The 56251-nt window shown below is 72.4% G+C and carries 49 protein-coding genes and 1 tRNA gene (2 of these 50 cut by a window edge); 26 read left to right on the forward strand and 24 right to left on the reverse strand.

Translation table 11 applies throughout. From position 1 onward, the window contains the following. Together ACFQQI_RS17660 and ACFQQI_RS17665 are read left to right on the forward strand one after the other, a co-directional pair. Window positions 1-122, forward strand: the 3' portion of a protein-coding gene (locus ACFQQI_RS17660; RefSeq protein WP_378566386.1) for a hypothetical protein. Its footprint begins 52 nt before the window's first position; only the last 122 of its 174 coding nucleotides appear in the window; its start codon lies off the left edge, out of view; it ends in the stop codon at window positions 120-122. Beyond that, window positions 115-387, forward strand: coding sequence for a hypothetical protein (locus ACFQQI_RS17665; RefSeq protein ID WP_378566388.1), 273 nt, complete (start codon window positions 115-117; stop codon window positions 385-387). Before ACFQQI_RS17660 ends, ACFQQI_RS17665 begins: the two co-directional genes overlap by 8 nt. A gap of 3 nt (window positions 388-390) precedes the next feature. Here the strand turns inward: ACFQQI_RS17665 and ACFQQI_RS17670 are convergent, their stop codons facing one another. The 5 genes from ACFQQI_RS17670 to ACFQQI_RS17690 all read right to left on the reverse strand — a co-directional run bounded on the left by ACFQQI_RS17670 (window position 391) and on the right by ACFQQI_RS17690 (window position 9096). Beyond that, window positions 391-1647 carry a hemolysin family protein gene (locus ACFQQI_RS17670; protein WP_378566391.1) on the reverse strand — a complete coding sequence of 419 codons (1257 nt, stop codon included), beginning with the start codon at window positions 1645-1647 and terminating at the stop codon, window positions 391-393. Between the two features lie 10 nt (window positions 1648-1657). Further along, window positions 1658-2818 carry a PQQ-dependent sugar dehydrogenase gene (locus ACFQQI_RS17675; protein WP_378566394.1) on the reverse strand — a complete coding sequence of 387 codons (1161 nt, stop codon included), beginning with the start codon at window positions 2816-2818 and terminating at the stop codon, window positions 1658-1660. A 6-nt stretch (window positions 2819-2824) separates the two neighbouring features. Beyond that, entirely contained in the window at window positions 2825-3994 is a 1170-nt protein-coding gene (locus ACFQQI_RS17680) for a PQQ-dependent sugar dehydrogenase (protein WP_378566397.1), read from the reverse strand. Between the two features lie 43 nt (window positions 3995-4037). Continuing rightward, the gene (gene panB / locus ACFQQI_RS17685; protein WP_378566400.1) at window positions 4038-4883 is read right to left on the reverse strand and encodes a 3-methyl-2-oxobutanoate hydroxymethyltransferase; all 846 of its coding nucleotides are present in this window, start codon (window positions 4881-4883) and stop codon (window positions 4038-4040) included. 145 nt (window positions 4884-5028) lie between these two features. Continuing rightward, window positions 5029-9096: a S8 family serine peptidase gene (locus ACFQQI_RS17690; protein ID WP_378566403.1), complete on the reverse strand. Its 4068-nt coding sequence runs from the start codon at window positions 9094-9096 to the stop codon at window positions 5029-5031. Window positions 9097-9440: 344 nt separating this feature from the next. On the opposite strand from ACFQQI_RS17690, the gene ACFQQI_RS17695 reads away from it, so the two are divergent. Next, window positions 9441-10034: a winged helix-turn-helix domain-containing protein gene (locus ACFQQI_RS17695; RefSeq protein ID WP_378566405.1), complete on the forward strand. Its 594-nt coding sequence runs from the start codon at window positions 9441-9443 to the stop codon at window positions 10032-10034. Here the strand turns inward: ACFQQI_RS17695 and ACFQQI_RS17700 are convergent. Next, on the reverse strand, window positions 10022-10498 hold the full coding sequence (locus ACFQQI_RS17700; RefSeq protein ID WP_378566408.1) for a VOC family protein: 477 nt from the start codon (window positions 10496-10498) through the stop codon (window positions 10022-10024). The two genes, ACFQQI_RS17695 and ACFQQI_RS17700, sit on opposite strands and share 13 nt — an antisense overlap. Before the next feature lie 95 nt (window positions 10499-10593). Here ACFQQI_RS17700 and ACFQQI_RS17705 point away from each other — a divergent pair, with 95 nt between their 5' ends. From ACFQQI_RS17705 to ACFQQI_RS17715, 3 genes are all read left to right on the forward strand, one after another. After that, window positions 10594-12633 carry an NAD(+) synthase gene (locus ACFQQI_RS17705; RefSeq protein ID WP_378566411.1) on the forward strand — a complete coding sequence of 680 codons (2040 nt, stop codon included), beginning with the start codon at window positions 10594-10596 and terminating at the stop codon, window positions 12631-12633. Window positions 12634-12726: 93 nt separating this feature from the next. After that, entirely contained in the window at window positions 12727-14181 is a 1455-nt protein-coding gene (locus tag ACFQQI_RS17710) for a basic amino acid/polyamine antiporter (protein WP_378566414.1), read from the forward strand. A 20-nt stretch (window positions 14182-14201) separates the two neighbouring features. Continuing rightward, window positions 14202-15449 (forward strand): arginine deiminase, encoded by a 1248-nt coding sequence (locus ACFQQI_RS17715; protein ID WP_378566417.1) that lies wholly within the window; start codon window positions 14202-14204, stop codon window positions 15447-15449. 28 nt (window positions 15450-15477) lie between these two features. On the opposite strand, the gene ACFQQI_RS17720 is transcribed toward ACFQQI_RS17715, so the two are convergent. Further along, complete coding sequence (locus ACFQQI_RS17720; protein ID WP_378566420.1) at window positions 15478-16785, reverse strand: DUF222 domain-containing protein; 1308 nt, start codon at window positions 16783-16785, stop codon at window positions 15478-15480. Between the two features lie 641 nt (window positions 16786-17426). Between ACFQQI_RS17720 and ACFQQI_RS17725 the strand changes: the two genes are divergently transcribed. From ACFQQI_RS17725 to ACFQQI_RS17745, 5 genes are read left to right on the forward strand one after another with little or no spacing between them, the layout of a single operon-like run. After that, window positions 17427-18041: a hypothetical protein gene (locus ACFQQI_RS17725; protein ID WP_378566423.1), complete on the forward strand. Its 615-nt coding sequence runs from the start codon at window positions 17427-17429 to the stop codon at window positions 18039-18041. Between the two features lie 29 nt (window positions 18042-18070). Then, a complete protein-coding gene (gene glnA / locus ACFQQI_RS17730; protein WP_378566426.1) occupies window positions 18071-19411 on the forward strand; it encodes a type I glutamate--ammonia ligase in 1341 nt (446 codons plus the stop codon). Beyond that, a complete protein-coding gene (locus ACFQQI_RS17735; RefSeq protein ID WP_378566429.1) occupies window positions 19411-19764 on the forward strand; it encodes a hypothetical protein in 354 nt (117 codons plus the stop codon). The genes glnA and ACFQQI_RS17735 overlap by 1 nt, the downstream gene beginning before the upstream one ends. Continuing rightward, window positions 19761-20489: a type 1 glutamine amidotransferase gene (locus ACFQQI_RS17740; protein WP_378566432.1), complete on the forward strand. Its 729-nt coding sequence runs from the start codon at window positions 19761-19763 to the stop codon at window positions 20487-20489. The genes ACFQQI_RS17735 and ACFQQI_RS17740 overlap by 4 nt, the downstream gene beginning before the upstream one ends. Continuing rightward, a complete protein-coding gene (locus tag ACFQQI_RS17745; RefSeq protein WP_378566434.1) occupies window positions 20486-23461 on the forward strand; it encodes a bifunctional [glutamine synthetase] adenylyltransferase/[glutamine synthetase]-adenylyl-L-tyrosine phosphorylase in 2976 nt (991 codons plus the stop codon). The genes ACFQQI_RS17740 and ACFQQI_RS17745 overlap by 4 nt, the downstream gene beginning before the upstream one ends. 4 nt (window positions 23462-23465) lie before the next feature. Here the strand turns inward: ACFQQI_RS17745 and ACFQQI_RS17750 are convergent, their stop codons facing one another. Then, entirely contained in the window at window positions 23466-24173 is a 708-nt protein-coding gene (locus tag ACFQQI_RS17750) for a response regulator transcription factor (protein ID WP_378566437.1), read from the reverse strand. A gap of 77 nt (window positions 24174-24250) precedes the next feature. After that, complete coding sequence (locus ACFQQI_RS17755) at window positions 24251-25531, reverse strand: PQQ-binding-like beta-propeller repeat protein (RefSeq protein ID WP_378566440.1); 1281 nt, start codon at window positions 25529-25531, stop codon at window positions 24251-24253. A 181-nt stretch (window positions 25532-25712) separates the two neighbouring features. On the opposite strand from ACFQQI_RS17755, the gene ACFQQI_RS17760 reads away from it, so the two are divergent. Both ACFQQI_RS17760 and ACFQQI_RS17765 read left to right on the forward strand, forming a co-directional pair. Further along, on the forward strand, window positions 25713-26336 hold the full coding sequence (locus ACFQQI_RS17760) for a flavodoxin family protein (RefSeq protein WP_378566443.1): 624 nt from the start codon (window positions 25713-25715) through the stop codon (window positions 26334-26336). A 1-nt stretch (window position 26337) separates the two neighbouring features. Next, entirely contained in the window at window positions 26338-26940 is a 603-nt protein-coding gene (locus ACFQQI_RS17765) for a methyltransferase (protein ID WP_378566446.1), read from the forward strand. Window position 26941: 1 nt separating this feature from the next. On the opposite strand, the gene ACFQQI_RS17770 is transcribed toward ACFQQI_RS17765, so the two are convergent. Beyond that, window positions 26942-27145: a CDGSH iron-sulfur domain-containing protein gene (locus ACFQQI_RS17770; protein WP_378566449.1), complete on the reverse strand. Its 204-nt coding sequence runs from the start codon at window positions 27143-27145 to the stop codon at window positions 26942-26944. Further along, window positions 27142-28110, reverse strand: a complete 969-nt coding sequence (locus ACFQQI_RS17775; RefSeq protein ID WP_378566452.1) for an iron-containing redox enzyme family protein — start codon at window positions 28108-28110, stop codon at window positions 27142-27144. Before ACFQQI_RS17775 ends, ACFQQI_RS17770 begins: the two co-directional genes overlap by 4 nt. A gap of 32 nt (window positions 28111-28142) precedes the next feature. On the opposite strand from ACFQQI_RS17775, the gene ACFQQI_RS17780 reads away from it, so the two are divergent. After that, window positions 28143-29090 carry a TIGR03557 family F420-dependent LLM class oxidoreductase gene (locus tag ACFQQI_RS17780; RefSeq protein ID WP_378566455.1) on the forward strand — a complete coding sequence of 316 codons (948 nt, stop codon included), beginning with the start codon at window positions 28143-28145 and terminating at the stop codon, window positions 29088-29090. Between the two features lie 2 nt (window positions 29091-29092). Here ACFQQI_RS17780 and selD read toward each other — a convergent pair whose 3' ends face one another. The 4 genes from selD to fdh are packed head-to-tail and all read right to left on the reverse strand — an operon-like array spanning window position 29093 to window position 35107. Then, window positions 29093-30082, reverse strand: a complete 990-nt coding sequence (gene selD / locus ACFQQI_RS17785) for a selenide, water dikinase SelD (RefSeq protein WP_378566458.1) — start codon at window positions 30080-30082, stop codon at window positions 29093-29095. Next, entirely contained in the window at window positions 30079-31017 is a 939-nt protein-coding gene (gene nrfD, locus ACFQQI_RS17790; RefSeq protein WP_378566461.1) for an NrfD/PsrC family molybdoenzyme membrane anchor subunit, read from the reverse strand. The genes selD and nrfD overlap by 4 nt, the downstream gene beginning before the upstream one ends. Continuing rightward, the gene (locus tag ACFQQI_RS17795; protein ID WP_378566464.1) at window positions 31017-31880 is read right to left on the reverse strand and encodes a 4Fe-4S dicluster domain-containing protein; all 864 of its coding nucleotides are present in this window, start codon (window positions 31878-31880) and stop codon (window positions 31017-31019) included. The genes nrfD and ACFQQI_RS17795 overlap by 1 nt, the downstream gene beginning before the upstream one ends. Continuing rightward, on the reverse strand, window positions 31880-35107 hold the full coding sequence (gene fdh, locus ACFQQI_RS17800; RefSeq protein WP_378566467.1) for a formate dehydrogenase: 3228 nt from the start codon (window positions 35105-35107) through the stop codon (window positions 31880-31882). Before fdh ends, ACFQQI_RS17795 begins: the two co-directional genes overlap by 1 nt. Before the next feature lie 27 nt (window positions 35108-35134). Between fdh and ACFQQI_RS17805 the strand changes: the two genes are divergently transcribed. Both ACFQQI_RS17805 and ACFQQI_RS17810 read left to right on the forward strand, forming a co-directional pair. Continuing rightward, window positions 35135-35229: transfer RNA gene (locus tag ACFQQI_RS17805), tRNA-Sec, on the forward strand. A 36-nt stretch (window positions 35230-35265) separates the two neighbouring features. Further along, window positions 35266-36438, forward strand: coding sequence for a glycoside hydrolase family 26 protein (locus ACFQQI_RS17810; protein WP_378566470.1), 1173 nt, complete (start codon window positions 35266-35268; stop codon window positions 36436-36438). Window positions 36439-36441: 3 nt separating this feature from the next. Here ACFQQI_RS17810 and ACFQQI_RS17815 read toward each other — a convergent pair whose 3' ends face one another. The 4 genes from ACFQQI_RS17815 to ACFQQI_RS17830 are packed head-to-tail and all read right to left on the reverse strand — an operon-like array spanning window position 36442 to window position 40394. Then, a complete protein-coding gene (locus ACFQQI_RS17815) occupies window positions 36442-36849 on the reverse strand; it encodes an ATP-binding protein (RefSeq protein ID WP_378566473.1) in 408 nt (135 codons plus the stop codon). Beyond that, window positions 36839-37171: an STAS domain-containing protein gene (locus ACFQQI_RS17820; RefSeq protein ID WP_378566476.1), complete on the reverse strand. Its 333-nt coding sequence runs from the start codon at window positions 37169-37171 to the stop codon at window positions 36839-36841. The genes ACFQQI_RS17815 and ACFQQI_RS17820 overlap by 11 nt, the downstream gene beginning before the upstream one ends. A gap of 8 nt (window positions 37172-37179) precedes the next feature. Further along, on the reverse strand, window positions 37180-39225 hold the full coding sequence (locus ACFQQI_RS17825; RefSeq protein ID WP_378566479.1) for a glycosyltransferase family 2 protein: 2046 nt from the start codon (window positions 39223-39225) through the stop codon (window positions 37180-37182). Continuing rightward, window positions 39222-40394, reverse strand: coding sequence for a PP2C family protein-serine/threonine phosphatase (locus ACFQQI_RS17830; RefSeq protein WP_378566482.1), 1173 nt, complete (start codon window positions 40392-40394; stop codon window positions 39222-39224). Before ACFQQI_RS17830 ends, ACFQQI_RS17825 begins: the two co-directional genes overlap by 4 nt. 160 nt (window positions 40395-40554) lie before the next feature. Here ACFQQI_RS17830 and selA point away from each other — a divergent pair, with 160 nt between their 5' ends. Both selA and selB read left to right on the forward strand, forming a co-directional pair. Further along, complete coding sequence (gene selA / locus ACFQQI_RS17835; protein WP_378566485.1) at window positions 40555-41853, forward strand: L-seryl-tRNA(Sec) selenium transferase; 1299 nt, start codon at window positions 40555-40557, stop codon at window positions 41851-41853. After that, window positions 41853-43532, forward strand: coding sequence for a selenocysteine-specific translation elongation factor (selB, locus tag ACFQQI_RS17840; RefSeq protein ID WP_378566488.1), 1680 nt, complete (start codon window positions 41853-41855; stop codon window positions 43530-43532). Before selA ends, selB begins: the two co-directional genes overlap by 1 nt. Here the strand turns inward: selB and ACFQQI_RS17845 are convergent, their stop codons facing one another. Further along, complete coding sequence (locus ACFQQI_RS17845) at window positions 43533-43679, reverse strand: hypothetical protein (protein ID WP_378566491.1); 147 nt, start codon at window positions 43677-43679, stop codon at window positions 43533-43535. 92 nt (window positions 43680-43771) lie between these two features. On the opposite strand from ACFQQI_RS17845, the gene ACFQQI_RS17850 reads away from it, so the two are divergent. The 6 genes from ACFQQI_RS17850 (at window position 43772) to ACFQQI_RS17875 (ending at window position 50507) form a co-directional block, all read left to right on the forward strand. Beyond that, entirely contained in the window at window positions 43772-44407 is a 636-nt protein-coding gene (locus ACFQQI_RS17850; RefSeq protein ID WP_378566494.1) for a hypothetical protein, read from the forward strand. A gap of 242 nt (window positions 44408-44649) precedes the next feature. Next, window positions 44650-45153 carry a 2Fe-2S iron-sulfur cluster-binding protein gene (locus ACFQQI_RS17855; RefSeq protein ID WP_378566497.1) on the forward strand — a complete coding sequence of 168 codons (504 nt, stop codon included), beginning with the start codon at window positions 44650-44652 and terminating at the stop codon, window positions 45151-45153. Beyond that, window positions 45150-46151: an FAD binding domain-containing protein gene (locus ACFQQI_RS17860; protein WP_378566500.1), complete on the forward strand. Its 1002-nt coding sequence runs from the start codon at window positions 45150-45152 to the stop codon at window positions 46149-46151. Before ACFQQI_RS17855 ends, ACFQQI_RS17860 begins: the two co-directional genes overlap by 4 nt. Beyond that, window positions 46148-48268, forward strand: coding sequence for a xanthine dehydrogenase family protein molybdopterin-binding subunit (locus ACFQQI_RS17865; protein WP_378566503.1), 2121 nt, complete (start codon window positions 46148-46150; stop codon window positions 48266-48268). Before ACFQQI_RS17860 ends, ACFQQI_RS17865 begins: the two co-directional genes overlap by 4 nt. Window positions 48269-48456: 188 nt before the next feature. Further along, window positions 48457-50181, forward strand: coding sequence for a thiamine pyrophosphate-dependent enzyme (locus ACFQQI_RS17870; protein ID WP_378566506.1), 1725 nt, complete (start codon window positions 48457-48459; stop codon window positions 50179-50181). A gap of 53 nt (window positions 50182-50234) precedes the next feature. Then, window positions 50235-50507 carry a hypothetical protein gene (locus ACFQQI_RS17875; RefSeq protein ID WP_378566509.1) on the forward strand — a complete coding sequence of 91 codons (273 nt, stop codon included), beginning with the start codon at window positions 50235-50237 and terminating at the stop codon, window positions 50505-50507. On the opposite strand, the gene ACFQQI_RS17880 is transcribed toward ACFQQI_RS17875, so the two are convergent. From ACFQQI_RS17880 to ACFQQI_RS17895, 4 genes are all read right to left on the reverse strand, one after another. Further along, window positions 50488-51171: an HAD family hydrolase gene (locus tag ACFQQI_RS17880; RefSeq protein ID WP_378566512.1), complete on the reverse strand. Its 684-nt coding sequence runs from the start codon at window positions 51169-51171 to the stop codon at window positions 50488-50490. The two genes, ACFQQI_RS17875 and ACFQQI_RS17880, sit on opposite strands and share 20 nt — an antisense overlap. A gap of 114 nt (window positions 51172-51285) precedes the next feature. Next, on the reverse strand, window positions 51286-52266 hold the full coding sequence (locus ACFQQI_RS17885; protein ID WP_378566515.1) for an LLM class F420-dependent oxidoreductase: 981 nt from the start codon (window positions 52264-52266) through the stop codon (window positions 51286-51288). After that, window positions 52263-52988 (reverse strand): GAF domain-containing protein, encoded by a 726-nt coding sequence (locus ACFQQI_RS17890; protein ID WP_378566518.1) that lies wholly within the window; start codon window positions 52986-52988, stop codon window positions 52263-52265. The genes ACFQQI_RS17885 and ACFQQI_RS17890 overlap by 4 nt, the downstream gene beginning before the upstream one ends. Beyond that, the gene (locus tag ACFQQI_RS17895; protein ID WP_378566521.1) at window positions 52985-53806 is read right to left on the reverse strand and encodes a sigma-70 family RNA polymerase sigma factor; all 822 of its coding nucleotides are present in this window, start codon (window positions 53804-53806) and stop codon (window positions 52985-52987) included. Before ACFQQI_RS17895 ends, ACFQQI_RS17890 begins: the two co-directional genes overlap by 4 nt. A 273-nt stretch (window positions 53807-54079) precedes the next feature. Here ACFQQI_RS17895 and ACFQQI_RS17900 point away from each other — a divergent pair, with 273 nt between their 5' ends. Together ACFQQI_RS17900 and ACFQQI_RS17905 are read left to right on the forward strand one after the other, a co-directional pair. Next, window positions 54080-55261: a zinc-dependent alcohol dehydrogenase gene (locus ACFQQI_RS17900; RefSeq protein ID WP_378566524.1), complete on the forward strand. Its 1182-nt coding sequence runs from the start codon at window positions 54080-54082 to the stop codon at window positions 55259-55261. Between the two features lie 52 nt (window positions 55262-55313). Beyond that, window positions 55314-56251, forward strand: the 5' portion of a protein-coding gene (locus tag ACFQQI_RS17905) for a SpoIIE family protein phosphatase (protein ID WP_378566527.1). It continues 796 nt past the right edge of the window; the window shows 938 of its 1734 coding nt (coding positions 1-938); its start codon is at window positions 55314-55316; the stop codon falls past the right edge of the window.

Consider the following 56251-nt stretch of genomic DNA (forward strand, 5'->3'; position numbering starts at 1 on the left):
ACATGTGCCCGCCGATCGACCGGCTCGGGCCGTACGCCACGCGCGAGGAGGCCGAGGGCGCGCTCGGCAAGGCCGAGCAGCGCAACGAGGAGTGGGACAACGACCCCAACTGGAATGACTGACCCGGTCCGGCAGAAGGCCTCGCCCTGGCCGTTCGTCGGCATGGCCGGCATGGCCTGCGCGTTCTTCCTGTACGCCGCGAGCGGGCTGGTCGCCCCGTTGTGGGCGGCCGTCCTGCTCCTCGTCGTGTGGGCGCTGCTGCTCGTCGTCGCCTGCGCGTGGTGGACTCCGCACCCGCGCCGGGTGCCGGCGGTGGCGGTGTTCGCGGTGGTGCTGTGGTTCGCGGTCGTCACCGCCGGCGGGGCGTGGCTGGGCTGGACGGCCTGACCGTCACCCGGCCGGGCGCACCGTCACCCGCGTGATCCGGTGCCGGTCGACGTCGGAGACGACGAGCTCGTGGCCCTCGACGAACACGACGTCGCCGACCTCGGCGAGCCGGCCGAGGCGGTGCATGACGTAGCCGGCGACGGTCTCGTAGGGGCCGTCCTCGAGAGGCACGCCGGTGTCGCGGGCGAACTCCTCGATCGTCAGCCCCGCGTCGACGACGTCGGGCGCTGTCTCGGGCACCTCCTCGTCGTACTCGTCGCGGATGTCGCCGACGAGCTCCTCGACGAGGTCCTCGAGGGTGACGATGCCGTCGGTGCCGCCGTACTCGTCGACGACGACGGCGATGTGGCGGCCCTCGTCGCGCATCCGGGCCAGCGACGGCAGCACCCGGTTGGTGGCGGGCAGGTGCAGGATGTCGCGGGTCAGCCCCTTGACCCGCCGCTTCGGGTCGGCGCCGAGCAGGTCGCGCACGTGGAGGAAGCCGCGGACGTCGTCCTGGCCCGAGCCGGTCACCGGGAAGCGGGAGTAGGGCTGCGACATCGCGGCCTCGACGGCCTCTGCGACAGTGCTGTCGACGGACAGGAACGCGACGTCGCGGCGCGGCCGCATCACCTCGCTCAGCGAGCGGTCGCCCGCGTCGAAGACGTCGGTCAGGATCTTGCGCTCGTCGTCGGCGAGGCCCTCGTGCTGGTCGACGAGGAACCGCAGCTCCTCGTCGCTGAGCTGCTCCGACGTCGCGCCGGGGTCTCCGCCGAAGAGGCGCACGACGCCGTTGGTGGAGACCGACAGCAGCCACACCACCGGCCGCATGAGTACGGCGAACCGGTCGAGCGGCGCGCCCACGACGTACGAGACGCCGGCGGCGCGCTGCAGCGCGAGCCGCTTCGGCACCAGCTCGCCGAGGACCAGCGACAGGTACGCGATGAAGAGAGTGAGCAGGATCAGCGCGGCGGTGTCGGCCGCGCGCTCACCCAGCCCGAGCTCCTCCAGCACCGGAGCGAAGTCGGGGGCGAGGGTGGAGGCGCCGTACGCCGCCGAGAAGAAGCCGGCCACGGTGACGCCGATCTGCACGGCGGCGAGGAAGCGGTTGGGGTCGCGGGCGACCCGGGCGACCCGCTCGCCCCGGGGGCCGCGCTCGGCGAGCGCGTTGATCTGGCCCTCGCGCAGGGAGACCAGCGCGAGCTCCGTGCCGGCGAACACGCCGCCGACCAGGATGAAGGCCAGGACGAGCAGGAGATTGGTCAGCGTCTGGGCGTCCACCCTCGCGAGGTTAGCCGCGGGGTCGAACTCGCAGGATCGCGTCCCTCCCGTCGCCGTTGTCGGTGGTCACGTAGAACGTCGAGCCGGGGCCGTCGACCACGGTGCGGAGCCGGCCGTAGCTCTTGAGCTCGTCGGGCACCCGCACGCGTCGCAGCGCGCCGTCGGCCGTCAGGCTCAGGAACACCACGCGCGACGCCTTGAGGGCCGCGACGGCGAGGTTGCCGTCGTACGCGCCGAGCCCCGGGCCGCTGACGAACCCGCCACCCGAGGTGGCGAGCGTCGGGTCGCCGGACCTCCACACGGCGTTGACCTGCTTGCCGGGCAGCGAGTGGTCGGTCATCGGGCTGTACTCCCGATAGCCGGGCGCCGGGTCCCAGCCGTAGTTGGCTCCCGCGACCAGCCGGTTGACCTCGTCGTCGCGGTCGGTGCCCTGCTCGATCGACCACAGGGTGCCGTCCTCTCGCTGGGCGAGGCCCTGCACGTTGCGGTGTCCGTAGGTGTGGACGTAGCGCTGGATCCGGTTCTGCGCGTCGGCGAACCGGTTGGTCGGCCACGGCTTGCCGCTGAACCGGTCGAGCCGCAGCGTCTTGCCGCCGAAGGACTGGAGGTCCTGCGGTGACGTGCCGATGACGGCGTCGCCGGTGCCGACGATGAGTGAGCCTTCGGTGTCGATGAGCAGCCGGCAGCCGGCGTGACGGCCGGTCGTCGCCGGGAAGCCCCCGACGAGCTGACGGATCCGCGTCACCTTCGACAGCTTCTCGTCGAGCCGCCACGCCATCACGCGCACGTCGTGGCCGGGGCCCGCGCGGTAGCCGCCCTGACAGGTGTAGATGCGCCGGTTCTCCACGAACTCCGGATCGACGGCGAGGCCGGTCAGGCCTGCCTCGCCGGAGGTCCACACCGAGCCGCTCGGGAATCTCACCCGGTGCTTGCGGCCGTGGTCCCAGACGCTGAGCGTGGCCCGGTCGCGCTGGGTGTAGAGCAGCACGCCCCGGTCGAGCGTGCGGACGTCCCACGGGTGGTCGAGGCCGCGCACGAGGCGCTTCACCGCGAGCTTCGGGTACGCCGCGCGGTCGGCGGACGCGCCGTCCGGAGCGGCGGTGGTGGCCGCAGGGGTGGCGGGCAGGCAGAGGAGGACTGCGATCGTGAGCCCGACGGCGAGGTGGCGCATGTCCGGTCAGCCGACCGGCCGCACGCGCAGGATCGCGTCGGTGCCCCCGCCGTTGTCGGTGGTGACGTAGAACGACGAGCCGGGGCCGTCGACCACGGTGCGGATCCGACCGAACTGCCGGAGCTCGTCCGGCACGTGCACGCGCCGGAGCGAGCCGTCGGCGGCCAAGGTCAGGAACAGGACCCGCGAGGCCTTGAGCGCGGCCACGGCGAGCGTGCCGTCGTACGAGCCGAGCGTCGGACCGTCGACGAAGCCTCCGCCCGACGTGGCGAGCGTCGGGAGGCCCGAGCTCCACACCGCGTTCCTCTGCTTGCCGGGCAGCGAGTGGTCGGTCATCGGGACGCTCTCGTCGTAGCCCGCCCCAGGGTCCCAGCCGTAGTTCCCGCGCTTGACGAGGCGGTTGACCTCGTCGTCCCGATCGCTGCCCTGCTCGATCGACCACAGGGTGCCGTCGGCACGCTGGCTGAGACCCTGCACGTTGCGGTGGCCGTAGGTGAAGACGTAGCGCTGGGCGCGGCTGGCCGCGCCGGCGAACGGGTTGGTCGGCCACGGCCGCCCGGTGAAGCGGTTGAGCCGCAGCGTCTTGCCGCCGAGGGACTGCAGGTCCTGCGGATTGGTCGCCGTGGCCGCGTCGCCGGTGCCGACGAGGAGCGACCCCGCGTCGTCGATGAGCAGTCGGCAGCCGCCGTGCCGTCCGCTGGTGGCGGGGAACCCGCCGATCAGCTGTCGGAGCCTCGTCGCCCGGGTCAGCTTCCCATTGAGCTTCCACGCGATGACCCGGACGTCGTGGCCGGTGGCGGTGGTGCCGCCCTGGCAGGTGTAGACGCGCCGGTTCTTCGCGAAGCGGGGATCCACCTCGAGTCCCATCAACCCGGTCTCGCCGCTCACCCACACCGACCCGCTCGGGAACTTCACGCCGTGCTTGCGGCCGTGGTCCCAGACGCCGAGCGTGGCCCGATCGCGCTGGGTGTAGAGCAGCACGCCCCTGCCGAGCGTGCGGACGTCCCACGGATGGTCGAGGCCGCGCACGATGCGCTTCACCGACAGGGTGGGGTACGCCGCGCGCTCGGCCCCCGACGCTCGGTCGCGGGTGTGGTCGGGCGGGGTGGTGGCCGCCGGAGCGGCGGGTAGCGACAGCAGCAGGGCGGCGGTCAGTCCGAGAGCGAGGGATCGCATGCCGGGAACGTATCCGCCCTGGATGAGAGCAAACCGCGGTCGCTCAGAAGGTGTGCTCCTCGGCCGGGAACGAGCCGGCCTTCACGTCGGCGGCGTACGCCTGCGCCGCCTCGAGGAGTACGCCGTGGAGGTCGGCGTACTGCCGCACGAAGCGGGGCATCCGGCCGGTGCGCAGGCCGAAGGCGTCCTGCCAGACCAGCACCTGGCCGTCGCAATCGGGCCCGGCGCCGATGCCGATGGTGGGGATGCCGACCGACGCGGTGACCTCGGTCGCGACGTCGCCGGGGACCATCTCCATCACGACCGAGAAGGCGCCTGCCTCCTCCATCGCCTGTGCCTCCTCGACGACCCGCTTGGCCGCGTCGCCGCGGCCCTGGACGCGGTAGCCGCCGAGGTTGTGCTCCGACTGCGGGGTGAAGCCGATGTGGGCCATCACCGGGATGCCGCCGTCGGTGAGCTTGCGGACCTGGGGCGCCATCTCGACGCCGCCCTCGAGCTTCACGGCGTGCGCGTTGGCCTCCTTCATGAACCGCACCGCGGTCAGGTAGGCCTGCTCCGGCGACGCCTGGTAGGAGCCGAACGGCAGGTCGGCCACGACCAGGGCGCGGCGTACCGACCGGGTGACGGCGCGCGCGAGCGGGATCAGCTCGTCGACCGTCACGGGGAGGGAGGTCTCGTTGGCGAACACGTTGTTGGACGCACTGTCGCCGACCAGCAGCACCTCGATGCCGGCCTCGTCGAACACCTGGGCGGCGTACTGCTCGTAGGCGGTGAGCATCGCGAACTTCTCGCCGCGCTGCTTCATGTCGCGCAGGTGGTGGGTGCGGATCCGCTTGACCTGCTGGGCCTTGGCCGGACCGGTGCCGTACGGCGCGGTCTCCTCGCTCATGGGTTCTCCCTGACTGTCATCTCGCAGCTCCCTGATGGAGTCCACGGACCGTTGTCAGGCTAGCCCGGGAGAGCGGGCACGAGCCCTGTGTGCCTCGTCACGCCGAGGCACACAGGGCTCGTGGCTGGATCGGATCAGCGGGGCGTCAGCACCTCGCCTTCTTCAGGTTGTAGCTGGAGGTGATGGTGCGGCCGTCGAGGATCTTCACGGTGCGGCTGGTCGGCTTGAAGCCGTCCTTGGCCGCGATCACCGAGTAGGGGTTGCCTCTGCTGTCGAACCACCACGCGTACTTGCCGCTCGCATCGGTGTAGAGGCTGGTGTCGCCCGACCACCAGTCGAACTGGACGGTCGCCTCCTCGATCGGCGCCACCGCACCGGCGCAGTCCGTGCCGCTGACGGTGCCCTGGACCTTGCCCCAGGTCGGCGGGGGCGTGATGTTCATCGTCGCCGCGATCGGCTCCGTCTCGTAGGGCGAGTCGGTGGAGAAGCTGATCCGCGCCGTGTACGTGCCCGGCTGGTCGACCGCGGAGTCGAACGTCGCGAGCACCTGGGTGCTCTCTCCCGGAGCGAGCGTCACCGTGGTCGGGTCGACGGTCAGCCACGGGACGCTGCTGCCGGTCGAGCCGGTCACGTTCAGCACCATGTGGAAGCCCGGGAACCCGAGACCAGCGGCGTCGGTCGGCTCCGGCGTGCCGCACGTGGCCGAGCGCAGGTACGTCGGACCCGTCTGGCCGTCGTCGTTCGAGCCGACGAAGAACGCCCGTCCCGTGCCCGCCTGGTCGGGTGAGTCGATCTCGACGACCAGGCTGGAGCCGGCGGGCGCCGTACCCTCCACCGGGACCGTGACCAGGGTGAGGTCCTGCGGGCTGAGCGTCTCCTGCGTGGAGCCGATCAGGGTCATGTTCGCGTAGGTGAGCGGGCCGTCGACCGTGTAGAGGTTCACGTTCATCGGCAGGTCACCCCCGCGGACGGTCTCGACCCCGAACGACACGCTCGTGACGTTGAAGTCCGTCGTGATGTCGAACTCCTCCAGCGGGAAGACCCGCAGCCACGAGGTGTCCCGGGTCTCACCGGTCGCCGAGTTCGAGCAGGCGATCGAGTTGTTGGTGACGATCTCCTGCGACACCGACTCGGTGATGGTCACCTCGTCGTTGGCCTGCATCGGCACCTCCGGCGTCGCCGACTTGCCGGGCTCGAGCCCGGACGTGCCGAACCGCGTGCCGTTCGCCGAGCCGAAGCCACCGGACGACTTGCTCGCGGACGAGAAGTCGGCACTCCGGGCCGCCGTGGCCGCAGCCTCGGCGTTGTCCATCTGGCGCAGGGTGCTCGCCGTACCGGCTCCGCCGCCCAGCATCTCGAACCCACCGCCGCCGGTCGACATCTCCACGTTCAGGGGAGCGGTGCCGGAGTTGGTGAGGGTGAAGGTGCGGTCGACCGTGCCGTTCCCCAGCCGCCTGGTGACCGAGATGCTCGGCTTGTCGACGGTGAGCTGGCCGGCCGCCAGGCGGAAGTTGGCCGCGACCGTCCCGCTGCGCGGCACGTTCACGGTCTTCGTCTGCGCCACGTACAGCTCGGCGCTGGCCTCGAAGGCGTGCCGACCGGTGAGCGACGAGTACAGCTGGTAGAAGCCGTCGTCGACCGCCGGGTCGTCCGGCGTGGCCCGCGTGGTCGCGGTGTCGGCCGGGTGGTCGAGGCTGGTCACGGTCGCGTCGTCGACGCCGGCGCGGCCGGTCGAGCCACGGACGTTGCCGACGACGAGGCCGCCGCCGGTCGGGTCACAGGTGCGGTTGCCGATGAAGACGTCGTCGACCTGCCACCACCACGCGTACGACGCGTCGTAGTAGTGGAACCGGACCTGCACCTCGGACTGACCGGCCGCCATCGGCAGCTGGACGACGTCGGTGCGCGGGCCGCGGATGTCGGTCTCCTGGTGGAGCACCGTCTCCCAGGTGGCGCCGCCGTCGATGCTGACGTCGACGTCCGCGGAGTCGCCCAGGTTGTTGTAGTCCTGCGCGAACCCGACGATCGGGGCGGTCAGGCCGGACATGTCGATGACCGGGGAGACGAGCGAGGTGTCCTGGTCGCCGGTCGACCCGTACTTGTCGCTGTCGACGATGGCGAAGCCGCCCGAGCCGCCGGTCAGGTTCTGCCGGTTGCCCGGGTTGTTGAAGGCCCAGACCTGGCCGTTGCCGAGCCCGTCGGTCACGGTCCACCCGGCGGGCACGGTGCCGCCGGAGAACGGCTCGGTGTCACCCGCGGTGTTGAAGGCGTAGCCCGGGGTGATGCAGGTGCTGTCGTCGACCAGGAGCTCGACGTCCTGGGCGACGTTCGAGCCGCCGACCTCGACCTCGTGGGTCGCCGGCAGGTAGCCGGGCAGGTCGGCGTCCACCGTCATCGAGTACGTCGCGCCGCTGGGCAGCTCGACGCTGTAGTCGCCGGTGACGGGGTCGGTCCACACGTCGGGCGCGGGCCCGGCGATGTCGATCTCGGCGTAGAGCGGCCAACCCTGCCCGCTGCCGTCCGTCACGCTGCCCGTCACCGTCACCAGGGGCGACGCCGTCAGGGCGAAGTCCCTCGTGGTGGTCGCACCGGTCGCCACGGTCGCCTGGGCGCTCTCGTCGCCGTACCCGAACGCCGAGGCCGTGACGTCGTAGTCACCGGTCGGCAGACGCAGTGAGTAGCCGCCGTCGGCGTCGGTCGTGGTGGAGCGGTCGAACTCGCCCTCGACCGCGACGGTCGCGCCGTCGATCGGGTCACCCGTGGCGTCGTCGGTGACGGTGCCCTCGATGAGCCCGGTGTCGCCGACCGGGGCGGCCCGGAGCAGCGCGAGCGCGTCGAGCCGGCCCTCCCCGAAGACGTTGTTGTCGTCGGCGGTGCCGCCGCACGTCGTGTTGCTCGCGTCGACGGCGTTGCCGTCGAGCAGGGCGCGGGTGGCGTCGATGTCACCGCGCAGCGCCGGTGCGGCGCTCCACAGCAGCGCGATGGTGCCGGCGAGGTGCGGGGACGCCATCGACGTACCGCTGTAGTTGCCGTAGGCATTGCCGGGAAGGCTGGACCTCACGTTGACGCCGGGCGCCGAGATGTTGGGCTTGATCTCGCCGTCCTGGCCGGCGCCGCGCGAGGAGAAGCCGGCGATCGCGTTGTTCACGTCGTACGCGCCGACGGAGTAGTTGATGATCCGGCTGCCCGGCGACCCGGAGGTCTGGCAGGCCGGTCCGCTGTTGCCGTTGGACCAGCTGCCGAAGATGCCGGAGGCCTCCCAGGCCAGCTCGATGTCCTCCATGAACGGGTCGTTGCTGGGGAGCTCGGAGCCCCACGAGTTGTTGATGATGTCGGGCCGCTTGGAGACGTCGGCGTTCTCGCCCTCGAGGTCCGTCGGCGCGAGCATCCACTGGCCGGAGTCGATCAGCGCCTGGTCGGAGGGGCAGCACCCGTTGGCGGCGATCCAGGTCGCGCCGGGCGCGACGCCGATCTGGTTGGCGCCGCCGTCGCTGCCGACCATCGTGCCCATCGTGTGCGAGCCGTGGCCGTTGTTGTCGCACGGGGTGTCGCCGCACGAGCCGCTGGCGTCGAACCAGTTGTAGTCGTGGGTGTACGTGCCGTCGCCGTTGTTGCCGCGGTACTGCGTGGCGAGGGCCGGGTGGTCGTACTGCACGCCGGTGTCGATGTTCGCGATCACGATGTCCTCGCCGAGGTCGCCGAACTCGGTCCACACGTCGTCGGCGTTGATGTTGGCGACGCCCCACTCGACCGCGTTGGGCGTGCGGACGTCCTTGCCCTGCTTCGGCTCCTCGAGGCGGTAGTCGAACGTCGGGAAGAGCGCCTTCACCTCAGGCTGCGCGGTCAGGTCGGCGGCGAGCTGCTCGCTGCCGGCCTGCACGCGGATCGCGTTCGTGGCCCAGAACGACTCGTACGACGTACCGGCGTCGTCGAGCAGCGCGCGGACGTCGCGCTGGGAGTCCCGGGCGGTCTTGCGGAGCTGGTCGTAGACGAACTGGCCGCGAGCGGTGCGGTCCTTGATCTTCGAGGCCTTGGACAGGTCGGCCCGGTCGGCGAACCGGACCCAGAACGTCGCGGTGCCCTTCTCGGCCAGCTGCTGGGCGAGCTTGGGCTTGATCTTGTCGGGCTCCGGGTCGGCGGGCGCGCCGGCAGCGTTGGTGGGTGCGGCGAGAGCCAGGACGCTCGTGACGAGCAGCAGACTGGCGATCGTCACGAGGAGACGCCGGGATCGTCCGGCGCCGCGACCCCGCGAGCGGGGTTCAGGCAGGCGTGATGACATGCGTTGGTCCTCCCGAGAACGGACCCCGGAGACGGGTTGTCCCCGGGCCGGAGCGCTGACGCTAGGGACGCCGACGCGGGCGCGACAACGGGATCAGGCGGGCAACTTGCGGGCGATCCGCGGGCAACGCGGGCAAACCTGCGGCGGCTTCGGGGCAGCCGCCCGATTTCCTCGGTGCGAATCCTCCTTGACGACCTCGGATCGATACAGGAGGGTGTTGGACACCTTGGAAAGGACGGGGTGTGTCTCTCGCTCGGGGAGAAAGACCAGTCCGCGTGGTGCCGGATCAGCGCGCGCCGTTGCCCGGCTCCGACGGACCTGCCATCGTCATCGCGGTGGCGCCCACGGCCGCGGATCGGGTGCGAATCGCCGACGCGGTGGGCGGGGCTGCGCCCGTCCTGCTCGTCGGCTCGGTGCGTGAGGCGGTGCGGCTCCTGCTGCGGGACGTCTCGGTCGCCGGGGAGACGGGCGTCGTCGACCCGCTCGAGCCGGTGGCCCTGGTCGACACCGTCGAGAGTGTCGAGACCGTCGACACGGTCGGGCTCGAGCCCGTCGCCGACCCCGCCGTCGACTTCCTCATCGACTCCGACGCCCGGGTGGTGCGCTGCGGTGACCAGTACGTCGACCTGTCGCCGCTGGAGCACGACCTGCTGGTCAGCCTGCACCGGGCGGGCGGCCACATCCGGACGTTCGCGTGGCTGCAGCAGCACGTCTGGCACAACGACCACCAGGGGAGCCGGTCGCACGTGCAGAGCGTCGTGAAGCGGCTGCGCCGCAAGCTCGCCGAGATCGGCAGCCCGGTGCAGATCGACGGCGTCCGCGGCGTCGGGCTGCGGCTGGTGGCGGCCGGGGCCGACCGCTACCTCGGCTGAGCCACGCCCGCGGCATCCGCCGCGGCCTCGATGTCGGCGATCACGATCTTCTGCATCCGCATCACCGCGGCGATCGCCGCCTTCGCCCGCGCCGGATCCGTGTCGGACACGAGCTCGTAGAGCCGGGTCGGGACGATCTGCCAGGACAGCCCGAACCGGTCCTCCAGCCACGCGCAGCTGCCCGGCCGGCCGCCGTCGACGAGCGTGTCCCAGTAGTAGTCGACCTCGGACTGGTCCGCGCAGCTGACGCTGAGCGAGATGGTCTCGGTGAACCCGGCATGCACCGGTCCGCCGTTGATGCCGCGAAAGGGCTGACCGTCCAGCGTCCACTCCGCGGCCAGCACCCGGCCGAGATCGTCGTGCGAGATCCCGGTGACCGTCGAGTTCGGGAAGACGCGTGTGTAGAAGTCCACGGCCTCCATGAGGTCGTCGTCGAACCACAGGCAGGTGCTGATCTCGGGCATGCCACTCCGACTGCGCCGCACGGGAGAACTCATCGGAGACCGGCGAGCGCTCGCCCCGCGGCCCCGGCCAGCCGCAGACTCCTAGACTCGAGCACGTGGACTTCTACTCCGCCTATGCCCATGGGTTCGCGCGGGTGGCCGCGTGCACCCTGCCGGTCACGATCGCCGATCCCGCGGCCAACGCGCGCACCATCCTCGAGCAGGCCAACGACCTGCACGACGAGGGCGTGGCCGTGGCGGTGTTCCCGGAGCTGTCGCTGACCGGCTACTCCGTCGAGGACCTCTTCCTCCAGGACCGGCTGCTCGAGGCCGTCGAGGCGGCGATCGCCGACCTCGCCGCCGGCACGACGGACCTGCGCCCCGTCCTGGTCGTCGGCGCGCCGCTCGTGCACGGCGCACGCGTGGTCAACTGCGCGGTCGTCATCCACGGGGGCCGGGTGCTGGGCGTCGCTCCGAAGTCCTACCTGCCGACCTACCGGGAGTTCTACGAGCGGCGCTGGTTCGCGCCCGGCGACGACCGGCGCTCGGAGACGATCCGGCTCTGCGGCGCCGACGTGCCGTTCGGGCCCGACCTGGTCTTCGAGGCGACCGACGTGCGCGCGCTGCGGCTGCACGCCGAGGTCTGCGAGGACATGTGGGTGCCGATCCCGCCGAGCGCGGAGGCGGCCCTCGCGGGCGCGACCGTGCTCGCCAACCTGTCCGGCAGCCCGATCACGGTCGCCCGCGCCGAGGACCGAAGGCTGCTGGTGCGCAGCGCGAGCGCGCGGTGCGTCGCGGCGTACGTCTTCGCGGCCGCGGGCCAGGGCGAGTCGACGACGGACCTGTCATGGGACGGTCAGACGATGGTCTACGAGTGCGGCGAGCTGCTGGGGGAGTCCGAGCGGTTCCCCGAGGGGCCGCGGCAGACCATCGTCGACGTCGACCTCGACCGGATCCGACAGGACCGCCTGCGCATGGGCACCTTCGACGACAACCGGCGCACGCACGACGACCGGGTCCGCGGCTTCCGCACCATCCGCTTCGAGCTGCGGCCGCCGTCGGGGGACATCGGGCTGCGGCGCAAGGTGGACCGCTTCCCGTTCGTGCCCGACGAGGCGGAGCGGCTGGCACTCGACTGCTACGAGGCCTACAACATCCAGGTCTCCGGGCTGGAGCAGCGGCTGCACGCGATCGGCCAGCCGAAGGTCGTGATCGGCGTCAGCGGCGGGCTCGACTCCACCCACGCGCTGATCGTCGCGGCGAAGGCGATGGACCGCCTCGGCCGGTCGCGCGAGGAGATCCACGCGTTCACGCTGCCGGGCTTCGCGACCGGCGACACCACGAAGTCGTACGCCACGCGGCTCTCGAAGTCGCTCGGCGTGCACTTCGAGGAGATCGACATCACCGCCGCGGCCAACCAGCTGCTCGCCGACCTCGACCACCCGTACGCCGAGGGCGAGGAGGTCTACGACGTCACGTTCGAGAACGTCCAGGCGGGGCTGCGCACCGACTACCTCTTCCGGCTCGCGAACCACCGCGGCGGCATCGTGCTCGGCACCGGCGACCTCTCCGAGCTGGCGCTCGGCTGGTGCACGTACGGCGTCGGCGACCAGATGTCGCACTACAACGTCAACGCCGGCGTGCCGAAGACCCTCATCCAGCACCTGATCCGCTGGGTCGCCGGCAACGGCGAGTTCGAGGACGAGACCAACGAGCTGCTGCTCGAGATCGTCGAGCAGGAGATCACGCCGGAGCTGATCCCGACCCGCGAGGACCACCTGCCGCAGTCCACCGAGGCCTCGGTCGGCCCGTACTCGCTGCAGGACTTCACGCTGTTCCAGGTGCTGCGTCGCGGCTCCCGGCCCAGCCGCATCGCGTTCCTGGCTTGGCACGCCTGGCGCGACGCCGACGCGGGGGAGTGGCCCCCGAACTACCCGGACGAGCGGCGCACGGCGTACGACCTGACGGCGATCCGGCAGTGGCTCGAGGTCTTCACCAAGCGCTTCTTCGCCAGCCAGTTCAAGCGCTCCGCGCTCCCGAACGGTCCGAAGGTCAGCCACGGCGGCACCATGTCGCCGCGCGGCGACTGGCGGATGCCGTCGGACGCCGGCCCGGCGGCGTGGCTGGCCGAGATAGCGGAGATTCCGGAGTGCTGACGACCCGGGACTTCGCGCCGGTTCGCCCGTAGCGGGTGAAGCCGCGCGGGGCGGCGGGTCTCCAAGATCGGGGAGGCATCGAGAGGAGCCGGAATGACCACCGACACCGCCCGGGCGTCCGAGGGCGCCGCCGCCAAGCTGAGCGTCCCCACGCTGACCGCGATGGTCGTCGGTGGCATGGTCGGTGCAGGGGTGTTCTCCCTGCCGGCCCGGTTCGGCGTCGCGACGGGCATCCTCGGATCGCTCATCGCGTGGGCGGTGGCCGGCACCGGGATGCTGATGCTCGCGTTCGTCTTCCAGAACCTCGCGATCCGCAAGCCCGACCTCGACTCCGGCGTGTTCATCTACGCGAAGGCCGGGTTCGGCGACTACGCGGGCTTCAACTCCGCGATCGGGTTCTGGGCCAGTGCGGTCGCGGGCAACACCTTCTACTGGGTGTTCATCGGGTCGACGCTCGGCGCGTTCTTCGACAGCTTCGGTGACGGCGACACGGTCCTGGCGGTGGCGCTGGGGACGGCGGGGGTGTGGGTCTTCCACTACCTGATCGCCCGTGGCGTGCGGGACGCGGCGGTGATCAACCGGATCGTGACGGTGTTCAAGGTCGTGCCGATCCTGGTGTTCATCGTCGTCATGTTCTTCTACTTCGACGCGGGTGTGTTCTCGGACAACTGGACGGCCTACGGCTACGGCGACCTGGGGTCTCTGGACGAGCAGGTGCGCAACACGATGCTGATCACGACCTTCGTCTTCATCGGCATCGAGGGCGCCAGCGTCTACTCCCGCTACGCGAGGCGCCGCGAGGACGTCGGCAGGGCGACCGTGCTCGGCTTCCTGTCGGTGCTGTCGATCTTCTCGCTGGTCACGCTGGCCAGCTATGCCGCCGTGCCGCAGCCCGAGCTGGCCGCGACGCGGCAGCCGTCGATGGTCGGCGTGTTCGAGTCCCAGGTCGGCGACTGGGGTGAGGTGTTCATCAGCGTCGCCGTGATCGTGTCGGTGCTCGGCGCCTACCTCGCGTGGACGCTGATGGCGGCCGAGGTCATGTACATCCCGGCGCGCCAGGACGACTTCCCGGAGTTCCTGGGCCAGGAGAACGCCAACGGCACGCCGATCACCGCGCTGGTGGTGACGTCGCTGGCGGTGCAGGGGCTGCTCGCGCTGACGCTCTTCGTCAACGACGCGCTCAACTTCATGCTCGACCTCTCGACCAGCCTGGCGCTGCTGCCCTACCTCCTGGCCGCGGCGTACGCGCTCAAGCTCGGGCTCACCGGCGAGGCCTACGAGGGCGTCGCCGCCGCGGTCAGGCGCAAGGAGACGATCGTCGCCGGGGTGGCGACGGCGTACACGATCTTCCTCTTCGACGCGGCCGGCCTGAAGTTCGTGCTGCTGATGACGATCCTCCTCGCGCCGGCCTCGCTGCTCTACGTCAAGGCGCGCAGCGAGCACGGTCTCCGACTGTTCACCCCCGCCGAGGTCGGGCTCTTCGTGCTGATCGTCGCCGGCGGCACCATCGGTGCCATCGGCCTCTGGACCGGACGCATCACCCTCTGACCAACGAAAGGACCAGGAGCATGAGCCTCTCGTCGACGTACGGCGTGCACTCGGAGGTCGGCCGGCTGCGCAAGGTGCTGGTCTGCGCCCCCGGCCTCGCGCACCGGCGGCTGACCCCGAGCAACAACGATGCGCTGCTCTTCGACGACGTCATGTGGGTCGAGAACGCGCAGCGCGACCACGCCGACTTCGTCAACAAGCTGACGCAGCGCGGCGTCGAGGTCGTCGAGCTCCACGACCTCCTGGCCGAGACGCTGGCGGCGCCGGGCGGCAAGGACTGGATCCTGGACCGCAAGATCGTGCCCAACCAGGTCGGGCTCGGCCTGGTCGACGACACCCGCAGCTACCTGGAGGGCCTGCCGGAGCGGCAGCTCGCCGAGTACCTCATCGGCGGCCTCGCCACCCACGACCTCCCGGCGGACTTCCGGTCGGCGTACATCAGCCTTGCCCGCGAGTCGACCGGTGCCCGCGAGTACCTGATGCCGCCGCTGCCCAACACGCTCTACACGCGCGACACGACCTGCTGGCTGTACGGCGGGCTGACGATGAACCCGCTCTACTGGGCCGCCCGGAAGGAGGAGACCCTCCTCTACAAGGCGATCTACCAGCACCACCCCGACTACGTCGGGTCGACGATCTGGTGGGGCGACCCCGAGCAGGACTGGGGCCAGGCCAGCTTCGAGGGCGGCGACGTGATGCCCGTCGGGAACGGCGTCGTGCTCATCGGCATGAGCGAGCGGACGTCGCGACAGGCGATCACCCAGGTCGCGAAGGCGCTCTTCGACCAGGGTGCCGCGACGAGGGTGATCGTCGCCGGGATGCCCAAGCTGCGGGCCGCGATGCACCTCGACACGGTGTTCACGTTCGTCGACCGCGACGTCGTCACGCTCTACCCGACGATCATGGGCGCGGTGCACACCTTCACCCTCACTCCGTCCGACACGGCGCCCGGGGTGGAGGTCCGCGACGAGGGCTCGGCCGCGTTCGTCGACGTCGTGGCACGCGAGCTGGGCCTGCCCTCGATCCGGGTCATCGACACCGGTGGTGACGTGTACCAGTCCGAGCGGCAGCAGTGGGACAGCGGCAACAACGCCGTCGCTCTCGAGCCCGGTGTGGTGTTCACCTACGACCGCAACACGCTCACGAACACGCTGCTGCGCAAGGCGGGCATCGAGGTGATCACGATCGTGGGCGCCGAGCTCGGCCGGGGTCGGGGCGGCGGGCACTGCATGACCTGCCCGATCGTCCGGGATCCGGTTGACTTCTGAGGATCACCTCCGCAGACCTGCGGACAGGTCAGGCGGCGAGGTCGAGGTTGATCAGGAAGTTGGTGAACTCGACCTCGAGGCGGGAGGCGGGGTTGGGCCGGGGGAGGCGGCGGGTGCCGGTGTGGTCGACGACGTAGTGGGCGCCGTGGGGGTCGCGCCAGAGGTAGATGCCGGGGAAGGGTTGCTGCACTTGCCAGCCCGGGGCGTGGGTCTTGATCCGGTGATGCGATGTGGTCATGGGGCCGTAGTTGCCCACCCCGGTGGCACCGCCGGCGTCGAAGGGGACGGTGTGGTCGACCTGCATCTGTCGTGAGGTGCAGGTGGCGTAGGGGAAGGTGTCGGCCGGCGTCATCAGGTGCACGGCCTGTCTATGTCGGTCCGGGATCTCGTACGCATCGACCGGGGCCTGGCCGGCGAGGTCCAGTACGGGCTGGATCTTGAACCGAGCCTGCGGGCCGAGCACGGTCCGGACCCAGTCCTCGGTGACCGGGCCGTGGCCCTCGACCCGGGCGATCCCCTCACCGTCGGGCTGACCGGGGCTGCCGGCGTACAGGTGCACGAAGAGCGTGACGGTGGGGAGCAGGTCGGCCAGGTCCACCTCGCCAGACGAGGTGGGGAGGTCGTGTCCGGTCATGAGGTGCAGGACGGTCAGCACGCAACGTTCGTCGTCGGTGGCCTCCGGGAACACCGGCTTGAGGCGTGCTGCGCCGGCGGTGGTGGTGGCCTCGAGGGCCGCGATGGTGGCGGCGTCGGCGCGGACCAGGAAGGAGGCCATCCCGTGGGCCTCGCCGTGCAGCCTCCGCGCGAACCGCGCCTGCGCGGCGCGCTCTTCCTTCGCGCGGGCGGTGTCGGGGTCGGCCTGCGCGACCTTCGCCTCGACCAGGGCCTCGAACCGCGACCACGGGATCCGCCCGTCCGCGGACTCCGCGACGGCGGCATCCACGAACGCGGCTTCGGATTCGGTGAGGTCGCGGGTCTTCGCGCACACGTGCCGCGCGTAGGACGCCCGGACTTCACCGGCCAGCACCCGGGCCCAGAGCTGGGGGTGGCGGTGGCGCAGGTCCAGGGCGTCGGCCATCAGCTGCCGCGCCGCATACGGGGACCGCCCGATCCGCGCGCCGAGCTCCGCGGCGGCGAACTCGGCCACCTCCGGCGTCCCCGCACCACCGAACATCCGGGCCCTCTCCCGGCCCGGCCTGCCGGCCTCGGCGGGGTCGAGCCGGTCCGGGGAGTGCAGCACCGCCCACTGGTAGGCGACCCGGATTAGCTCGGTCTCGGCGTCCCGGATGACGGCTGCGCAGTCGGTCGCGGCATCGAGGAGCTGCTCCTCGCTCATCGCGTCCAAGGTCAGTCCTGCCATCACGTTCCTGTGATATCGAACAAATGATCGAATATCAACAAGCGGCCGAGGGTGGCATCGGGGCAGGGGGTGGTTTCGAGGCTCGTTCGCTGGCGCTCCTCGCACCTCAACCACCGTGCCCTGCGCCGCCCGGCCCTTCGAACCGACCGCTTGACGGCGGGGGACGCGCGTCCAGACTGGCGCCGCCGGGAGGACGCCAGCATCGGTGTCGAGGCGCGATCGGACCCTCGACGTAAGCGCGGACGCGGTGGAGGTTTCGAGGCTCGTCGCTGGCGCTCCTCGCACCTCAACCACCGCCTCGGCGTACGCGCGGGCGCTGTGGTGGTTTCGAGGCTCGTCGCTGGCGCTCCTCGCACCTCAACCACCGTGCCCTGCGCCGCCCGGCCCTTCCAACCGGCAGCCGGGAGGACGCCAGCATCGGTGTCGAGGCGCGATCGGACCCTCGACGTAAGCGCGGACGCGGTGGAGGTTTCGAGGCTCGTCGCTGGCGCTCCTCGCACCTCAACCACTGTGGCCCGTGCCGGTCGCACCTTCGAGGCGCAAAATCGGATGCAACCGAGCTCGCCCGCCGGGCGTCTCCACTGCGACAACACATCACGCAGACAGAAAGCATCGTCATGAACCGCACCACCGTCCGCACCGGCCTCGCGTTCACCGCCGCGGCCGCCGCCCTCTTCGCCGGCACCACCGCGCTCCCCGCCGAGGCGACCAGCGCCGCCGCCCACCCCAGGACGACCGTCACCTTCGAGGTCCCGGACTGCGAGGGCTGCGAGCTCTCGCTCGTCCAGGCCCGCTGGGACGACTCGGAGAAGTTCGGCGTCCGCGTGTGGAACGGCCCCAGCGCCACCGTCGAGGACGGCGAGGCCACCTTCCGGATCCGCAGCAGCCACACCTGGGGCATGTCGGTCCTGGTGAACGCGCCGTGGGACGGCCAGCTCGCCGCCAACACGACCGTGGCGTTCCGGTACGCCGGCCACGGCGTCGGTGACGAGGTCACCTTCGCCGACGCCCGCGACGAGCGGAAGGCGTCCGCCTGCTGGGAGGGCACCCGCCGCGACGAGGTCACCATCCCGCTCACCGTGCGCAAGGTCCGGGTCGACGGCGTGCACGGGCGCGTCAACGGGAGCATCGCCTTCACCGACACGACGCAGTCGTGGCTGCGGCCCACGCGGCGCGTGTACGACGGCGTGCTGGCCTCCCAGGACGTGAACGTCTGCGGACCGCGCGGCTGACCCGTGGCGCCAGCCAATAGGCTGCAGCCATGGGCAAGCAGGAAGACTTCGTTCTCCGCGCTCTCGAGGAGCGTGACGTCCGGTTCGTCCGGCTCTGGTTCACCGACGTCCTCGGCTTCCTGAAGTCGGTCGCGGTCGCACCGGCCGAGCTCGAGCAGGCGTTCTCGGAGGGCATCGGCTTCGACGGGTCGTCGATCGAGGGCTTCGCCCGCGTCTACGAGTCCGACATGCTCGCCAAGCCCGACCCGTCGACGTTCCAGATCCTGCCCTGGCGCAGCGGCGACGGGCCGTCGACGGCCCGGATGTTCTGCGACATCTCGATGCCGGACGGCTCGCCGTCGTACGCCGACCCGCGCTACGTGCTCAAGCGCACGCTGAGCCGGGCGGCCGACCAGGGCTTCACGTTCTACACGCACCCCGAGATCGAGTTCTACCTGTTCAAGGACGTGCCGGAGGCCGGCGCCGAGCCGGTGCCGGTCGACCGCAGCGGCTACTTCGACCACACCGCGCAGTCGATGGGTGCCGACTTCCGCCGCGAGGCGATCTCGATGCTCGAGGCGATGGGCATCTCGGTCGAGTTCAGCCACCACGAGGGCGGCCCGGGGCAGCAGGAGATCGACCTGCGTTACGCCGACGCGCTGACCACCGCCGACAACATCATGACGTTCCGGACGGTGGTGCGTGAGGTCGCGCTGACGCAGGGCATCTGGGCGTCGTTCATGCCCAAGCCGTTCACCGACCAGCCGGGCTCGGGCATGCACACCCACGTCTCGCTCTTCGAGGGCGACAACAACGCGTTCTTCGAGGCGGGCGCGGAGTACCAGCTGTCCAAGACCGGCCGCCAGTTCATCGCCGGCATCCTCAAGCACGCCCCCGAGATCAGCTGCATCACCAACCAGTGGGTCAACAGCTACAAGCGGATGATGTGGGGCGCTGAGGCGCCGTCGTACGTCTGCTGGGGCCACAACAACCGCTCGGCGATGATCCGGGTCCCGATGTACAAGCCGCTCAAGGGCCAGTCGACCCGCATCGAGCTGCGCAGCCTCGACGCCGCGTGCAACCCCTACCTCGCGTACGCCGTGGTGCTCGCCGCCGGCATGAAGGGCATCGCCGAGGGCTACGACCTCCCGCGCGAGGCCGAGGACGACGTCTGGTCGCTCTCGGAGCGCGAGCGCAAGAGCCTGGGCATCGACCCGCTGCCGAAGAGCCTCCACGACGCGATCGTGATCGCCGAGGACTCCGAGCTGCTGGCCGAGACCCTGGGGGAGCACGTCTTCGACTTCTTCCTGCGCAACAAGCGCGCCGAGTGGGACGACTACCGCGGTCAGGTCTCGGCGTACGAGCGCGACCGCATGCTCCCGGTGATCTGATGGCGGAGTTCCTCACCGACGACCGCGTGAAGGTGCTGCGTCGGTTGCTCTACGTGGTCGTCGGCTTCGCCGTCCTGGTGGCGCTGCTGGCGGTGCCGCTCGTCACCGGCGACTACGTCGTGTTCGGGGCGATCGCGCTCGCCATCGCCGTCGTGCTCGGCGGGCTCGCGTGGTTCACGCTGCGCGCGATCCGCGACCAGGCGCCGACCGCGCGCCGCCTGTGCATCACGACCGGCGTCGCGACCGTCGTGCTCTCGGTGCCGCTCGTCCAGATCTGGGTAGGCCTGCTCACGGCCGTCACCGGCATCGGCCTGCTGGTCATCACGTTCGCGCCGGAGCGGGAGCCCCAGTGACCGGGCGTCCCCGCCTGCTGGTGATCGAGCACGACGCCGAGTGCCCGGTCGGGTGGATGGGCGCCTGGCTCGACGACTCCGGCTGCGACCTCGACCTCCACCGCGCCTACGACGGCGACGAGCTGCCCGAGCTGGCGGCGTACGACGGGCTCGTGGTGCTGGGCGGCCCGATGGGCGCGAACGACGACGCACGGCACGCCTGGCTGGGCCCGGTGAAGGATCTGATCCGCGAGGCCCGGGACGCCGAGCTGCCGACGCTCGGCATCTGCCTCGGCCACCAGCTGATCGCGGTCGCCCTCGGCGGCACGGTCGAGCCCAACCCGCGGGGCCAGCAGGTCGGGCTGCTCACGGTCGGCTGGACCCTGGAGGCGGCTGACGACCCGCTGGTCGGGCCGTTCGCCACCCGGCGGCGGGGCGTGCAGTGGAACGACGACATCGTGACGGCGCTCCCCGAGGGTGCCACCCTGCTGGCCGCCACCCCCGAGGGCGAGGTCCAGGTGGTCCGCTTCGGAGCGGCGATGTGGGGCGTCCAGCTGCACCCCGAGGTAGACGAGGTCGTGCTGCAGCCGTGGGCCGACGAGGACCGGGGCAGCCACGAGACCCGGGGGATCGACACCGACGCGCTGCTCGCCGAGGTCCAGGCGGCCCGGGCCGAGCTCGACGCGGCATGGCGGCCGCTCGCCGACGGATTCGCGGCCCTCGCGGCAGACCACGCGGGGCGATGACCCGGGCGGCGCCGAGCAAGGGCAACCTGCTGCGGCTGGGCTTCCAGGAGCCCGACGCGGCGCGGGCGGCGCTCGGGGCGCTGGGAGAGGCCGCCGAGCCGCTGCTGCCGCTGCTGGGACGCACGGCCGATCCTGATGCCGCCCTCGCCGGGCTGGTCCGGCTGAGCGCGGAGGCGGCGGACGGCGACGCGCTGGTCGAGGCGCTGGCCGAGGACGAGGGCACCGCGATGCGCCTGCTGAGCGTGCTCGGCGCGAGCGAGGCCCTCGTCGACCACCTGATCCGGCACCCGGACCACTGGCACGAGCTGACCGACCCGGAGCTCGGCTCGACCCGGACCGCGGCCTGGGCGATGCGGGAAGCGCTGCTGCTCGCGGTCGGTGCGGAGCCCGGCGCCGACGTACCCGTCGCGACCCTGCCGGACGCGGCGGCGGTCGACGTGCTGCGCGTGGAGTACCGGCGCATCCTGCTCCGCCTCGCCTCCCGCGACCTGACCCACCACCTCTCGGTCGACGACGCAGCCGCCGAGCTCTCCGACCTCGCCGCGGGCACGCTCGAGGCCGCGCTCGCGATCGCCCGGCAGCGCGTGGGGGAGGACGCCGCGCTCGCACGCCTGGCCGTGATCGCGATGGGCAAGTGCGGCGGCCACGAGCTCAACTACGTCTCCGACGTCGACGTCATCTACGCCTACGCGCCGGTGGACGGCGCCGACGAGCAGGCCGCCCTCCGCGCCGCGACCCAGCTCGCCAGCAACCTGATGCGGGTCTGCTCCGACCACACCGGCGAGGGCACGATCTGGCCGGTCGACGCCAACCTGCGGCCCGAGGGCAAGGCGGGGCCGCTGGTCCGCACGATCGCGAGCCACGAGAGCTACTACGAGCGCTGGGCGAGCACCTGGGAGTTCCAGGCGCTCCTCAAGGCCCGACCGGTGGCCGGCGACCTCGCGCTGGGCCGGGAGTTCATCGAGACCACCGAGCCGCTGGTCTGGTCGGCGGCCGAGCGCGACGGGTTCGTCGAGGACACCCAGGCGATGCGCCGGCGGGTGCTGGACCACATCCCGGCCCGCGACGCGGAGCGGCAGCTCAAGCTCGGCGCCGGTGGGCTGCGCGACGTGGAGTTCGCGGTCCAGCTCCTGCAGCTCGTGCACGGCCGCGCCGACGAGCGGCTCCGGTCCCCGGCGACGCTCAGCGCGCTCGCCGAGCTGACGAGGGGCGGGTACGTCGGGCGCGACGACGGCGAGGCGCTCCACGAGGCCTACGCGTTCCTGCGCGCGCTCGAGCACCGCATCCAGCTGCACCAGCTGCGGCGTACCCACGTGGTGCCGGAGGACGACGCGTCCCTGCGCCGCCTCGGCCGGAGCATGAACTTCCTCAAGGACCCGGTCGGCGTCCTCGACAAGACCTGGCAGCACCACCGGCGCGAGGTGCGGCGCCTGCACGAGAAGCTCTTCTACCGGCCGCTGCTCGCCGCCGTCGCGCGGATCCCGGGCGACGAGGCCCGGCTGACCCCCGAGGCGGCGGAGCTGCGTCTGGGCGCGCTCGGGTTCGCCGACCCGAAGGCCGCGCTGCGCCACCTCGAGGCGCTCACCTCCGGGGTCACGCGCACCGCCCAGATCCAGCGGACCCTGCTGCCGGTGATGCTGGCGTGGTTCGCCGACGCGCCCGACCCGGACGCCGGGCTGTGGGGTTTCCGGAGGATCAGCGAGTCGCTGGGCGCCACGCCGTGGTACCTCTCCACGCTGCGCGACGAGGGCCAGGTGGCCGAGCGCCTGGCCCGGATCCTCGCGACCTCGCGCTACGCCACCGACCTGCTCGAGCGCGAGCCGCAGGGGGTCCGGATGCTCGGCGGCGACCTGCGGCCGCTCACCGCCGAGGCGCTCACCGAGGAGATGCTCGCCTCGGCCGCCCGCCACGACAAGCCCGAGGACGCCGTCCGCGCCATCCGCGGGGTACGCCGCCGCGAGCTGCTGCGGATCGCGGCCGGCGACCTGCTCGGGCTCACCGACGTCGCCGACGTCGGCGCCGGCCTCTCCCGGCTCACCGACGCGACCCTGGAGGCGACGCTCGACATCGCCGGGCGGGCGACCCGCGGCAGCCGCGATCTGGACGCCGCGCCCACCCGGATGGCGATCGTCGCGATGGGCCGGTACGGCGGCTTCGAGCTGTCCTACGGCAGCGACGCCGACGTGATGTTCGTGCACGACCCCGTGCCGGGCGCCGACCCGCAGGCGGCCGCGTCGTACGCCCAGGCGGTCGCCAACGAGCTGCGCCGGCTGCTGGCGCTGCCCGGCCCCGACCCCGCGCTCGAGGTCGACGCCGACCTGCGGCCGGAGGGCAGGCAGGGGCCGCTGGTCCGCACGCTCGACGCGTACGCCGCCTACTACGCCAAGTGGTCGAAGGTCTGGGAGGCCCAGGCGCTGCTGCGTGCCGACGCCGTGGTCGGCGACCCCGAGCTGCGGGGGCGGTTCGAGGAGCTGATCGCCCCGCTGCGCTACCCGCCCGAGGGCATCAGCGAGGACGACGTGGTCGAGGTGCGCCGGATCAAGGCGCGCGTCGACTCCGAGCGGCTGCCGCGCGGCGCCGACCCGCAGACCCACCTCAAGCTCGGCCGGGGCGGGCTCGCCGACATCGAGTGGACGGTGCAGCTGCTGCAGATGCGGTACGCCGGCACCGTGCCCGGCCTGCGCACGTCGCGCACGCTCGACGCCCTCGACCAGGCCCGCGAGGCCGGCCTGGTCGAGGACGCGGACGCCGAGGTGCTCCAGCAGAGCTGGCGGCGGGTCAGCCGCGTGCGCAACGCCGTCACGCTGGTGCGCGGCAAGCCCGGCGACGAGCTACCGCACGACAGCCGGGAGAAGGCCGCGGTCGCGGCGGTGCTGGGCTACCCGCCGGGATCGTCGGACGCGATGGTCAACGACCAGCTGCGCTACACGCGGCTCGCGCGCGGGGTGGTCGACCGGGTGTTCTGGGCCTGACGAGCTAGGCCGGCTCCTCCATGCGGTAGCCGACGCCGCGCACGGTGCGGATGTAGCGCGAGCCGCCGAGCTTGCGGCGCAGGTTGCCGACGTGCACCTCGACGACGTGGGTGTCGCCGACCCACGGGGTGCCCCAGACCGCGGTGAGCAGGTCCTCGCGGGTCGCCACGCGCTCCGGGCTGCGCATCAGCTCGGTCAGCAGGTCGAACTCGGTGCGCGTCAGCGGCAGCTCCTCGCCGTCGCGGAACACCCGGCGAGCGGGTACGTCGACCCGCAGCCCGCCGTGGACGAGCACGTCGCCGCTCGCGGGGGCGGCGGCGGCCACGCCGGGGCGGGGCCGGCGGAACATCGCGTTCACGCGCGCCTGGAGCTCCCGCAGGCTGAACGGCTTGGCCATGAAGTCGTCGGCGCCCGTCTCGAGGCCGGTCAGCCGGTCGATCTCGTCGGAGCGGGCGGTGATCATCACGATGTAGGCGTCGCTGATCTCCCGGATCTGCCGGCACACCTCGATGCCGTCGATGCCGGGCAGGCCGAGGTCCAGCGTGACCAGGTCGGGCCGCTGCTCCCGGACCGCCTCGACCCCGTCGGGTCCGGTGTCGACCGCGGAGACCTCCATGCCCAGGTCGGTGAGCGTGTGCATGATGAGCTCACGGATGTCCCGATCGTCCTCGACCACGACGGCGCGGCGGACCGGCCCGGCGACTCCTTCCATGGGGCGGATGATGCCAGACCCGGAGCCCCAGTGTTCGAGAACGCGATCCGCCCTCGGGTGGCGGGCACCACGCCCGGTCAGCGGTAGTCGCTGACCTGCGAGCCGTTGCTGATGACCAGGTGGCCGTCCCCGGCGGTCACCTGGTCGGAGGGGGTCATCCCGATGTCGAGCTCCCACGCGGGCTCGGAGGCGCCGAATGGTGTGTACGACACCGCGCGACCGGCCACGGCGTACAGGCCGTCGCCGCTGGCGGCCACGGTATTCGGGTCGGTCCTGGCGACCTCGTCGAGGTCGGCGTCGTAGACCGCTCCGCCGGACCCGATCACGTGGTCGCCGTCGGCACCGTGCACCGGGAAGAAGTAGCCCCCGCGCGCATCATCGGCCGGCAACGAGCCGATGCGCCCGTTCCCGTCGTACACCGCGACCTCGTCCGCCTCCGTGTCCCACAGGTAGACCGCGGAGCGGTTCACCAGGCCGGAGGACGGACCGTAGTCCTTCGACTGGAACTCGAGGTCGACCGTCCAGCGCGTCGTGCCGCTGTCGCTGTCGAAGGCGCGCGCCGTGTCCCGGCCGGCCGCGACCACGAAGCCGTCCGCCACGGTCATTCCCTTGAACTGGCCGGACGTCCAGCCGAGGTCCCGTGACCACTCGTGCTTGCCGGAGTCGACGTCGAGTCGCCGGAGCCGGTCGTCGTCGGCGAGGTAGACGGCGTCGGGGCCGATCCCGATGCTGGGGACGGTGCCGGTGGCGCTCCACTGCTCGTCCCCGGTCCGGGCGTCGAGTGCCCGGACCGTGCCGTCGTCGAGCACGATCACGCGGTCACCCACCGCGTCGTAGTAGTCACCCGCGGCGGCCGTCCAGCGCTCGGAGCCGTCGTCGGGGTCGAGCGCCATGACGACCCCTGCCTCGTACGCGATCGCGAGCACTAGGTCGGGCAGGCCGGGCGGGACCTGGAGGAAGCTGCCGCCGGGCAGGTCGGTCGTCCACTCGGCGTCGCCGTCGGCGTCGAGGGCTGTGACACCCGACCGCGTCACGACGTACGTCGTGGGTCCCGCCGTGACCACCTGTCGCACCTGGTCCCCGGCGTCCCAGGTCCACGCCAGGTCGGGCTCGGTCGCGACCGCGGCCGGCTGCCCGAGTCGGTCGGACCAGAAGCCGTCGTCGTCGCCGTCGCCCCGCAGCACCGTCCACGCCGTCCCGCCGAGCGCGAGGGCGGCCACGGCGGCGACGGCCACGACCGCCGAACGCCGCCGCGCCCGGGTCTCGTCCGGGGCGGGCTCGGCCGCGACGGCCTCGACGGTCTCGACGAGGACGACCTCGGTCGGCTCCTCCGGCGCCGGCTCCGGCGCCGCGAACACGTCCTTCCCGCAGCGCGTGCAGTAGTCGACGTTCGGCGACAGCGGCTCACTGCAGTGAGGGCAGAACGGGGGCGACTCCAGCGACAACGGACCAGGACCTCTCGGAACGCCCGGATGGGCGGGCGGCCACTGTAGATCAGCCGGGTTGCATGTGCGGGGTCAGGACGGGCACAGAGGGTGCATGCCCGACCAGACCGCCTCCCCGCTTCGCGCGCTCGTGCTCGTCTGCAGCCTCAAGGCGTCGCCGGCGGAGTCGAGCTCGCAGCTGCTGGGGGAGCAGGTCCTGCGGCAGCTCGAGGGGCTCGGCGTCACGGGCGAGGTGGTGCGGGTGGCCGACCACGACGTCCGGTTCGGGGTGAGCACCGACGAGGGCGACGGCGACGCGTGGCCCGGTATCCGCGAGAGGATGCTCGCCAGCCACATCCTGGTGATCGCCACGCCGATCTGGATGGGCCAGCCGTCGTCGGTGTGCAAGATGGTGCTCGAGCGGCTCGACGCCGAGCTGGGCGAGACCGACGACCGGGGCCGCATGGCCACCGAGGGGAAGGTCGCGGTGATCGCGGTCGTCGGCAACGAGGACGGCGCGCACCACGTCGTGGCGGAGGTCGGGCAGGCGCTCAACGACACCGGGTTCAGCGTCGCGGCCAACGCCGGCACGTACTGGGTCGGCGAGGCGATGCAGGACGTCGACTACCTCGACCACGACGAGACGCCGGAGAAGACGGCGGCGACCACCGAGTCCGCCGTCCGGCACGCCGTGCACCTCGCGCGGCTGCTCACGGTCGCGCCGTACCCGGGCCCGTGACATGGCCGAGACGATGGAGTTCGGTTCGTTGCGGATCGCGTTCGACGACCGCGTGCTGCGCCCCCGGGCCTGGACGACCGCGCAGTCGGAGTGGGCGGCCGAGGTCATCCGCACCGCGCCCGCCGGCCCGGTGCTCGAGCTGTGCGCCGGGGCCGGCCACATCGGGCTGCTCGCCGTGGTCGGCTCGGAGCGGCCGCTGGTCTGCGTGGACGTCGACCCGGTGGCGTGCGAGTACGCCCGGAGCAACGCCGCCGCCGCGGGACTCGCCGACCGCGTCGAGGTGCGGCAGGGCCCGATGGACGAGGTGCTCCGCGACGACGAGCGCTTCCCGGTCGTGATCGCGGACCCGCCGTGGGTGCGCCGGGCCGAGGTCGGCCGCTACCCGGAGGACCCGCTCCGCGCGATCGACGGCGGCGACGACGGACTCGACGTCGCCCGGACCTGCATCGCCGTCGCCCGGCGGCACCTACTGCCGGGCGGGAGCGTGGTGCTCCAGCTCGGCACCGCCGACCAGGTCGACCTGCTGGACAACGTCGACGCAGCCGAGGTCGTCGAGGTGCGGCGCTTCGACCGCGGGGTCGTCGTACGCCTCGACCCGCGGTAGCTCAGGCCGGCCTCAGCTGGGGCGGCAGCGCCTTGTGGGTGCCGTCGCACCAGGGGTACGACGCGGACTTGTCGCACCGGCAGACCGCGGTCACCGGCCGGGTGGTCTCCCGGGGGACGCCGTCGGCGTCCTCGATCGTGTGCTTCCCGCGCAGCAGCATCGGCCCGCCCGGGCACAGCACCACGTCCGGGTGGTCGAAGCTCATGCCGCCACCTCGCCGACGCCCCAGCGCGCGAGCATCGCCTGCCCGAAGCGGTCCTCGAGGTCCAGGCACGTGAAGGCCCCGAACCACAGGTCGTCCTCGAGCTCGGGCTCCTCGGCCAGCAGCGCCCCGCAGATCGTGCGGACGGCGAGCTGCTCGTGCACCGCGTCGGCCTCGACGTGCTCGGAGTAGTAGGCCACCATCTCCGCGGGAAACCCGAGCCGTTCGAGCCCTTGGACCATCCGGCGCGAGGGCACCGAGCTGGTGGCCTCGAAGGCCGCGAGGTGGCCGAGGGCCGCGCCGCGCAGCCGCCGGTGCAGGCCGAGCATCGTCAGCGCGTTGCTCTGCTCCAGCGCCGCGATCGGCACGGCCTCGTAGTGGGCGTCGTACGCCGGCTCGAGCCCGCACGCCTCCATGCCCCGCGCGAAAAGTTGGTGGTGCAGCCGGTTCGGGTCGCCGTCGCCGTACTCGTCGTACTGGAGCTCCATCAGCGCTGCCTTGGCGGGTACGCCGAGCCGGGGGACCAGCCACGAGACGGGATCGGACTCCTTGAGGTGGTAGAGCGCGCGGGCGCGCAACAGGTCCAGGACCTGGTCGCGGTCGGCGTCGCGGTGGACGTGCCGCGCCAGCGAGACGCCCTCCTGGTCGTCGATCCAGCCGAAGACGTCGGCCACGAACGAGAGGCCATCCGGGCGGCGATAGCGCGCACGGAGCCGTGCCTCCAGGTCGCGCTCGAGCAGGGTGCGCACCCGGATCAGCTGGGGATCCCACTCCATCCGGTCGTCGACCTCGGCGAAGCCGCGGTAGTGGAGCTCGTGCAGCACCCACAGGGCGAGCGCCGCGTCGTCGCCGGTCGCGGTCGGGGCGGTGGCGAGCACGCCGAGGAAGTCATCGGTGCGGGACCGCAGCGCGCCGAGGAGCTCCTCGGTCAACGGGCCGCGGGCCTGGGGGAGCCGGGGTTGCTGCATGCGTCCGGGGTACCCCCGGGTACCGGGCCGCCATGCGCATCGGATACTTCCTGTCCACCGAGGAGTACAGCCCCGCCGAGCTGCTCGCCCAGGCCCGCGCGGCCGAGGAGGCGGGCTTCCAGGGACTCTGGATCAGCGACCACTTCCACCCGTGGAACAACGAGCAGGGCAACAGTCCGCACGTCTGGAGCATGATCGGCGCCATCGGGCAGGTCTGCGACCTGCACGTCACCACCGCCGTCACCTGCCCGACCGTGCGGGTCCACCCGGCGATCATCGCGCAAGCGGCGGGCACCTGCGCGGAGCTGCTGGGCGGCCGGTTCACGCTCGGCGTCGGCACCGGGGAGGCGCTCAACGAGAGCATCCTCGGCGGCCCGTGGCCGACCCTCGACGTACGCCTCGAGATGCTGGAGGAGGCCGTCGCGCTGATCCGCGAGCTGTGGACCGGCAAGGTCGTCACCCACCGGGGCCGGCACTACACGGTCGAGCATGCCCGGATCTACAACGTCCCGGACGTGCCGCCCGAGGTCTTCGTGTCGGCGTTCGGTCCCAAGGCCGCCGAGGTCGCGGGCCGGATCGGCGACGGCTACATCGGCACCTCGCCCGACGCCGACCTGGTCGGCCGGTTCAAGGCGATCTCGGGCGGCAAGCCGGCCCAGGCAGGGGCGAAGGTCGCCTTCGCGCCCACCCAGGAGGAGGGCTGGAAGCACGCCCACCGGCTGTGGCCGAACGCCGGGCTGCCGGGCGAGATGGCGCAGATCCTGCCCACGCCCGAGCACTTCGAGCAGGCGACCGAGCTGGTCACGATGGACTCCACCCGGGAGTCGGTCGTCGCCGGCAACGACGTCGACCAGCATCTCGCGCAGGTGCGCAAGTACGCCGAGGCCGGGTACGACGAGCTCTACGTCGCGAACATGGGCCCGCACCACCAGGACATGATCGAGTTCTACGGCGAGAACGTGCTGCCGGAGTTCGCTTGACCTCAGCGCACGACGATCGTGGCGTCCCCGGAGGCGACCAGCTCGCCGATGACCGGGTAGCCGGGCACCTCGCCCGCCACCAGCAGCCCGCCGGAGGTCTGGGCGTCGGCGAGCAGGACGAGCTCGTCCTCGGACACGCCGGAGTCGAGGTGCGGGCGCACCCAGTCGAGGTTGCGGCGGCTGCCGCCGGGCACGTAGCCGGCGGCGTACGACGCGCGCGCGGGCTCGACGTACGGGACGGCCGAGGAGTCGACGACCGCCGAGACGCCGCTCGCGCGGCAGAGCTTGTGCAGGTGGCCGAGCAGGCCGAAGCCGGTGACGTCGGTGGCGCACGCGGCGCCGGCCGCCAGTGCCGCGCGTGCGGCGTCGCGGTTGAGCGTGGTCATCGTCGCGACCGCCTCCGGGAAGACCTCGCCGGTCGCCTTGTGCCGGTTGTTGAGCACGCCCAGCCCGAGCGGCTTGGTCAGGGTGAGCGGCGTGCCCGGCCGGCCCGCGTCGTTGCGCAGCAGCCGCGCCGGGTCGGCGAGGCCCGTGACCGCGAGGCCGTACTTCGGCTCGGGGTCGTCGATGCTGTGGCCGCCGGCGAGGTGGCAGCCCGCCTCCCGGGCGACGTCGGCGCCGCCGCGCAGCACCTCGGCGGCGAGGTCGAACGGCACCTTGTCGCGCGGCCAGGCGAGCAGGTTGACGGCGACGATGGGCTCTCCGCCCATCGCGTAGACGTCGGAGAGCGCGTTGGCGGCGGCGATCCGGCCCCAGTCGAAGGGGTCGTCGACGACCGGGGTGAAGAAGTCGGCGGTCATCACGACGGCCCGCCCGCCCTCGATGCGGACGACCGCCGCGTCGTCGCCGTTCTCCACGCCGACGAGCAGGTCGTCGCCGGTGGCCGGCACGACGCCGGACAGCACCCGCTCGAGCTCGCCGGGCGGCACCTTGCAGGCGCAGCCGCCGCCCGCGGCGTACTGGGTCAGGCGGACATCGGAGCTCAGGGTCACCTGTTCATCTTGGTCGACTGATCCTGATGCGCAAGGCGCTCGCGCTGGGGGACGACGGTGTACTTCGGGTCCCGGGCGGACGCGAGACCGGCCTCGAAGATGCCGAACCGCGTGGTGATCGAGGCTGCGACGTACGTCGCGCCGGCCACGGCCGAGACCAGTCGCGACCGTCGGCCGGCGAGCAGGGTCGCCGCGGAGCCGATCGCGGTGCAGTTGCGGGCGATCCGCATCAGCCGCCCCGGCATCCCGGTCCTGTACGGCTCGGCGACGAGCCCGCGCCGCAGCAGGATCGACTCGGCCGCGGCGACCTCGATCGCCGCACCGGCGAGCGCCATCCGGCGGGCCGGCCCGGCCTGGTCGAGCGGCACCAGCATCATCGCCAGCCCGCCGGCGGCCTGCGCCCCTGAGCCGCCGAAGACGAACGGCAGCTCGCGGTGCGCCTCGTGCCAGGCGGGGACGGCCGTGTTGGCGACGAGGGCGGCGGTGTACGTCGCGAGCGGCGGCCCGAACGCCGCAGCGCCCGCTCCCGCGAGCCGGCCGAGGCGGGGGAGCAGACCGGTCACGTGCGAGGCGGCGGCCGCCCCGGCGAGCGCGCTGAACGGCGCGAGGATGAAGGAGCCGACCGAGAGCGGCGAGGTCGGCCGGAAGACGCGCAGCATGTTGAGGAAGCGCTCGGGCCGGCCGAGGTCGTGCACCAGCGCGACGGTGCCCGCAGCGGCGCCTCCGGCGGCGGCGAGCCGCGCGACCCGCTCGAGGTCCGGGCGACCCGTGGCCGCGGCGCCCTCGGCCAGCAGCGCGGAGCAGCCGGCCAGGCCGCCGACGAAGAGGTAGAGCGGGACGTCGGGCGTCTTCCAGGTCGGCGTCTTGATGATCTGGCGGCCGTAGTAGGACTCGAACTCGACGTCCGGCACCATCGTCGTCTCGCCGCGGGGCATCAGCGCCTGCTCCCGACGAACGACGCGATCCCGAGGCCGACGAGCGTGGCCGCGGCGGCACCGACGTGCTTCCAGAGCGAGCCGAGGTCGCGCGTGGTGACGACCGGGTCCGGGGGGAGCCCGTAGACCTCGGGCTCGTCGAGCAGCAGGAAGAACGCGCCGTCGCCGCCTACGCCGTCCTCGGGGTCGCGACCGTAGAGCCGCGCCACGTCGACGCCCTTGTCGTGCAGCTCGGCCACCCGCCGGTCGGCGCGCTCGCGCAGCTCGTCGAGCTCGCCGAACTGGATCGACTCGGTGGGGCAGGCCTGCGCGCACGCGGGTGTCTGGCCCTCCTTGAGGCGGTCGTAGCAGAGCGTGCACTTGAAGGCCCGCCCGTCGCCCGGGCGGATGTCGATCACGCCGTACGGGCAGGCGGGCACGCAGTAGCCGCAGCCGTTGCATACGTCGGGCTGCACGACGACCGTGCCGAACTCGGTGCGGAAGAGCGCGCCGGTCGGGCAGACGTCGAGGCAGGCGGCATGCGTGCAGTGCTTGCAGACGTCGGACGACATCAGCCAGCGCACGCTGTTCTCCTCGGGTGCGGGCGGTCCGACGTCCGGCATGCCGAGGTCGACGGCGGGGGACTGCTCCACGAACGCCACGTGTCGCCAGGTCGAGGCGCCGAGCGCCTCCGTGTTGTCGTACGACATGCCGGTGAGCAGGTAGCCGTCGTCGGGGACCTCGTTCCACTCCTTGCACGCGACCTCGCAGGCCTTGCACCCGATGCACACGGAGGTGTCGGTGAAGAAGCCCATCCGCGGCGGGTGCTCGTCGTAGCCGGCGTCGGCCTGGACGTCGTCGAGCCGGCCCCACAGGCTGCCCATCAGCTCTCCTCCTCGATCCCGGCGCGGCGCCGGTACTCCGCGACGTACGCCGTGAGCGCGGCGCCGCGCGGGCGCCGTCCGGGCCGTACGTCGCACGTGCCGACCTTGTCCTGGATGTAGACGTTGGGGTCCATCGTGATGTTCACGAGGTCGTTGGCGGAGTCGCCCTGGCTGATGCCGTTGCGGCCCCAGTGGTAGGGGAGGCCGACCTGCTCGACGAACCGGTCGCCGAGCCGCAGCGACCGCAGCCGCTCGGTGACCAGCACCCGCGCCTCGATCGCGGTGCGGCCCGTGACGATCGTCGCCCACTCGCCGTGGACGAGCCCGCGCTCGGCGGCCAGCCGCGGCGAGACCTCGCAGAACGGCTCGGGCTGGAGCTCGGTCAGGTACGGCAGCGTCCGGCTCATGCCGCCCGCGGTGTGGTGCTCGGTGAGGCGATACGTCGTGAACACGTAGGGGAACACGTCGCCGAAGCTCGGGTTGAGCGGGTTCGCCGGGCTCGTGAGGAACCGTCGTGCCGGGTTGTTCTGCTGCCCGTAGAGCGGGTTGGGAACCGGCGATTCTGGCGGCTCGTAGTGGGTCGGCAGCGGGCCGTCGGCCAGGCCGAGCGGCGCGAACAGCCAGGCCTTGCCGTCGGTCTCCATCACGAACGGGTCCTGGCCGCCGATCGCGTCCGGCCCCTCCGCGCCCTCCTCGGGCACGAAGTCCGGCGCCCGGTCGGCAGGGAAGTCGGGCACGTCGGGTCCGACCCATCTCCGCGCCTCGGCGTCCCAGGTGAGGTAGCGCTTGCGCTCGCTCCACGGGCTCCCGTCGGGCGCGGCCGAGGCCCGGTTGTAGAGCTGGCGCCGGTTCGCCGGCCACGCCCAGCCCCACTCGGCGGCCACCCAGTCCTGCTCCCAGTGCGGCTTGCGGCGCCGCGCCTGGTTGACCTCGCCGGCGTACACGCCGCAGTAGATCCAGCACCCGCACGCCGTCGACCCGTCGGCCTTCAGCTGGGTGTACGCCGACAGCGCGGCGCCGTCCGGCCCGACGCCGTTGATCTCCCGCAGCACCGCCTCGGCGTGCGGGTCGCCCTCGTCGTCGAGCGGGTAGTCCCAGGTCAGGTCGAGCAGGGGCCGGTCCATCTCGTCGGTCGACCCCGCCAGCCTGGCCCGGATCCGCCTGCCGAGGTCGTGGAAGAACTGCAGCTCGCTGCGGCAGTCGCCCGGCGGCTCGACGGCCTTGTCGCGCCACTGGAGCAGCCGCTGGGTCTGGGTGAACGACCCGGACTTCTCGACGTGGCTGGCGGCCGGCAGGAAGAACACCTCGGTCGCGATGTCCTCCGTGCGGAGCTCGCCGGTCTCGATCTCGGGGCCGTCCTTCCAGAACGTCGCCGACTCGATCATCTGCAGGTCGCGCACCACGAGCCAGTCGAGGTTGGCCATCCCGAGCCGCTGCATCTTGCCGTTGGCCGACCCGACCGCGGGGTTCTCGCCGACCACGAAGTAGCCCTTGCAGCGGCCCTCGATCATCGCCTTGACGGTCGTGTACGTCGAGTGGTCGCCGCTGACCCGCGGCAGGTAGTCGAAGCAGAAGTCGTTGTCCGGGGTCGCCGCGTCGCCCCAGTAGGACTTGAGCAGGCTGACCGAGTAGGAGCGGACGTTGCCCCAGAAGCCGGCCTTGCCCTCGTCGTCGCGCACCCACTGGTCCAGCGACTGGTGCTGGTTCGCGTTCGGCATCGGCAGGTAGCCGGGGAGGATGTTGAACAGCGTCGGGATGTCGGTCGAGCCCTGGATGCTCGCGTGGCCGCGGAGCGCCATGATGCCGCCACCGGGACGGCCGATGTTGCCCAGCAGCAGCTGGAGGATCGCGGCGGTGCGGATCATCTGGGCAGCGGTGGTGTGGTGGGTCCAGCCCACGGCGTAGCAGAAGGCCGAGGTCCGCTCGCGACCGCTGTTGGCGGTCAGCGCGTCGGCGACCTTCCGGAAGTCGGCCGGCGAGATCCCGCAGACCTCCTGCACCATCTCCGGGGTGTAGCGCGCGTAGTGCCGCCTGAGGATCTGGAAGACGCAGTTCGGGTGCTCCAGCGTCTCGTCGCGGCGACCCTTCCAGCGCACGGGCGCTCCGCCCGATCCGTGGCTCTCGGCGCGTGCCGCCTGGTGCGACTCCTGGTGGCCCTCGTCGTCGGCGTACGCCGCGTCGCGCTGCTCGTCGTCCTCGATGTCGCGCAGGGTGTCGGGCACGTAGCCCCACGTCTCGGGGTCGTACTGCCCGGTCTCGGGGTCGAACCCGGAGAAGAGGCCGTCGAGGTCCTCGGTGTCCACGAAGCGGTCGTCGATGATGTTCGCCGCGTTGGTGTACGCCGCGACGTACTCGCGGAACTCGAGGCCGTTGCTCAGCACGTGGTTGACGAGTGCGCCGAGGAACGCGATGTCCGAGCCCGCTCGGATCGGCACGTGCACGTCCGCGACCGCCGAGGTCCGCGTGAACCGCGGGTCGACGTGGATGATCGTGGCGCCGCGCCGCTTCGCCTCCATCACCCACTGGAAGCCCACGGGGTGGGCCTCGGCCATGTTCGACCCCTCGATGAGGATGCAGTCAGCGTTGGCGAGGTCCTGCAGGAAGGTGGTCGCGCCACCACGACCGAAGGAGGTACCCAGACCGGGCACCGTGGAGGAGTGTCAAATGCGGGCCTGGTTCTCGATCTGGATCGCGCCCATCGCTGTGTAGAGCTTCTTCATGAGGTAGTTCTCCTCGTTGTCGAGGGTCGCTCCTCCGAGGCTCGCGATGCCGAGGGTGCGGCGGGTACGACGGCCGTCGTCCTCCCACTCCCAGTACTCCTTGCGGGTCCTGATGACCCGGTCCGCGATCATCTCGACCGCGGTCTCGAGGTCGAGGTCCTCCCACTCGGTGGCGTACGGCCGCCGGTAGCGGACCTTCGTCACCCGGGTCGGGCTCGTCACGAGCTGCTTGCTGGCGCTGCCCTTCGGGCACAGCCGGCCGCGCGAGATCGGGCTGGCCGGGTTGCCCTCGATCTGGGAGACCTTGCCGTCCTTGACGTACACCTTCTGGGCGCAGCCGACCGCGCAGAACGGGCAGACCGAGTCGACGACGGTGTCGGCCTCCACCGTGCGCGGCCGGAGCGTCGCGCTGCGTGGCGACTGCGCGGCCTGTCCGCGGCCGAGCCGGTCCGCGCCGGTCACCTGGCGCAGCAGCGGCCAGCCCAGGAACGCCTTCACGAGAGCCACGGTAGCCAGACCGCTAGGTTGTTACACGGAGGCGTACCTCGTCTGGTGACGGGCGCGGTCCTCAAAACCGTAGTGGCCGGCCACGCCGGCCAGGCGGGTTCGATTCCCGTCCGCCTCCGCCACCATCCCTCCGGGCCGGCCTCGCTAGTGTGGGGTGCGTGCGCCGGGCTCGGGAGGCAAGCGTGATGGCGGCGGTCGCCGCCGTCGTCCTGAGCGCCTGCTCGACCCCGCTGTCCGCGCCGGACGGGAAGCCCGCCCCGGAGTCCGCGCCGACGCCCACGCCGTGCGGCTCGACGCCTCCTCGGCCCGCGGACGGGAAGGTCTGGTTCGGCGCGTCGCTGGACGGCTCCGTCGACACCCCGCAGGCGTACGCCGAGCGGGTCGGCCAAACGCCCGCCGTGCTCGTGCAGTTCGCCGGCCTGCCGATGACCTCGCGGGAGCGGACCTGGGTCGACCAGGCGATCGACAACGCGCAGCAGGTGGGCACCGTCCTGCTGCTGACCCTCGAGCCGACGCAGGGGCTGCGCGCGGTCACCACCCCGGTGGTCGACGACCTCGTCGAGCAGGTGCAGGCCGCGCAGGACCGTGGCGTGCCGGTGATCGTCCGGTTCGCCCACGAGATGAACGGCAGCTGGTACGCCTGGGGACAGCAACCGGAGGAGTACGTCGCGACCTTCCGCCGGGTCGCCGACGCCGTCCACGCGGGCGCCCCGGGCGCGGCGATGCTGTGGGCGCCCAACGAGGGGACGGAGTACCCCTTCGCGGGCGGCAGGTACACCGTCGGACCGGGCACCCCTGAAGCCGACCGGCTCGACACCGACGGCGACGGCGAGGTCGCGGAGGGCGACGACCCGTACGCGCCGTACTGGCCCGGACCGAGCTACGTCGACTGGGTCGGGATGACCATCTACCACTGGGGACGCAGCTTCCCGTGGGGTGCCAACGAGCGGCCCGAGCCCGGTAAGTTCGCCGGCATCCTGCGCGGGACCTACACCACGGGGGCGAAGGTGCCCGACTTCTACCAGGAGTACGGCGTGGACCAGGGCCTGCCGGTCGCCGTCACCGAGACGTCCGCGCTCTACAACCCGAGCCGGCCCGGCGGGGCCGACAACCTGGCGATCAAGCGGGCGTGGTGGGAGCAGGTCTTCGCCGACTCGATCCAGCGCGAGCTGCCCGAGGTGAAGATGATCAACTGGTTCGAGTGGGACAAGTTCGAGCAGCAGACCCTCAGCCGGATCGACTGGACGGCGACGAAGCGCCCCAAGGTCCGGGCGCCGTTCGTGGCCGCGCTGCCCGACTGGCTCGCGTTCGGCGGCGAGCGGATGTGCTGACCGTCAGGAGCTGAAGCGGCGCATCAGGCGCCAGTGGTTGCCGTGCTCGGAGCGGTCCAGCTCCATGCCGTCGAGGATCGCCTCGGCGATCGCCAGCCCGCGGCCGCCCTCGGCCTCCTCGCCCGGCATCACCGCACGCTCGGTCGGCGCGGTCGCGACGCTGGTGTCGTCGAGCTCGGCCTCGATCGCCCCGGGCCGGACCCGGACGGTCAGCCGCCACTCGACCCGCCCGGCGGGACGGCCGTGCTCGACGACGTTGTTCGCGATCTCGACCAGGGCGGTCTCGAAGAGCATCAGGTCCGTCGGCGGGATCTCGGGGTGCTCGGCCCGCGCCTCCTCGAGCAGGTCGTGGACCCGGCCGATCTCCGCGGGGACGGCGAGCCCTTCGAAGACGTAGCCCTCACCAGCCATGGGCCGCGGCCTCGACCGTCTCGAACGGGACCAGGATCCGGTTGAGGTTGGTCAGCGCCAGCACCGCCTGCACCTGCTCGCCGGCGGCGGCGATGCGTACGTCGCCCGACGCCTGCCGGGCAGACTTGAGCGCGCCGATGAGGGCGCCCAGGCCGGAGGAGTCGATGAAGTCGACGCCCGACAGGTCCACCACGATCCGGGGCCTTCCCGCCGCCACCAGCGCGTCGATGCGCGTCTTCGCCGACGGCGCGCTGACGAGGTTGAACTTCCCGCTGGGCATCAGGACGACGTACCGGTCGGTCACGTGCTCCGCGATCTCCATGCGTCTGCCTACTCCTTCTGTGATTCGGGATCCGGGACCTCATCTGGCTGAGGTGCCCGGTAGAGCGCCGCCCGGATGATGACGCTCATGACGACGAGGTCGTAGACGACCCACACGGTGTTGACGCCGACGCCGAGGGTGGTCACGGGCTCGGCGAGGGTGATCCGGTCCGCGCCGGGGACGAACAGCAGCAGCATGCCCGAGATCACCGCCAGGACCAGCGCGACCATGAAGGCCAGCTGCGGCCAGATCAGCCGCACGGGGAAGCGGGCGGCCGCGCTGGGTCGCCGCTTCTCCGTCACCGCGAAGGTCAGCGGCCGGTCGAACCACACGTTGGCCGCGGCCGTCACGGTCGCCTTGATCCAGACCGGGAACAGGGCGAGCGTGTACTGCTGCCCACGCCACGTCTTCACGCCGTACCCGATCAGGCAGAACATCAGCTGGTTGAGCAGGAAGTAGGGCACGAAGAAGGCGAGGAACGTGCTGCCCCACGCCTGGACGGGCAGCGCGCCGGTCGTCAGGTAGACGATCGGCGCGATGAGGAACGCGAGCGCCGCGAAGCCGGAGAGGTAGCTCCACATCGTCGCGAAGTAGCTCACCCGCTGCCCGAACTTCAGGCCCGGGAGCGTGAGCGGGTTCTTCCGCAGCAGCACCTGCATCGTGCCCTGCGCCCACCGGAGCCGCTGGGTGAGCATCGTCCGCAGGTCCTCGGGCGCCAGGCCCTTGGCGAGGATCTCGTGGTGGTAGACCGACTTCCAGCCCAGCGAGTGCAGCATCATGCACGTCTCCATGTCCTCGGTGACCGAGGTGGAGGAGACGGGCATGATCGGGATCGCCTCGCTACTGCGGTCGACGTCGACGGCCTTCAGCAGGGCCGCGACCTGCCCGATCGCGCCGAGCGGGGACCAGTCCTGGGCGGCGAGGCGGTCGAGCGCGCCCTCGTCCATCGCGAGCAGCGGGCTCCCCGCCTGGTCGGCGGGGGAGGGCTCGGAGAGGTCGATGCCGAGCTCGGCGAGGTCGGCCGCGATGAGCGCCAGGTCGCTCGCGACGACCGAGCGGCTCGCCTCCTCGACGGCGCGCTGGAAGTCCCAGCTGATGGCCTGCACGGGCTCGCCGGTCTTCAGCCGACGGACCGCGTCGTCGGCGGCCACGCGCAGGTCGCTGACGGCGAGGGCCGTCACCGGGTCGGAGGCGGCGAGCGGCGACCGCTCCGCCTTGACCAGGATCTTGCGGGCCGCGACGAGCGCCTGACCCACCACGCGCTCGGTCTCGCGGACGTAGCCGACGATCCCCAGCTGCATCAGCGCCTCGCGCCGCAGCACCGCGTTGGAGCCGCAGAAGAACGCGGCGTTCCAGCCGTCCTTGCCCTGCTGGACGGGTCCGTAGAACAGCGGCGCCTGGCTGCCGAGCGGGTCGGCCTCGGTGACGTTGCTGAACCACTGCGGCGTCTGCACCAGGGCGACCTCGGGATCCTCGAACCAGCCCAGGACCCGATCCAGGATCTCGGGCTCGGGGATCTGGTCCGCGTCCAGGATCAGCAGGAACTCGCCCGTCGTCTGGAACAGCGCGTTGTTGAGGTTGCCGGCCTTGGCGTGCCGCGCCTTGCCCTGCCAGTCGGATGATCGCGTGATGTAGCCGATGCCGATCTCGCGGGCGGCCGCCTCCATCTCCGGGCGGGCGCCGTCGTCGAGGATCCAGGTCTCGTGCGGCCAGGTGATCGCCTTCGCCGCACGGGCGGTGACCGCGACCAGGTCGACGTCCTCGTTGTACGTCGTGATGAAGACGTCCACGGTGGCGTCGGGCGGTGGCGCCGGCGCCGGTCCGCGCACCTTCAGGCGCCAGACGGTGATCGAGAAGAGATAGCCGTCGATGAGCGCGTAGGTCTCGGCGATCACGAGCGGCACCGCGATCCACCAGTAGGTCCAGTTCACCGACCAGACCCACCGCCAGGTGATGTACCACGTGCCGGCCAGCAGGCTGAGGACCGCGACGACCCGAATGACGGTGAGCCGCGCGTGGCCGGTCTGCTGTGCCTCCGCTGTCGGCTCGCTCACGAGGCGGCTCCGTCACGACGTACGACGACCGCGGTGAGGTCGTCGGTCGCGCCGTGGGTCGTGGCGTACCGGAGGATCCTGCTCACCATGTCGGCCGCGGAGCCGCCACGGGCGGCGATGCGCTGGAAGGCGGCCAGTGCCTCGTCCACGGAGCCGAGGACGTCGTAGACGCCGTCGCTGACGATCGCGAGGACCTCGTCGTCGCCGATCGTGTCGGTGCCCACCTCCCAGTCGTCGAGCGCCGGCAGCCCGAGAGGCAGATGCTGCTGCGCGAGCCGCCGGGATCCGCGGGGTGACGCGATCGCGGCCAGCCCGTGACCGGCGTCGACGTACGAGAGCGCCCCGTCGGCCGGGTCGACCCGGCCCGCCCAGAGCGTGACGAAGGCGTTGTTGCTCGTCAGGCTCGCCTCGGTGGTCTCCCAGGTGCGGCGGATGGCCTCGTCGAGGCTCACGTAGCGCGAGTGGGTGCGCAGCACCGCGCGCACCTCTGACGCGAGCAAGGCGGACGGCAGCCCCTTGCCCATCACGTCGGCGAGCGCCACCTGCACGGTCTGATGCGCCTGCCCGTCGCCGGGGACCGGGGTCTGCCAGTCGAAGAAGTCGCCGCCCGCCTCGCTGGCCTGCTGCACCCGGCCCGCCATCTCGAGGCCGGCGACGGCCGGTGGCGCCGCCGGGAGCAGGCGGCTCTGCACCTCGCCGGCGTGCTGCATCTCCGCATCCATCGCGAGCTCGCGCTCGAGCACGGCGCCCAGGTCGGCGAGCATCTCCTGCTGCATCCTCCCGAGCTCGCGCGGCACCCTGTCGAGGATGCACAGCGCGCCGACCAGCTGCCCGCTCGGAGCCTTGAGCGGTACGCCGGCGTAGAACCGCAGCTGCGGCGGACCGGCGACGATCGGGAAGCCCGCGAACCGCTCGTCGGCGCGCAGGTCGGGCACCTCGAGGATGTCTGCCCGCTCGACGGTGTGGCGGCAGACCGACTCCCCGAGCGGACCGGAGCCCACCGACACTCCGACGGCGGACACGGTGTGCTGGTCGTGCTGCCCGATCAGGTTGATGGCGGCCACCGGCGCGCCGAAGATGGCCTGGGCGAGCCGGATCACCCGGTCGTAGCGCTCACCACCGGCGCCAGCATCCGCGAGGGCGTCGGCCTCCTGTGCCGGGGTGCTCACGGCTGGTCCTGCTTGGCTGACGACACGACTGCGCTCTCGCCTCCCGACACGACGATTTCCTCCACATCATGTCTCAGCGCGCCAGACCCAAACCACGGGGCCGTTCTGGGAGCGCAGCGATAGCGTGACGAGCGGAGGCGACCGGAGCGCAGGAGGCCACGTGCAGGAGGATCCCCGACGTCGTACGCCGCGCACCGACGCGGTCCTCGCCGATCCTCGCGTCGTGGAGGCGGAGCGAAGCCTCGGTCGCGAGCGCGTGAAGTCGGCGGTGGTGGCGGCGCTGGAGTCGTGCCGCGCCGGCGAGATCTCGCCGGCGGACGTCGTGCCGTCGGTGCTCCGAAGCCTGCCGGGCGCGGCGACGACCCTGCGGCGCGTCGTCAACGCGACCGGAGTCGTCGTTCACACCAACCTGGGCCGGGCGCCGCTGTCCGCGGCCGCGGTCGAGGCCGTCGCGCTCGCCGCAGGGGCGACCGACGTCGAGATGGACCTCGAGACCGGGCTGCGCGGGCCGCGCGGCGCGGGCGCCCTGGCGGCGCTCGCCGCGGCGGTCCCGGACGCCGGGGGGGTGCACGTCGTCAACAATGGCGCTGCCGCGCTGTCCCTGGTCGCGTGCGCCCTCGCCCAGGGGCACGAGGTCGTGATCGCGCGCGGCGAGCTGGTCGAGATCGGCGACGGGTTCCGCATCCCGGCGCTGCTGGAGTCGATGGGCGTGCGGCTGCGCGAGGTCGGCACGACGAACCGGGTGCGGCTCGCCGACTACGAGGACGCCGTCGGCGCGGACACGGCGTTCGTGCTGAAGGTGCACCCGTCGAACTTCCGGGTCGAGGGCTTCACGTCGTCGGTCTCCGTGGCCGACCTGTCCGGGCTCGACGTACCGCTCGTCGTGGACATCGGGTCGGGGCTGCTGGCGCCGCACCCGCGACTGCCCGACGAGCCCGACGCGGCCTCGGTGCTGCGAGCCGGCGCCGACCTGGTGACGGCGTCGGGGGACAAGCTGCTGGGCGGCCCGCAGTGCGGGCTGCTGCTGGGCGAGGCCGGGCTCGTGCAGCGGCTGCGGAGGCATCCCTTCGCGCGGGCGCTGCGCGTCGACAAGCTGACGCTCGCCGCGCTCGAGGCGACGCTCACCGGGCCGGTCCCTCCGGTGCCGGCAGCGCTCGCGGCCCGGCCCGAGGAGCTGCTGGCGCGCGCGTCGCGCCTGGCGAAGGAGATCGGCGATCCCGCCTCGGCGGTCGCCTCCGAGGGGCGCGTGGGCGGCGGGGGCGCGCCCGGCGTACCCCTGCCGAGCGCTGCCGTGGCGCTCCCGCCGGCGCTGGTCGGGCCGCTGCGGCAGGGGGATCCGGCCGTGGTCGGGCACGTCCACGACGACCGGCTGCACCTCGACCTGCTGACCGTGCCCGAGGAGCTCGACCAGGTGCTGGTCGAGGCGGTGCGCCGGGTGCTCGGCGAGCCGGGGACCTGATGCACGTGGTCGCCACCGCCGGGCACGTCGACCACGGCAAATCGACACTGGTCCGGGCCCTCACCGGGCAGGACCCCGACCGGCTGGCCGAGGAGAAGCGACGCGGGCTCACGATCGAGCTCGGCTACTGCTGGACGGCCCTGCCCGAGGTGGGCGAGGTCGCCTTCGTCGACGTGCCCGGGCACGAGCGCTTCGTCACCACGATGCTCGCCGGCGTGGGGCCGGTGCCGGTCGCGATGCTGGTCGTCGCGGCCGACGACCCTTGGATGCCGCAGGCCGCCGAGCACCTCGCGGCCCTGGACGCCCTCGGCGTCACGCACGGCGTGCTCGTCGTGACCCGCGCCGACGTGGCCGACCCCGGGTCCGCCCTGGCGCGGGCTCGGGCCGAGGTCGACGCGACGTCGCTGCGCGGGATGCCCGCAGTCGTGGTGAGCGGCCGCACGGGGGCCGGCCTGGACGACCTGCGCGCCACGCTCGACTCGGTCCTGGCGGCGGTGCCGGCGCCCGACCCGGACGCCGACGTGCGGCTGTGGGTCGACCGCCGCTTCCACGTGCGCGGCGCCGGGACCGTCGTGACCGGCACCCTGCCCGCCGGCACCGTCTCGGTCGGCGACGTGCTCGCAGGCGACGACGGCGAGGTCCGCGTGCGCGGGATCGAGTCGCTCGGCACACCCCGGCCGTCGGTGGCCGGCGTCGCCCGGGTCGCGCTCGACCTCGGCGGCCGGGCCCCGGAGTCCGTGGGCCGGGGGAGCGCCCTGGTCACGCCGGGCGCCTTCGAGCCGACCACGCTCGTCGACGTACGCCTCCCCGGGCCGGACCGGCTGCCCGCGCATCCCGTGCTCCACGTCGGGTCGGCACACCTCGGCACCCGCGCGCACCTGCTCGCGCCGGGCATCGCCCGGCTCCGGCTGGAGCGCCCGCTGCCGCTCCGGTACGCCGACCGCGCGGTGCTCCGCGACCCCGGCAGCCGTCAGGTGTGGGGCGTCCGGGTGCTCGACCCGGCCCCGCCCCGCCGACGCCGCGACATCGCCAAGCACGACGGGACACCCGATGCAGAGCTCCGGCTGCGCGGGGTCGCGCGCCGCTCGCAGCTGGTGCGGCTCGGGGCGCCGCTGGAGCCGCTGCCGTCCGGGACGGTCGCAGTGGGGGACTGGCTGGTGGCGGGCGCGCTGGCCGACGACCTGCGTCGACGGCTCGGGTCGCTCGTGGGTGACGAACCTGTCGCGCCGGCGGCCGCCGCCCACGCGCTTCGCCTGCCCGACCCCGCGATCGTCACCGCGCTCGTGGCGGAGCCGCTACGGCTCGAGGACGGACGGATCGTGCGACCGGGTGCGCTGCCGGCCCCCTTGCTCGAGGCGGCGGAGGCGCTGCGCGCGGAGCTCTCCGGGTTCGTCGCGCCCGACGCCGGACGGCTCGACGAGCTCGGCCTGGACGCGGCGGCGCTGGCCGTGCTCCACAAGGCCGGCCACCTGCTCCGGGTGGACGACCGGGTCGTGCTGCTCCCGGGCGCGGACGACCGGGCCGTGGAGGTGCTCGCAGGACTGCCGCAGCCCTTCACGACGAGTGAGGCCCGCCAGGCCTGGGGGACGAGTCGTCGGGTCGCGCTGCCGCTGCTGGCCCACCTGGACCGCAGCGGACGGACCCTACGGCTCCCGGACGACCGGCGCCGGCTGCGCTGATCAGCCGGGCGGGGTGTGGTCACTCTCGGGCCCGGACGGCGCCGCCACGAGCGGCGGCGCGGTGAACTCGGTCGCCCCCGTGGCGAGCTCGTCCACCGAGATCTCCAGGTCCTTCTCGACCGATGCGCAGATCGGGGTTTCTTCCATGCTCAGCGCCGTACCCGCTCACGACATGCCCACACGTGAGGGCCCTCTCATCACTCGCCGGGGCGTGTCACGTCATGGGCTAGCCTGCGCTCGTGGACGGCCGGCGGCTCATCCTGGGCGACTGGACGCCGCTTGTCCGCGACGGCATCGACGTGCTGCGCCTGGGCCTCGTGCTCGCCACCGTCGCCGCACTCGTCGCGGGAGACGTGGGCGGCGCCCTGGCGCTCGGGTTCGCGACCGCGTTCGCCCTGCTGGCGCGGGTGATCAACCTGCCGCGCGCGTACGACTTCGGCTTCGTCCTCGTGCTGACGCTGCACGCCGCGGGTGAGGCCCTCGGCTGGTACGACTCGCTGGGGTGGTTCGACCGGGTCGTCCACGTCGTGCTGCCGTTCCTCGTCGCCCCCGTGCTCTACATCGGGCTCGCGAGGCTCGAGGTCCTGCCCGACCCGCGCGACGGCGCCAGCGCCCGGCACTACCTCGGCATGGCGATCGTCGCCTTCTGCCTGGGGATGGCCGTCGGCGGGCTGTGGGAGATCGTCGAGTTCGTGTCCGACGGCACGCTCGACACCGAGCTGTCGGAGGGCAACTCGGACACCGTCGGCGACCTCGTCGCCGACGCCATCGGCTCCCTCCTCGGTGCCCTCCTCCTCGTCGCCTGGGCCGTCTGGGGCTGGGGATCCGTCCGCCGCATCACCGGCGTCAACACCTACGAGGAGACGGACGCCTGACGCGTCCCCTCGTTCGCTGGTACCGAGCCCTGGGCCGGCGACCGGACCGACTGCTTCGGCGCTGCGGCCGTGGGTACCGGCCGGCATGACCACCACACCACAGGAACCCCTTCCGGAGCCCGAGGTCGTGCCCAGCGGGGACCCCGAGCCGATCGACCCGGGCGACCCGCCCACGGAACCGGAGCCGACGTCCTCGAGCTGAGCGACTGCGTGGCCCGTGAGGGTGTGGGTACCTCGCCCCCATGGACGCCACCATCCACCTGACCGTCGACGGCACCGACCGGCCAGTCGAGGTCGACACCAGGACGACCCTGCTCGACGCGCTCCGCGAGCGGCTCGGCGTGACCTCGCCGAAGAAGGGCTGCGACCACGGCCAGTGCGGGTCGTGCACGGTGCTGCTCGACGGCCGCCGGCACCTCACCTGCCTGGCCCTCGCCGTCGCGTACGACGGCGCCGAGATCGTGACGGCCGATGGACTCGGTGGCGGCGAGCTGCACCCGGTGCAGCAGGCGTTCCTCGACCACGACGGCTACCAGTGCGGCTACTGCACGCCGGGCCAGGTGTGCGCTGCGGTCGGCGTGCTCGACGAGGTGAAGCAGGGCCACCCGAGCCGCGCGACGGAGGACCTCGAGGCCGACGTGGAGCTCACCGACGACGAGATCCGCGAGCGGATGAGCGGCAACCTGTGCCGCTGCGGTGCCTATCCCGGCATCCTCGCCGCGGTGCGCCAGGCGGCGCAGGCATGAGGGCGCTCGAGTACGTCCGGCCGGCGACGCCGGCCGAGGCGGTCGTGGCCGTGGGGGCGCGGAGCGAGGCGCGGTTCCTGGGCGGCGGCACCAACCTGGTCGACCACCTCAAGCTCGGCGTCGCCGCACCCGAGGTGCTGGTCGACGTCACAGGGCTTCCGCTCGACGAGGTCGAGCCCTACGACGATGGCCGCGGCACGGGCCTGCGGATCGGGGCCAACGTCCGCAACAGCGACCTCGCCGCCCACCCGGTGGTGCGCTCCCGCCTGCCCGCGATCAGCCGAGCGCTCCTCTCCGGAGCCTCGGGCCAGATCCGCAACCAGGCGACGACGGGCGGCAACCTGCTGCAGCGCACCCGCTGCGTCTACTTCCAGGACGTCACCACCCCGTGCAACAAACGCGACCCGGGCAGCGGCTGCTCCGCGATCGACGGCTACGGCCGGTACAACGCGATCCTCGGGGCCGGCCCCGCCTGCGTCGCGACGCACCCCTCCGACCTGGCGGTCGCGCTCGCGGCCCTCGACGCCACGGTCATCGTCCTGGGCGCCGACGGGGAGCGGCGCATCCCGTTCGAGGAGCTGCACCGGCTCCCCGGCGACGACCCGTCGACGGAGACCACGCTCGGGCACGAGGAGCTGGTGATGGCCGTCGAGGTCCCGACGAGCGAGGCCGCGCGCCGCTCCGCCTACCGCAAGGTGCGCGACCGGGCGTCCTTCGCCTTCGCGCTCGTCTCGGTGGCGGCCGGGCTGCACCTGACCCGCGGCATCGTCGACGACGTCCGCATCGCCTGGGGCGGCGTCGCCCACAAGCCCTGGCGCGCCCGCCGCGCCGAGGCCGCGCTGATCGGGCGTGCGCTCACCGAGGAGGCAGTGCGGGCGGCCGTCGACGTCGAGCTCCGCACCGCCGAGACGAACGACGACACGGCGTACAAGGTGCCGATGCTGCGCAACACCACCGCCCTCACGCTCCTGCAGCTCGCCGAGGAGGAGATCGCGTGACCGTCGAGCAGCAGACCACCCCGCTCCGCGTCCGCAGCGTCGGCCGCCACCTCGATCGCGTCGACGGCGTCGAGAAGGTGACCGGACGCGCGGCGTACGCCGTCGAGCACGGCGAGCCCGAGGGCGTGCGGGACCCGCTCCACGTCTGGCTCGTGCAGTCGACCGTCGCGAAGGGCCGGGTCGTCGACGTCGACGCGCGAGCCGCGCTGGACCACCCGGGCGTGGTGAGCGTGGTCGACCACACGAACGCGCCGCGCCTCGAGGACACCGACAACGCCGAGCTGGCGATCCTCCAGGACCCTGCGGTGCACTTCCGCGGGCAGGTCGTCGCCCTCGTGCTGGCCGAGACGCCCGAGACGGCCCGCGAGGGAGCCGCGCTCGTCGAGGTCGCCTTCGAGGAGGAGCCCCACGAGGCCGAGCTCCGTGAGGACAACGCGACCTACGAGCCGGACTCGGTGAACCCCGACATGGAGACCGACACAGACGAGGGTGACGTCGACGCGGCGATCGCCGACGCGGCCGTGGTGGTCGAGCAGACCTACCGCACGGCCTATGAGCACAACAACCCGCTCGAGCCGCACGCGACCACCGCGTGGTGGGCCGAGGAGGACGGCCGCGAGGTGCTGTCCATGTTCGACTCCAGCCAGGGCGTGCACGGCGTCGTGCAGGCCTTGGCGCCGATGCTCGGCCTCGAGCCGGAGCAGGTGCGGGTGCGCGCGCCGTACGTCGGTGGCGGCTTCGGCAGCAAGGGCGAGGCGCACGCCCACGTGATGGCCGCGGCGCTCGCGGCGCGCACGACCGGCGGCCGGCCCGTGCGGCTCGCGGTCACCCGGCAGCAGATGTTCGCGCTCACGGGCTACCGCACCGCCACGATCTCGCGCCTGCGGCTCGGCGCCGACGCCGACGGACGGCTGACCGCGATCGAGCACCGGGTGCAGGAGCAGACCTCGACCCTCAAGGACTACGCCGAGCAGACCGCGTCGCCCACGCGGATGATGTACGCCGCACCCAACCGGCGCACCAGCCACCGGCTCGCCCGCCTCGACGTCGCCGTGCCGTCGTGGATGCGCGCGCCCGGGGAGATGCCGGGCATGTACGCCCACGAGGTCGGGATGGACGAGCTCGCCGTCGCGTGCGGGGTGGACCCGATCGAGCTGCGGATCCGCAACGAGCCGGAGGTCGACCCGGAGACCGGCAAGCCCTTCAACAACAGGCGCCTGCCCGACTGCCTGCGCCGCGGCGCCGAGAGGTTCGGCTGGGCGTCGCGTCCTGCCGAGCCGCGGGCGACGCAGGACGGTGAGTGGTGGGTCGGCACGGGTGTCGCGTCGGCGACGTACCCGGCCATGCGGATGCCCGGCAACGCTGCGCGGGTGCGCTCCCTCGACGGGGGCCGGTACGCCGTCGCGATCGGCAGCGTGGACATCGGGACGGGCGCCCGGACGGTGCTGACCCAGATCGCAGCCGACGCCCTCGATGTCGAGCCGGGCGACATCGACCTGCAGATCGCCGACACCCGCCTGCCGCCGGCCTCGGTGGCTGGTGGCTCGAGCGGCACGAGCTCCTGGGGCAGCGCGATCGTCGCCGCGGCGCAGCGGTTCCGCGCCGACCACGGCGACGACCCCGACCCGGGAGTGGAGACCACGGCGTCGGCCGCGACCGGGCCGGAAGCGGAGGCGTACGCCTTCCATTCCTTCGGCGCGGTCTTCGCGGAGGCGCGCGTCCACCGCTGGACCGGCGAGATCCGGGTGCCGCGGCTGCTCGGGGTGTACTCCGTCGGGCGGGTGGTGAACCCGACCACCGCGCGCTCGCAGCTCGTCGGCGGGCTCGTGATGGGCCTGTCCGCCGGGCTCTTCGAGGAGTCGTGGCGAGATCCGCGGTTCGGTCACGTGGTCACCCAGGACCTCGCGACCTACCACGTCGCCTCGCACGCCGACGTGCTGGACGTCGACGCGGAGTGGCTGGAGGAGGCCGACGAGGCCTTCACCCCCATGGGTTCGCGCGGTATCGGCGAGATCGGCATCGTCGGCACCTCGGCGGCGGTCGCCAACGCGACCTACCACGCCACCGGTGTGCGGGTGCGCTCGATCCCGATCACCGCCGACAGGTTCCTGGGCTGATCGACCAGCCGAGCGCTGGACGGCGAGGGCGACGGCTGGTCCTGCTCCTGCCTGTTGGTGGGATCGCCCTCCAGCCACGTGATGACCAGGAAGACCACCAGGACGACGATGATCCCGCCCACGGCCACCAGACCGACGAGACGGGCGAGCTGCGACGTACACGGCCTGCGGATGGGTACCTGCCGGGCATGCCGACCGTTGCCGCGCTGCTCGTCGATGCCCTCGCCGACCACGGCGTCACCCAGGTCTGGGGCGTCGTCGGTGACGCGCTCAACCCGGTGACCGACGCGATCCACCGGCACGACCGCGTCGAGTGGGTCGGCGTGCGGCACGAGGAGGCCGGCGCGTTCGCGGCGGGCGCGCAGGCCCAGCTCACCGGCCGCCTCGGGGTCTGCATGGGCACCGTCGGGCCGGGTTCGATCCACCTCCTCAACGGCCTGTACGACGCGAAGAAGTCGCACGCACCGGTGCTCGCGATCTGCGGCCAGGTGCCGCGGGCCGAGATCGGCAGCGACTTCTTCCAGGAGGTCGACAACGACGTGCTGTTCGCCGACGTCGCGGTCTACCGGGCGACCGTCAGCAGTCCGGAGCAGCTCCCGCAGGTGATCGAGGCCGCGGGCAACGCGGCGCTGCAGGAGCGCGGCGTCGCCGTGATCACACTCCCGGGCGACGTGGGCGGGCTCGACGTACCGAAGGACACCGCGGTGCCGCGGTTCGTCACCGACCGCCCCGCGGTGCCGCCGGAGGGCGAGGCGGTCTCCCGGGCGGCCGTGGCGATCAACCAGGCCGACCGGGTGGCGATGCTCGTCGGTGCCGGAGCGCGGCACGCGCGCCGGGAGGTGTTGAGCGTCGCCGAGCGGCTCCGGGCGCCGATGGTCCTGACGCTCAAGGGCAAGGAGGGCCTCGAGGCGGACAACCACTACGAGGTCGGCCAGTCCGGCCTGCTCGGCAACCGTGCGAGCGCGGTGGCGTTCGACGGCTGCGACCTGCTGCTGATGGTCGGCACCGACTTCCCCTACAAGGAGTTCTATCCCGACGGGAAGGTCGTGGTGCAGGTCGACGCCGACGGCGAGCACATCGGTCGCCGGCACCCCGTCGACCACGCGATCGTCGGCGACTCCCGCGTCTCGCTCGCGGCGCTGCTGCCGCTGCTGCGTCAGAAGGACGACACGGCGCTGCTCGACAAGGCGCGCTCGTCGTACGCCGACTGGCGCGAGCGGCAGCGGCACCTGACCGATCCCGACTACGAGCGCAAGCCGCGCGGGGTGCTTCGCCGGAAGGTCGACAATCCCCACGACCGGGTGCGCCCCGAGCTCCTGGCGGCCGCGGTGGACCGGCACGCGGCCGACGACGCCGTGTTCACCGTCGACACCGGGATGGCGACGACCTGGCTGGCGCGGTTCGTGCGGATGCGGGGCGGGCGACAGCTGCTCGGCTCCTTCAACCTCGGCTCCATGGCCAACGCGATGCCACAGGCGCTCGGCGCCCAGGCGCTCGACCGCAGCCGGCAGGTCGTCGCGTGTTGCGGCGACGGCGGCCTCACCATGCTGCTCGGCGACCTGCTGACCGCCGTCGCGCAGGACCTGCCGGTGAAGCTGGTCGTCTTCGACAACGGCAGTCTCGGCATGGTGCGGCTGGAGATGGAGCAGGTCGGCTTCGCGGCGTACGGCACCGACCTGGCCAACCCCGACCTCGCGAAGGTCGCCGAGGCCATCGGCATGAAGGGGATCCGGGTCGAGGACCCACATGCCGTGGAGGGTGCCGTGCTCGAGGCGTTCGCCCACGACGGCCCCGTGCTCCTCGACGTGCTCACGAACCCCGACGAGATCGCGATTCCGCCGAAGCCCACGCTGGAGCAGGGTTGGGGCTTCGCGATCGCGAAGTCGAAGGAGTTCCTCGAGTCGTCCTCCTGACCGACTGGTGCGACGGCGCACTTCGGGTACAGCATGGTTGGGAGGGTGGGGTGATGTGCACGATCACGTGGGAACCGACGCAGCGACGGCTCCGGCTGGCGGGTGCCTGCACCGAGGGTGACCGGGCGGCGCTGGAGGACGCGCTCGCGGAGGTCGCCGACGCGGGGCCGGTGCTCATCGTCGACCTCACGGCGGTCGACTCCCTGGCCCCGGCCGCCGCCGAGGCCATCGTCGCCACCTGTGGTCACTCTCGCGGGTGCCGGGTCAGCGTGCTGCGCAGGCACAGCAGCGACGTGGACCGGGTGCTCAGGGACCTGGGGGTCTGACGGCCGAGAGGTGGGCCGGCCAGTCCAGCTCGAGCAGGTCCTGCGGCACGTCGGCCACCCTCGTCGCGCCGGCCTCGATGAGCTCCGCCCGGCTGACGCCGCCGGAGCGGAGCGCGATGCACCCGAGCCCGGCGCGGGCTGCCGACTCGACGTCGTAGACCGTGTCACCCACGAGCACCGCCTGCTGGACGCCCTGCAGCCGGGAGAGGGTCTGCTCGAGCAGGTCCGGGTCCGGCTTCGACTCGTCGACGTCCTCGGACGTCGTCAACAGGTCGATCTCGTCGCCGATGCCGAGCAGGTCGACGGCCTCCCGGGAGAACTCCGGGTCGCCCGACGACGCCAGGGCCACCCGGTAGCCCTCCGCGTGCAGCCGGGAGACCAGCTCGCGGGCGCCCGGCAGCGGGCGGACCTCCTCGCGCAGCTCGGCGTACTCCTCCCGCCATGCGTCGCGCACCCGGTCGCCCGACCGCTCCTCGGTCGCCTGTCCGGCGACGTGGGCGACGAGCCGGTCCCCGCCCATCCCGATCGCCCGGTGGATCCGCCACAGCGGCAGGGCGACGTCGTGGCGGGCGAACGCCCGGTGCCAGGCCAGGGCGTGGTGGTACGTCGAGTCGACGAGCGTGCCGTCGATGTCGAGGAGCACGGCGGCGGAGGAGGGGGCCATGGCCGCATCGGTACCCGCGGTGGGGGCGGCATGTGCCCGGAAGCGGGGGGTACCGGCCGGCCCGAGGACCGCTGAGCCCCTACGGCTCGTCCACGAACCTCACCGGGCAGACGGTCACGCGGCCCGCAGTCGCTCCAGCAGCGGCCCGGCGGCCTCTGCCAGGAAGCGGTCCTGGCCCTCGTCGCCGATCTGCACGATCGCGACGTCGGTGAAGCCCGCGTCGACGTACGCCGTGATCGCCTCGGCCGCCTTGTCGAGGTCCGGACCGCACGGGATCGCGTCCGCGACGTCCTCGGGCCGGACGAACTGGGTGGCGCCCGCGAAGCCGGCCGGAGTGGGCAGGTCCGCGTTGACCTGCCAGCCGCCCACGAACCAGCGGAACTGCTCATGGGCGCGCTTGACGGCCGTGTCCACGTCCGGGTCCCAGCAGATCGGGATCTGGCCGATCGCGCGGGCGCCGTCACCGATCCGGCGCGCACCGTCGACGGCGTTCCAGCCGGACACCAGCGACTCGTCGGGCTGCACGCCGATCAGGTGGTCGCCGAGCGCCGCGAACGCCTCGATGGCACGGTCCCCGGCGACCGCGACGCCGATCTCGACGCCCTCGTCGGGCACGTCCCAGATCCGCGCCGAGTCGACCTGGAAGTACTCGCCGCGATGGTCGACGAGCTCGCCGGTGTGCAGCGCCCGGATGATCCCGACCGCCTCACGGAGCATGTCCTGGCGGTCCTGGATGGCAGGCCAGCCCTCGCCGACCACGTGCTCGTTCAGGTTCTCGCCGGTGCCGAGCCCGAGCGTGAACCGCCCCTCGGCCAGGATCTGCAGGGTCGCGGCCTTCTGGGCGACGACGGCCGGGTGGTAGCGCAGGGTCGGGCACGTCACGTAGGTCATCAACCCGACCCGGGACGTCACCTGGGCCACGGCGCCCAAGGTGGTCCACGCGTACGGCGCATGTCCCTGTTCCGTCAGCCACGGCGAGTAGTGGTCGCTCATCACCTCGAAGTCGAAGCCGACCTCCTCGGCCGCGGCGGCGTACCGGACCAGCTCGCGCGGCCCGCTCTGCTCGGTCATCAACGTGTATCCGAAGCCCGTCATGGGGCGTCGGTACCCACCGCCAGCGGATCGTTGTCATCGAGCGGCAGGTCGCGCATGTCCAGCACTCGCGCGGCCACGTCGCGCAGCTTGGTGTTGGTGTCGTTGGAGTAGCGGTGCAGCACCTCGAAGGCGCGCTCGTAGGAGATGCCGTACTTGACCGCCAGCACGCCCTGCGCGATGCCGATGGCGTGCCGCGACTCGAGCGCGCTCTGGAGCCCGGTGACGAGCCGGGCCTTGCTTGCGGCGTGCGTGGCGTGGGCGGCGAAGATCAGCGCCACGTCGACGGCCTCGTCGTCGAACCCGCCGGGGGTGCGGGAGTAGAGGTTCAGTGCGCCCAGCGTCTCGCGCTCCGTGTGCAGGCGGACGGCCAGGGCGGAGCCCACGCCCAGCTCGGATGCCTGCGCGGCCCACCGGGGCCACCGTGGGTCCGTGCTGACGTCGGACACGACGACGTTGCCGCGGTCGAAGGCCGCGTCGAGGCACGGACCCTCGCCGACGGCGTACTGGACGGCGTCGATCGCCGCCACGTTGTCGTCGGTGGCGGCGACCGTCTCGGCGCGACCCCGGCGCTTGCGCAGGGTCACGCTGGCCGCGTCGCAGCCCGGGATGACCTCGACGGCCCGGCGCACCAGGATGTCGAACGTGACGTCCTCACGGGTCTCGGCCGTGAGAGCCGTGCTGAGCTCGGCGAACCGCTCGGCGAGCCGTCGATCGTCGGTCACTCCTGTTCGAGCTCCTCGCGCAGGTCGCCGAGGATGCGGGACAGCAGCCGCGACACCTGCATCTGGGTCACGCCGAGGTCCTCGCCGATCTCGGCCTGGGTGAGGTCCTCGAAGAAGCGCAGGTAGAGGATCCGCCGGTCCCGCTCGGAGAGGCGGCGGACGACGGGCTCCAGCATCAGCCGGGCGTTGCTGGCGTCGTGGTCGTCGTCGGTGTCGGGGAGCAGGTCGCCCAGCGTCGCGGTGTCGGCGCCGACGGGCAGGTCGAGCGACGCCGGCTGGAAGCAGCCCAGCGCGGCCATGGCTTCGCCGTACTCCTCGGTCGTGATGCCGAGGTCCTCCGCGACCTCGGCGTCCGTGGGCTCGCGGCCCAGCCGCTGCTCGAGCTCGCGGACCGCGGCGTGGGCGTGACTCTGCACCTCCTGGATCCGGCGCGGCGGACGGACGGTCCAGCCGTGGTCGCGGAAGTAGCGCTGCAGCTCGCCGCGGATGGTCGGCACGGCGAAGGTCAGCAGGTCGTTGCGGAGCGTGGGGTCGAAGCGGGTCACCGCCTTGGTCAGGCCCTCGAAGGCGACCTGGTTGAGGTCCTCCTGGGGGAGGCCTCGCTGCCGGTAGCGCCGGGCCACGGCCTCGGCGACACCGCGGTTGATCAGCACCACCCGGGCACGTAGGTCGTCGGCCTCGTCGGGGTCGTGCGTCTCGTGGGCCGCCCGCAGGAGGGCCGCCGTCTGCTCACCTCGTTCGGCCCGGGTGAGGCCGCAGTCACCCGAACGGGCCTGGGCATCGGACAGGGGGGTCAGCAGTGCGGAAGTTCGTGCCATGGGGGCGACTCCATCTCCTTCGGATGGGGTGGCCTTGCCGGCTTCTTCAGCAAGGTCGTGCCTACGTCCGGACGCATCAGCGACGCTACCGGGGAGGCAATGGATCACAAGTCGTGCGGCGTGTCGCACTCTCGGGGTTGTGTGCCCGTTGAACGGCTCCTACCCTGCGCCCTCCCCTCGAAACCCGATCTCACCCGGAGGGGTCGAATCCCGGTGGCCCTCGTGGGTACCAGTCGGCATCCGAGCCCGGACTACGTGATGGAGGTGGATGCCGTGAGGGCGGTGACGTGGCAGGGCCGACAGGACATGCGGGTCGAGGAGGTCCCGGATCCGATCATCAAGGAGCCCACGGACGCCATCGTGCGCATCACGAGCACGGGCCTGTGCGGCTCCGACCTGCACCTGTACGACCCGCTCACGCCCTTCATGACGCCCGGGGACGTCGTCGGGCACGAGCCGATGGGCGTCATCGAGGAGGTCGGCGCCGGAGTCCGCGACCGTCGACCCGGTGATCGTGTCGTCGTGCCGTTCAACGTGAGCTGCGGGTCGTGCTGGATGTGCGTGCGCAACCTGTACAGCCAGTGCGAGACCACGCAGAACCGCGAGCACGGCACGGGTGCCAGCCTCTTCGGCTACAGCAAGCTCTACGGCCAGGTCCCCGGTGGCCAGGCCGAGCTCCTGAGGGTGCCGTTCGCCGACTTCCTGCCGGTACCGGTGCCCGAGGGGCCGCCGGACGAGCGCTTCCTCTATCTCTCCGACGTGCTGCCGACGGCGTGGCAGGCCGTCGAGTACGCCGCGGTGCCCGGCGGCGGCACGCTGCTCGTGCTGGGCGCGGGACCGATCGGCGACATGGCGGCACGGATCGCCCTCGACCGCGCAGTGCGGGTCATCGTGGTCGACCGGGTGCCCGAGCGGCTCCAGCGCGTCGCGGCGCGCGGCGCCGAGACGATCGACCTGGACGGCGCCGACGACGTACCCGGGCAGGTGCGCGAGCTCACCGGGGGCCGCGGTTCTGACAGCGTCATCGACGCCGTCGGCATGGAGGCGCACGGCTCTCCCGTCGCCGAGACCGCTCAGAAGGCGCTCGGGCTGCTGCCCAGGAAGATCGCGGGCGCGGTGATGACCCGCGCCGGCATGGACCGGCTGGCCGCGCTCTACCTGGCCATCGAGGCGGTCCGCCGAGGCGGCACCATCTCGATCTCCGGCGTGTACGGCGGCGCCGCTGACCCGTTGCCGCTGATGCAGCTCTTCGACAAGCAGGTGCAGCTGCGGATGGGCCAGGCGAACGTCCGCGCGTGGACGGATGACATCCTCAGGGTGCTGAACCAGGACGAGGACCGGCTCGGGGTGGAGTCGTTCGCGACGCATCGGCTGCCGCTCGAGGAGGCGCCCGCGGCGTACGCAAGGTTCCGCGACAAGGTTGATGGCATGGTGAAGGTCGTCTTCCAACCCTGACCCGAGTGCGGGCAGGGTCAACACGGGGACGGCGCATGCAGGAGGCACGGGGATGGACGAGCAACAACGGCTGGAGACGCTGGCGGCTGCCTTCGACCAGGTGCCCGTGCTGCTGGTGATCACCGAGGGCGACGACGAGCGGCTGCTCGCCGTCAACGCCTGCGGGCGCTCGGCGCTCGGCGACCCCTTGCTCGGCGAGTCCGTGGCGGGATGGGCGCTCGACGTGCCGGGGTACGACGTCACCCTCGCGCCCCTGTACCGCGAGCATGCGGCGCCGGCCGTCGTCGGCATCGGGGTGACCCCGGGCGCCGCAGATCCTCGACCGCTGGCCGACGCGGACCTCGTCCTCCAGCTCCACGACGCGCTGCTGCCCAAGTCGCTTCCGGTGGCGCAGGGCGCCGAGGTGTCCGCGCGCTACCTCCTCGCGGACGACCGGGCCGGTGGCGACTGGTTCGACGGAGCCACCCTGGACGACGGTCGCGTCGCGGTCTCCGTCGGAGACGTCGTCGGGCACGGCGTGGAGGCCACCGCGGTGATGACCGAGCTGCGCACGGTCTTCGACGACCGGATCCGCGACGGGGGCGAGCTCGAGGCGGCGTTCGCCGCCTTGGAGCGACGGGCACGGAGGATGCCGGAGTCCCGGGTCGCCACGCTGTGCGCGGCGGTCCTCGACCCGGCGACGGGCGAGCTGAGGTACTGCACGGCGGGACATCCACCGCCGGTGGTCGTCGACCGCGAGGGACACGCGTCGTTCCTGGTCGCGTCGGGAGCCGGTCCGCTCGGTACGGGCGGCGACGGCTTCCCCGTCGCGACCCACCGGCTCGAGCCGGGCGACGTCGTCCTCCTCTACAGCGACGGCCTCGTCGAGCGGCCGGGGCGCACGCCGGTGCAGAGCACGGTGGAGCTGCTGCGGGTCGCTACGGACGCCGTCCGGGAGTCCGAGCCGGAGCGACCGGCGGCGAACGAGCAGACGGTCGACCGGTTGTGCCG

This window comes from Nocardioides sp. GCM10030259, from assembly GCF_042666375.1.
Taxonomy (GTDB): Bacteria; Actinomycetota; Actinomycetes; order Propionibacteriales; family Nocardioidaceae; genus Nocardioides.

Coding starts and splice junctions, on each gene's coding strand:
- ACFQQI_RS17665 (WP_378566388.1), top strand. CDS start 115: ATGACTGACCCGGTCCGGCAGAAGGCCTCGCCCTGGCCGTTCGTCGGC.
- ACFQQI_RS17675 (WP_378566394.1), bottom strand. CDS start 2,818: ATGCGCCACCTCGCCGTCGGGCTCACGATCGCAGTCCTCCTCTGCCTG.
- ACFQQI_RS17680 (WP_378566397.1), bottom strand. CDS start 3,994: ATGCGATCCCTCGCTCTCGGACTGACCGCCGCCCTGCTGCTGTCGCTA.
- panB (WP_378566400.1), bottom strand. CDS start 4,883: ATGAGCGAGGAGACCGCGCCGTACGGCACCGGTCCGGCCAAGGCCCAG.
- ACFQQI_RS17700 (WP_378566408.1), bottom strand. CDS start 10,498: ATGCCCGAGATCAGCACCTGCCTGTGGTTCGACGACGACCTCATGGAG.
- ACFQQI_RS17710 (WP_378566414.1), top strand. CDS start 12,727: ATGACCACCGACACCGCCCGGGCGTCCGAGGGCGCCGCCGCCAAGCTG.
- ACFQQI_RS17715 (WP_378566417.1), top strand. CDS start 14,202: ATGAGCCTCTCGTCGACGTACGGCGTGCACTCGGAGGTCGGCCGGCTG.
- ACFQQI_RS17720 (WP_378566420.1), bottom strand. CDS start 16,785: ATGAGCGAGGAGCAGCTCCTCGATGCCGCGACCGACTGCGCAGCCGTC.
- ACFQQI_RS17725 (WP_378566423.1), top strand. CDS start 17,427: ATGAACCGCACCACCGTCCGCACCGGCCTCGCGTTCACCGCCGCGGCC.
- glnA (WP_378566426.1), top strand. CDS start 18,071: ATGGGCAAGCAGGAAGACTTCGTTCTCCGCGCTCTCGAGGAGCGTGAC.
- ACFQQI_RS17735 (WP_378566429.1), top strand. CDS start 19,411: ATGGCGGAGTTCCTCACCGACGACCGCGTGAAGGTGCTGCGTCGGTTG.
- ACFQQI_RS17745 (WP_378566434.1), top strand. CDS start 20,486: ATGACCCGGGCGGCGCCGAGCAAGGGCAACCTGCTGCGGCTGGGCTTC.
- ACFQQI_RS17750 (WP_378566437.1), bottom strand. CDS start 24,173: ATGGAAGGAGTCGCCGGGCCGGTCCGCCGCGCCGTCGTGGTCGAGGAC.
- ACFQQI_RS17760 (WP_378566443.1), top strand. CDS start 25,713: ATGCCCGACCAGACCGCCTCCCCGCTTCGCGCGCTCGTGCTCGTCTGC.
- ACFQQI_RS17765 (WP_378566446.1), top strand. CDS start 26,338: ATGGCCGAGACGATGGAGTTCGGTTCGTTGCGGATCGCGTTCGACGAC.
- ACFQQI_RS17770 (WP_378566449.1), bottom strand. CDS start 27,145: ATGAGCTTCGACCACCCGGACGTGGTGCTGTGCCCGGGCGGGCCGATG.
- ACFQQI_RS17775 (WP_378566452.1), bottom strand. CDS start 28,110: ATGCAGCAACCCCGGCTCCCCCAGGCCCGCGGCCCGTTGACCGAGGAG.
- ACFQQI_RS17780 (WP_378566455.1), top strand. CDS start 28,143: ATGCGCATCGGATACTTCCTGTCCACCGAGGAGTACAGCCCCGCCGAG.
- nrfD (WP_378566461.1), bottom strand. CDS start 31,017: ATGCCCCGCGGCGAGACGACGATGGTGCCGGACGTCGAGTTCGAGTCC.
- ACFQQI_RS17795 (WP_378566464.1), bottom strand. CDS start 31,880: ATGGGCAGCCTGTGGGGCCGGCTCGACGACGTCCAGGCCGACGCCGGC.
- ACFQQI_RS17815 (WP_378566473.1), bottom strand. CDS start 36,849: ATGGCTGGTGAGGGCTACGTCTTCGAAGGGCTCGCCGTCCCCGCGGAG.
- ACFQQI_RS17820 (WP_378566476.1), bottom strand. CDS start 37,171: ATGGAGATCGCGGAGCACGTGACCGACCGGTACGTCGTCCTGATGCCC.
- selB (WP_378566488.1), top strand. CDS start 41,853: ATGCACGTGGTCGCCACCGCCGGGCACGTCGACCACGGCAAATCGACA.
- ACFQQI_RS17845 (WP_378566491.1), bottom strand. CDS start 43,679: ATGGAAGAAACCCCGATCTGCGCATCGGTCGAGAAGGACCTGGAGATC.
- ACFQQI_RS17855 (WP_378566497.1), top strand. CDS start 44,650: ATGGACGCCACCATCCACCTGACCGTCGACGGCACCGACCGGCCAGTC.
- ACFQQI_RS17860 (WP_378566500.1), top strand. CDS start 45,150: ATGAGGGCGCTCGAGTACGTCCGGCCGGCGACGCCGGCCGAGGCGGTC.
- ACFQQI_RS17870 (WP_378566506.1), top strand. CDS start 48,457: ATGCCGACCGTTGCCGCGCTGCTCGTCGATGCCCTCGCCGACCACGGC.
- ACFQQI_RS17875 (WP_378566509.1), top strand. CDS start 50,235: ATGTGCACGATCACGTGGGAACCGACGCAGCGACGGCTCCGGCTGGCG.
- ACFQQI_RS17880 (WP_378566512.1), bottom strand. CDS start 51,171: ATGGCCCCCTCCTCCGCCGCCGTGCTCCTCGACATCGACGGCACGCTC.
- ACFQQI_RS17885 (WP_378566515.1), bottom strand. CDS start 52,266: ATGACGGGCTTCGGATACACGTTGATGACCGAGCAGAGCGGGCCGCGC.
- ACFQQI_RS17895 (WP_378566521.1), bottom strand. CDS start 53,806: ATGGCACGAACTTCCGCACTGCTGACCCCCCTGTCCGATGCCCAGGCC.